This is a genomic window from Streptomyces sp. NPDC001407 (genome assembly GCF_042895325.1).
Lineage (GTDB): Bacteria > Actinomycetota > Actinomycetes > Streptomycetales > Streptomycetaceae > Streptomyces.
The window spans coordinates 1-57,671 of the sequence record NZ_JBIAWF010000004.1; the positions used below are offsets into that span (position 1 = coordinate 1).

44 protein-coding genes (1 of these 44 running past the window's edge) are annotated in these 57,671 nt (G+C 73.0%); 24 read left to right on the top strand and 20 right to left on the bottom strand.

Annotated features, from left to right (window positions below):
• The 11 genes from ACFY1P_RS07410 to ACFY1P_RS07460 all read left to right on the top strand — a co-directional run.
• On the top strand, window positions 1-3,294 hold a 3,294-nt coding region (locus tag ACFY1P_RS07410; RefSeq protein WP_390750032.1), incomplete at its 5' end, for an SDR family NAD(P)-dependent oxidoreductase.
• 17 nt (window positions 3,295-3,311) lie between these two features.
• Complete coding sequence (locus ACFY1P_RS07415) at window positions 3,312-6,683, top strand: type I polyketide synthase (RefSeq protein ID WP_390750257.1); 3,372 nt, start codon at window positions 3,312-3,314, stop codon at window positions 6,681-6,683.
• A 50-nt stretch (window positions 6,684-6,733) separates the two neighbouring features.
• The gene (locus tag ACFY1P_RS07420) at window positions 6,734-10,075 is read left to right on the top strand and encodes a type I polyketide synthase (protein ID WP_390750033.1); all 3,342 of its coding nucleotides are present in this window, start codon (window positions 6,734-6,736) and stop codon (window positions 10,073-10,075) included.
• Window positions 10,068-14,048 carry a type I polyketide synthase gene (locus ACFY1P_RS07425; protein WP_390750034.1) on the top strand — a complete coding sequence of 1,327 codons (3,981 nt, stop codon included), beginning with the start codon at window positions 10,068-10,070 and terminating at the stop codon, window positions 14,046-14,048. Before ACFY1P_RS07420 ends, ACFY1P_RS07425 begins: the two co-directional genes overlap by 8 nt.
• Window positions 14,049-14,054: 6 nt before the next feature.
• Window positions 14,055-14,828, top strand: a complete 774-nt coding sequence (locus ACFY1P_RS07430) for an alpha/beta fold hydrolase (protein WP_361521809.1) — start codon at window positions 14,055-14,057, stop codon at window positions 14,826-14,828.
• Window positions 14,829-14,951: 123 nt separating this feature from the next.
• Complete coding sequence (gene ccrA / locus ACFY1P_RS07435) at window positions 14,952-16,196, top strand: crotonyl-CoA carboxylase/reductase (protein ID WP_361521806.1); 1,245 nt, start codon at window positions 14,952-14,954, stop codon at window positions 16,194-16,196.
• Window positions 16,197-16,253: 57 nt separating this feature from the next.
• On the top strand, window positions 16,254-16,784 hold the full coding sequence (locus ACFY1P_RS07440; protein WP_361521803.1) for a nuclear transport factor 2 family protein: 531 nt from the start codon (window positions 16,254-16,256) through the stop codon (window positions 16,782-16,784).
• A gap of 47 nt (window positions 16,785-16,831) precedes the next feature.
• Window positions 16,832-18,055, top strand: a complete 1,224-nt coding sequence (locus ACFY1P_RS07445; RefSeq protein WP_361521800.1) for a cytochrome P450 — start codon at window positions 16,832-16,834, stop codon at window positions 18,053-18,055.
• Window positions 18,052-19,284, top strand: coding sequence for a cytochrome P450 (locus ACFY1P_RS07450; RefSeq protein ID WP_361521797.1), 1,233 nt, complete (start codon window positions 18,052-18,054; stop codon window positions 19,282-19,284). The genes ACFY1P_RS07445 and ACFY1P_RS07450 overlap by 4 nt, the downstream gene beginning before the upstream one ends.
• 93 nt (window positions 19,285-19,377) lie before the next feature.
• The gene (locus ACFY1P_RS07455) at window positions 19,378-20,484 is read left to right on the top strand and encodes a serine hydrolase domain-containing protein (protein ID WP_361521794.1); all 1,107 of its coding nucleotides are present in this window, start codon (window positions 19,378-19,380) and stop codon (window positions 20,482-20,484) included.
• Between the two features lie 354 nt (window positions 20,485-20,838).
• A complete protein-coding gene (locus ACFY1P_RS07460) occupies window positions 20,839-21,675 on the top strand; it encodes a BTAD domain-containing putative transcriptional regulator (RefSeq protein ID WP_390750258.1) in 837 nt (278 codons plus the stop codon).
• Between the two features lie 4 nt (window positions 21,676-21,679).
• Here ACFY1P_RS07460 and ACFY1P_RS07465 read toward each other — a convergent pair whose 3' ends face one another.
• The gene (locus tag ACFY1P_RS07465; RefSeq protein WP_390750035.1) at window positions 21,680-22,492 is read right to left on the bottom strand and encodes a shikimate dehydrogenase family protein; all 813 of its coding nucleotides are present in this window, start codon (window positions 22,490-22,492) and stop codon (window positions 21,680-21,682) included.
• A 195-nt stretch (window positions 22,493-22,687) separates the two neighbouring features.
• Here ACFY1P_RS07465 and ACFY1P_RS07470 point away from each other — a divergent pair, with 195 nt between their 5' ends.
• The 5 genes from ACFY1P_RS07470 to ACFY1P_RS07490 all read left to right on the top strand — a co-directional run bounded on the left by ACFY1P_RS07470 (window position 22,688) and on the right by ACFY1P_RS07490 (window position 27,459).
• On the top strand, window positions 22,688-23,668 hold the full coding sequence (locus tag ACFY1P_RS07470; RefSeq protein WP_390750259.1) for an ROK family protein: 981 nt from the start codon (window positions 22,688-22,690) through the stop codon (window positions 23,666-23,668).
• 73 nt (window positions 23,669-23,741) lie between these two features.
• Complete coding sequence (locus ACFY1P_RS07475; protein ID WP_361521785.1) at window positions 23,742-25,286, top strand: FAD-binding oxidoreductase; 1,545 nt, start codon at window positions 23,742-23,744, stop codon at window positions 25,284-25,286.
• Between the two features lie 131 nt (window positions 25,287-25,417).
• Window positions 25,418-25,927, top strand: a complete 510-nt coding sequence (locus tag ACFY1P_RS07480; RefSeq protein ID WP_361521782.1) for a winged helix-turn-helix domain-containing protein — start codon at window positions 25,418-25,420, stop codon at window positions 25,925-25,927.
• Between the two features lie 55 nt (window positions 25,928-25,982).
• Window positions 25,983-27,014: a 3-dehydroquinate synthase gene (locus ACFY1P_RS07485; RefSeq protein ID WP_361521779.1), complete on the top strand. Its 1,032-nt coding sequence runs from the start codon at window positions 25,983-25,985 to the stop codon at window positions 27,012-27,014.
• A gap of 37 nt (window positions 27,015-27,051) precedes the next feature.
• A complete protein-coding gene (locus tag ACFY1P_RS07490) occupies window positions 27,052-27,459 on the top strand; it encodes a PPOX class F420-dependent oxidoreductase (protein ID WP_361521776.1) in 408 nt (135 codons plus the stop codon).
• Between the two features lie 65 nt (window positions 27,460-27,524).
• Here ACFY1P_RS07490 and ACFY1P_RS07495 read toward each other — a convergent pair whose 3' ends face one another.
• From ACFY1P_RS07495 to ACFY1P_RS07560, 14 genes are all read right to left on the bottom strand, one after another.
• Complete coding sequence (locus tag ACFY1P_RS07495; RefSeq protein WP_361521773.1) at window positions 27,525-28,352, bottom strand: cyclopropane-fatty-acyl-phospholipid synthase family protein; 828 nt, start codon at window positions 28,350-28,352, stop codon at window positions 27,525-27,527.
• A gap of 5 nt (window positions 28,353-28,357) precedes the next feature.
• Window positions 28,358-29,209, bottom strand: coding sequence for a methyltransferase domain-containing protein (locus ACFY1P_RS07500; RefSeq protein WP_361521770.1), 852 nt, complete (start codon window positions 29,207-29,209; stop codon window positions 28,358-28,360).
• Between the two features lie 47 nt (window positions 29,210-29,256).
• Window positions 29,257-30,819, bottom strand: coding sequence for a serine hydrolase domain-containing protein (locus ACFY1P_RS07505; protein ID WP_390750036.1), 1,563 nt, complete (start codon window positions 30,817-30,819; stop codon window positions 29,257-29,259).
• Between the two features lie 4 nt (window positions 30,820-30,823).
• Window positions 30,824-31,864 carry an LLM class flavin-dependent oxidoreductase gene (locus ACFY1P_RS07510; RefSeq protein ID WP_361521765.1) on the bottom strand — a complete coding sequence of 347 codons (1,041 nt, stop codon included), beginning with the start codon at window positions 31,862-31,864 and terminating at the stop codon, window positions 30,824-30,826.
• A complete protein-coding gene (locus ACFY1P_RS07515; RefSeq protein WP_361521762.1) occupies window positions 31,861-32,568 on the bottom strand; it encodes an HAD-IA family hydrolase in 708 nt (235 codons plus the stop codon). The genes ACFY1P_RS07510 and ACFY1P_RS07515 overlap by 4 nt, the downstream gene beginning before the upstream one ends.
• A complete protein-coding gene (locus ACFY1P_RS07520) occupies window positions 32,559-33,431 on the bottom strand; it encodes a transglutaminase domain-containing protein (protein WP_390750037.1) in 873 nt (290 codons plus the stop codon). Before ACFY1P_RS07520 ends, ACFY1P_RS07515 begins: the two co-directional genes overlap by 10 nt.
• Before the next feature lie 125 nt (window positions 33,432-33,556).
• A complete protein-coding gene (locus tag ACFY1P_RS07525; protein ID WP_361521756.1) occupies window positions 33,557-34,705 on the bottom strand; it encodes an LLM class flavin-dependent oxidoreductase in 1,149 nt (382 codons plus the stop codon).
• Entirely contained in the window at window positions 34,702-35,943 is a 1,242-nt protein-coding gene (locus ACFY1P_RS07530) for a Gfo/Idh/MocA family oxidoreductase (RefSeq protein WP_361521753.1), read from the bottom strand. Before ACFY1P_RS07530 ends, ACFY1P_RS07525 begins: the two co-directional genes overlap by 4 nt.
• The gene (locus tag ACFY1P_RS07535; RefSeq protein ID WP_390750038.1) at window positions 35,943-36,716 is read right to left on the bottom strand and encodes an SDR family NAD(P)-dependent oxidoreductase; all 774 of its coding nucleotides are present in this window, start codon (window positions 36,714-36,716) and stop codon (window positions 35,943-35,945) included. Before ACFY1P_RS07535 ends, ACFY1P_RS07530 begins: the two co-directional genes overlap by 1 nt.
• Complete coding sequence (locus tag ACFY1P_RS07540; RefSeq protein ID WP_390750039.1) at window positions 36,713-39,001, bottom strand: AMP-binding protein; 2,289 nt, start codon at window positions 38,999-39,001, stop codon at window positions 36,713-36,715. Before ACFY1P_RS07540 ends, ACFY1P_RS07535 begins: the two co-directional genes overlap by 4 nt.
• On the bottom strand, window positions 38,994-40,145 hold the full coding sequence (locus ACFY1P_RS07545; RefSeq protein WP_361521744.1) for a radical SAM protein: 1,152 nt from the start codon (window positions 40,143-40,145) through the stop codon (window positions 38,994-38,996). Before ACFY1P_RS07545 ends, ACFY1P_RS07540 begins: the two co-directional genes overlap by 8 nt.
• A 39-nt stretch (window positions 40,146-40,184) precedes the next feature.
• A complete protein-coding gene (locus ACFY1P_RS07550) occupies window positions 40,185-40,967 on the bottom strand; it encodes a PIG-L family deacetylase (protein ID WP_361521741.1) in 783 nt (260 codons plus the stop codon).
• Entirely contained in the window at window positions 40,964-41,911 is a 948-nt protein-coding gene (locus tag ACFY1P_RS07555; protein WP_390750040.1) for a glycosyltransferase, read from the bottom strand. The genes ACFY1P_RS07550 and ACFY1P_RS07555 overlap by 4 nt, the downstream gene beginning before the upstream one ends.
• A 4-nt stretch (window positions 41,912-41,915) precedes the next feature.
• Window positions 41,916-43,082, bottom strand: coding sequence for an aminotransferase class I/II-fold pyridoxal phosphate-dependent enzyme (locus ACFY1P_RS07560; RefSeq protein WP_361521736.1), 1,167 nt, complete (start codon window positions 43,080-43,082; stop codon window positions 41,916-41,918).
• A 710-nt stretch (window positions 43,083-43,792) separates the two neighbouring features.
• On the opposite strand from ACFY1P_RS07560, the gene ACFY1P_RS07565 reads away from it, so the two are divergent.
• From ACFY1P_RS07565 to ACFY1P_RS07590, 6 genes are all read left to right on the top strand, one after another.
• On the top strand, window positions 43,793-45,337 hold the full coding sequence (locus ACFY1P_RS07565; protein WP_390750041.1) for an alkaline phosphatase family protein: 1,545 nt from the start codon (window positions 43,793-43,795) through the stop codon (window positions 45,335-45,337).
• Window positions 45,338-45,418: 81 nt separating this feature from the next.
• Window positions 45,419-45,700: a phosphopantetheine-binding protein gene (locus ACFY1P_RS07570; RefSeq protein ID WP_361521730.1), complete on the top strand. Its 282-nt coding sequence runs from the start codon at window positions 45,419-45,421 to the stop codon at window positions 45,698-45,700.
• Window positions 45,701-45,758: 58 nt separating this feature from the next.
• Entirely contained in the window at window positions 45,759-47,171 is a 1,413-nt protein-coding gene (locus tag ACFY1P_RS07575; RefSeq protein ID WP_361521821.1) for an alkaline phosphatase family protein, read from the top strand.
• Window positions 47,171-49,006 (top strand): B12-binding domain-containing radical SAM protein, encoded by a 1,836-nt coding sequence (locus ACFY1P_RS07580; RefSeq protein ID WP_361521727.1) that lies wholly within the window; start codon window positions 47,171-47,173, stop codon window positions 49,004-49,006. Before ACFY1P_RS07575 ends, ACFY1P_RS07580 begins: the two co-directional genes overlap by 1 nt.
• Window positions 48,993-50,072, top strand: coding sequence for a phosphopantetheine-binding protein (locus ACFY1P_RS07585; RefSeq protein WP_361521724.1), 1,080 nt, complete (start codon window positions 48,993-48,995; stop codon window positions 50,070-50,072). The genes ACFY1P_RS07580 and ACFY1P_RS07585 overlap by 14 nt, the downstream gene beginning before the upstream one ends.
• A gap of 13 nt (window positions 50,073-50,085) precedes the next feature.
• Window positions 50,086-50,523, top strand: a complete 438-nt coding sequence (locus ACFY1P_RS07590) for a type II 3-dehydroquinate dehydratase (protein ID WP_361521721.1) — start codon at window positions 50,086-50,088, stop codon at window positions 50,521-50,523.
• Window positions 50,524-50,612: 89 nt separating this feature from the next.
• Here the strand turns inward: ACFY1P_RS07590 and ACFY1P_RS07595 are convergent, their stop codons facing one another.
• Window positions 50,613-51,116: a hypothetical protein gene (locus ACFY1P_RS07595; RefSeq protein WP_361521718.1), complete on the bottom strand. Its 504-nt coding sequence runs from the start codon at window positions 51,114-51,116 to the stop codon at window positions 50,613-50,615.
• 57 nt (window positions 51,117-51,173) lie between these two features.
• Complete coding sequence (locus ACFY1P_RS07600) at window positions 51,174-51,938, bottom strand: phytanoyl-CoA dioxygenase family protein (RefSeq protein WP_390750042.1); 765 nt, start codon at window positions 51,936-51,938, stop codon at window positions 51,174-51,176.
• A 91-nt stretch (window positions 51,939-52,029) separates the two neighbouring features.
• On the opposite strand from ACFY1P_RS07600, the gene ACFY1P_RS07605 reads away from it, so the two are divergent.
• Entirely contained in the window at window positions 52,030-52,824 is a 795-nt protein-coding gene (locus ACFY1P_RS07605; RefSeq protein WP_361521713.1) for an LLM class F420-dependent oxidoreductase, read from the top strand.
• Between the two features lie 31 nt (window positions 52,825-52,855).
• Here the strand turns inward: ACFY1P_RS07605 and ACFY1P_RS07610 are convergent, their stop codons facing one another.
• On the bottom strand, window positions 52,856-53,680 hold the full coding sequence (locus ACFY1P_RS07610; protein ID WP_390750043.1) for an LLM class flavin-dependent oxidoreductase: 825 nt from the start codon (window positions 53,678-53,680) through the stop codon (window positions 52,856-52,858).
• Window positions 53,681-53,886: 206 nt separating this feature from the next.
• Between ACFY1P_RS07610 and ACFY1P_RS07615 the strand changes: the two genes are divergently transcribed.
• A complete protein-coding gene (locus ACFY1P_RS07615) occupies window positions 53,887-55,269 on the top strand; it encodes an alkaline phosphatase family protein (RefSeq protein WP_390750044.1) in 1,383 nt (460 codons plus the stop codon).
• A 2-nt stretch (window positions 55,270-55,271) separates the two neighbouring features.
• Here ACFY1P_RS07615 and ACFY1P_RS07620 read toward each other — a convergent pair whose 3' ends face one another.
• Window positions 55,272-56,798 carry an aldehyde dehydrogenase family protein gene (locus ACFY1P_RS07620; RefSeq protein WP_390750045.1) on the bottom strand — a complete coding sequence of 509 codons (1,527 nt, stop codon included), beginning with the start codon at window positions 56,796-56,798 and terminating at the stop codon, window positions 55,272-55,274.
• Between the two features lie 106 nt (window positions 56,799-56,904).
• Window positions 56,905-57,671, bottom strand: partial view of an FAD-binding oxidoreductase gene (locus tag ACFY1P_RS07625; RefSeq protein WP_390750046.1) — the 3' portion only. The gene runs 652 nt beyond the window's last position; 767 of the gene's 1,419 nt are visible here — the last part of the coding sequence; its start codon lies off the right edge, out of view — the gene reads right to left on this strand; it ends in the stop codon at window positions 56,905-56,907.

Here is a 57,671-nt window from a genome sequence, read left to right on the forward strand (position 1 = left end):
GCGTTTCATTCGCCGCACATGGACGGGATGTTGGAGGACTTCCGCGCGGTCGCGGAAGGTCTCACCTATGAGGCTCCGCGTATGGGGTTGGTCTCTAACGTCACCGGTGCGCTGGTCGATGCGGGCGAGGTCTGCTCGGCGGATTACTGGGTGCGTCATGTGCGGCAGCCGGTGCGTTTCCTGGAGGGGGTGCGCAGCTTGCAGGCCGAGGGTGTGTCGGTGTTCCTGGAGCTGGGGCCGGACGGTGTGCTCTCCGCACTCGGCCCCGACTGCCTGACGGAAAGCGACGACGACACCTCACCTCTGTTCGCGACCGCCCTGCGAGGCGGCGACGCACCTGAGCCGCGTGCGCTGATGGAGGCTGTTGCCCAGGTGCACACGCATGGGGTCGAGGTCGACTGGCCGACCGTGCTGGGAGATGGGCCGGTCGCCCACGACCTGCCGACGTACCCCTTCCAGCGGGAGCGCTTCTGGCTCGACGTCCCGACGAGCCACGGTGACGCGACGGGCCTGGGCCTGGTGGCTGCCGGGCATCCGTTGCTGGGCGCGGTGGTCTCGCTGCCCGATGGCCGGGGCGTGCTCTGGACCGGTCGGCTCTCCCTGGCCGGGCAGCCGTGGCTGGCCGACCACACGGTGTTCGGCCGGACCGTCCTGCCCGGCTCCGTGCTCGTCGAACTCGCCCTCCAGGCCGGCGATCACGTGCGGTGCCCCCACCTCGAACAGCTGACGTACCGCAAGCCGCTGGTGGTGCCGGGCGAGGCCGCCTCCACTGTGTCGATCCAGGTGCTGGTGTCGGCCGCGGACGACGACGGCCGGAGCGCGGTGGAGGTTTTCGCGCGGCCGGGCGACGCAGCGGACGACGTGGAGTGGACGCTGCACGCCTCCGGCACACTCTCGCGAAGCGGGGGCCAGGCGGACGCGGAAGCCGTACGGCCGGACGCATGGCCGCCCACCGGAGCGTCCGCGCTGTCGGTGGACGACCTCCACGAGCGGACAGCAGGGGCCGGGATCGGTCTCGGCCCGGCGTTCCGGGGGACACAGGCCGCCTGGCGGCGCGGTGAGGAGATCTTCGCCGAGGTCGCGCTGCCGGACTCGGTGAGCGGCGAGGCTTCCGCGTACGGCATCCACCCGGCGCTGCTGGAAGCGGTGTCGCACGTGGCTTCTCGGAGTGGAGCCGAACCCGCTGCCGGGGCGGCACAGCTGCCGTCGCTCTGGTCGGGGGTCGAACTGGCCGGTGTCGGCGGGTCGGTCGTGCGCGTGCACGTGGCGCCGACGGCCGACGGCGACGTCTGTGTACGCGTCGTGGACGCCTCGGGTGTGCCGGTGCTGTCGATCGACCGCCTGGCGACGCGTCCCGTGGACCAGGACGAACTCCGGTCCGCTGATGGCACGTTGCGGGACGCGCTGTTCGAGGTGGAGTGGACACCGGCTGTGGCTTCAGCCCCGGTCGGGGTGTGGGGTGCGCTGGGCGCCTCCGGGCCGGTGCCGGGTGTGGTGGTGTGGGCTCACAGCGGTGATGCGGAGCAGGATTCCGGCAGCGTGTCCGAAGCGACTGCCCGTGCACTGCGCACTGTGCAGGAATTCCTCGCGGATGAGCGGTACCTGAATTCGCGGCTGGTGGTCCTGACGCGCGGCGCCGTGGGCGTTACCCCGGGCGAGGGCGTCGCCGATCTCCTGGCGGCTCCGGTGTGGGGTCTGGTGCGTTCGGCGCAGGTGGAGCACCCGGACCGGCTGTTGCTGGTCGATGTGGAGCCGGGCCTCTCCGAGGCTTCGGAGGAGGCGGCTCTCCGTACGGCGTTGGGTGCGGCCGAGCCGCAGGTGGCGGTCCGTGACGGCAAGGCGCTCGTGCCGCGCCTGGCGCGCGCGGCCGTGTTCCCCGAGGGCAGGGCCGAGGCGTCCTTCGGTCCGAGTGGCACGGTGCTGGTGACCGGCGGCACCGGTGGCCTGGGCGCGCTGGTGGCCCGGCACCTGGTCTCGGCGTACGGCGTGCGGGATCTGCTCCTGGTGTCGCGACGCGGCAGTGCGGCCGAGGGCGTGGACGAACTCGTCGCGGAGCTGGCCGAGTCGGGCGCCCGCGTGCGGGTGGAAGCGTGCGACGCGGGTGACCGTGACGCCCTGGCCAGGCTGCTCGCCTCGATCCCGGACGACCGCCCGCTCACCGGCGTGGTCCACTGCGCGGGCGTCGTCGCGGACGGCGTGATCGAGTCGCTGGACGCGGAGCGGCTGGCCGGTGTGTTCCGTCCCAAGGCGGATGCCGCGCTCCATCTGCACGAGCTGACGGCGGGGCTCGACCTCTCGGCGTTCGTCCTGTTCTCCTCCGTGGCCGGGGTGTTCGGAGCGGCCGGCCGGGCGAACTACTCCGCCGCCAACGCCTTCCTCGACGCCCTGGCGTACGAGCGGCGTGCGCGGGGGCTGTCGGCGGTCTCCGCGGCCTGGGGCCTGTGGGGCGAGGACCGCGGTATGGGAGGCCAGGTCACCGCGGCCGACATGGCTCGGATCAGGCGCGAGGGCGCTGTCCCGATGTCGGCCGAGGAGGGCCTCGCCCTCTTCGACGCGATCGTGACCCACGACCGGGCCCTGTGCGTGCCGGCCCGCCTGGACCTGGCCGCGCTGAGCGGCGCCGACGCGCTGCCGCCCGTGCTGCGGCAGCTCGTACGGCCCGCGCGCAGGCGGCTCGACGTGCCCGTGCGGCAGGAGGACGGCCCGCGGAACGCGGCCGAGAAGCTCGCGGCGCGCCTGGCCGGCCTGTCGGACACCGAGCAGGTGCGTACGCTGCTCGGCCTGATCCGCGGCCATGTGGCCACCGTGCTCGGCCACTCCGACCCGGAGGCGGTCTCCCCGGACCGGGGGTTCCTGGAGTCCGGGTTCAGCTCGGTGGCCGTGGTCGAACTGCGCAACCGCCTCAGCCAGGCCACCGGACTGCGGTTCTCCGCGGCCACGTTGTTCGACCACCCCACGCCCCGGGCCGTGGCGCGGCACCTTCAAGGGAAGCTCGCGGCCCTCGGCCCCGCCGCCCCCGGCACCGAGGCCGACGGGACCGGGCAGGCCGCGGAGTTCCGCGCCGCGCTGTCCGCCCTTCCGCTCTCCCGGCTCAAGGAGATCGGCGTCCTGGACGCCCTGCTGCGGCTCACCGGGTTCGACTCCGAACTCGGCGGCGGCAGCGCGGAGACGACCGGGCCGCAGGACGGGCAGAACGCCCCCGGCGGCACCGACCAGCAAGCTGTGACACCAGAGTCCATCGACGCCATGGATCTGGAAAGCCTCGTTCACATGGCAATCAACACCGACGCCTGACAACCCTCGGGAGTTTTCTGATGGACACCACTGACGACCGCGTCGTGCGCGCGCTGCGCGCGTCGATCAAGGAAACCGAGCGACTGAAGCAGCAGCACCAGGAGCTCGTGGAGTCGCTGAACGAACCGATCGCCATCATCGGCATGGCCTGCCGCTTCCCCGGCGACGTCTCCTCCCCGGAGGACCTGTGGAGCTTCGTCGTCGGCGACGGCGACGCCATCGGCCCGTTCCCCGACGACCGCGGCTGGGACCTGGACGCGCTCTACGACCCCGAGCAGCGGCGCAAGGGCACGCTCTACGTACGGGAAGGCGGCTTCGTCGAGCGCGCGGCCGAGTTCGACGCGGCGTTCTTCGGCGTCAGCCCGCGGGAGGCCATCGCCATGGACCCGCAGCAGCGGCTGCTGCTGGAGACCGGCTGGGAGTCCTTCGAGCGCGCCGGCATCGACCCGACCGCCCTGCGGGGCACGGACGTCGGTGTCTTCTCCGGCACCAACCTCCAGGACTACGCCTCCCTGCTCACCACGTCCCCCGGCGCCTTCGAAGGCCACATCGGGACGGGCAACGCGGCCGCGGTGCTCTCCGGCCGCCTCTCCTACACCTTCGGCTTCGAGGGCCCGGCCGTGACCGTCGACACGGCCTGCTCCTCCTCGCTGGTCGCGCTGCACCTCGCCGCGCAGTCCCTGCGCCAGGAGGAGTGCTCGCTGGCGCTCGCGGGCGGGGTGACGGTGATGTCCACCCCGATGGGCTTCGTCGAGTACAGCGGCCAGCGGGTGCTGGCCAAGGACGGGCGCTGCAAGTCGTTCTCGGTCTCGGCCGACGGCACCGGCTTCTCGGAGGGCGTCGGCATGCTCCTGCTGGAGCGGCTGTCGGACGCCCGGCGCAACGGCCACCCCGTCCAGGGCCTGATCCGCGGCTCCGCGGTCAACCAGGACGGCGCCAGCAGCAGCCTGACCGCGCCCAACGGCCAGGCCCAGCAGCGGGTCATCCGGCAGGCGCTGCGCACCGCCCAGGTGCCCTCCGACCAGGTCGACGTGGTGGAGGCGCACGGCACCGGCACCGAGCTCGGCGACCCGATCGAGGCGGAGGCGCTGCTGGCCACCTACGGCAAGGACCGCACGCCCGAACGGCCGTTGTGGCTGGGCTCGGTGAAGTCCAACCTCGGCCACACCCAGGCGGCCGCCGGCCTCGCCGGAGTGATCAAGATGGTCCTGGCGATGCGGCACGGCCTGGTGCCCAGGACCCTGCACGTCGGCAGCCCCACGCCGCACGTGGAGTGGGGGGCCGGGACGGTGCGGCTGGCCGACGAGCCCGTCGCCTGGCCGGACTACGGACGGCCGCGCCGCGCGGGCGTCTCGTCGTTCGGGATCAGCGGCACCAACGCGCACGTCATCCTCGAACAGGCCCCCGCCGACGGCAAGCCCGCGGCGGAGCCGCGGCAGGAGCGGCCCGCGGGCCCCCTCCTGTGGACCGTCTCGGGCCGCGCCGAACAGGCGCTGCGCGCCCAGGCGGAGCGGCTCCTCGCCCACACGCGCAGCCACCCGGAGCTCCCGGCCGCCGACCTGGCCGCCTCCCTCGCGGGCCGTACGGCGTTCGAGCACCGCGCCGTCGTGGTGGGCGCGGACCGGGCCGCCCTGGAGGCCGGGCTCGAAGCGCTGGTGGCCGGGCGCGAGGACGCCCGCGTGGTCCAGGGCACGGGCACGACGTCGGGGAAGACCGTGTTCGTCTTCCCCGGCCAGGGCTCGCACTGGCCGGACATGGCCGGGCGGCTGCTGGAGACGTCGGCGGTCTTCCGCGAGCGGATCGAGGAGTGCGACGAAGCGCTCACAGCGTACGTGGACTGGTCGCTGACGGACGTCCTGCGCCAGGCGCCCGGGGCGCCCTCCCTGGACCGCCTGGACGTGGTGCAGCCCGTGCTGTTCTCCGTCATGGTGGCGCTCGCCGGGCTGTGGCGCTCGCACGGTGTCGAGCCCGACGCCGTCATCGGCCACTCGCAGGGCGAGGTCGCCGCAGCCTACGTCGCGGGCGCGCTGTCGCTGAAGGACGCGGCGCGGATCGTCACCCTGCGCAGCCTCCTGCTCAACCGGCTGACGGGGAAGGGCGCCATGGCGTCGTTCCTGCTGCCCGCCGAGGAGGTCGCCCGGCGCATCGAGCCGTACGGCGACAAGCTGTCGATCGCCGCGGTCAACGGCCCCACGTCGGTCGTGGTGTGCGGGGAGCCGGAGGCCGTGGACGAACTGGTGGCGATGTGCATGGCGGAGCGGATACGGGCGCGGAAGGTGCCCGCCGCCACCGCCGCCGGCCACTCCGTGCAGGTCGAGGCGGTGCGCGAGGAGTTCGTCGCCGGGATCGCGTCGGTCGCGCCGCTCCAGGGACACGTGCCCTTCTACTCCACCGTCGCCGGTGAGGTGGTCGACACGACCGCGCTGGACGCCGGCTACTGGTACCGGAACTTGCGCGAGCCGGTCCTGCTGGAGCGGACCGTGCGCCGGCTCCTGGAGGACGAGCACCGCTTCTTCCTCGAGATCAGCCCGCACCCCGTGCTGACCGTGCCGCTCCAGGAGACCTTCACCCAGGCCGGCGCGCCCGCCACGGCCGTGGGCACGCTGCGCCGGGACGAGGGAGGGGAGGAGCGCTTCCTCACCTCGGTCGCCGAGGCGTACGTGCGCGGACTCCCGCTGGACCTGACCGGCCTGCCGCAGCTGTCCGGGGCCCGCCGCGCGGACCTGCCGACATACGCCTTCCAGCGCAGGCGCTTCTGGCCGGAGGTGCGCATCGGGGCGGCACCCTCGCCGGTGACGGAGACCGCCGCCGACGCCGGGCCCGAAGAGGGCACCGAGGCCGGCACCACCGGGCACGTGCTGCGGCGCCTGGCGGAGCTGCCCCGGGAGGAGCACGACGCGGTCCTGGTGGAGCTCGTGTGCGAGCAGGCGGCCACGGTGCTCGGCCACGGATCGGCCGAGGAGATGGACATGGCACGGCCGTTCCAGGACCTCGGCTTCGACTCGCTCACGGCCGTCGAACTGCGCAACCGGCTCGGCGCCGCCCTCGACCTCGCCCTCCCCGTCAGCCTGGTCTTCGACCACCCCACACCCCAGGACCTCGTCGACCACCTGGTGGCGACGGTCGCCGACACCCTGCCCGACGTGGCCGCCGCCGGCCGCTCCGAGGCCCTGACCCACCTGGACAACCTGGCGGCCCTCCTGGCCGAACCGGGCACAGGGCCCGAGGAGAACGAGGAGATCGGTCGTCGCCTTCAACGCATCCTCACCGACTGGACGGAGGCCCGGGCCGCCGCCGAAAGGGCGGCGGACACCGTCAGCGAGGAAATGCGGTCGGCCACCGACGAGGAGATGTTCGACCTCATCGGCAAGAAATTCGGAATTTCGTAGACCGGTCACCGGACCACAGTCCGAGGAGTCACGTGTGAAGGGGCCGGGAAATGGCTGACGAAGAAAAGCTCCGGTATTACTTGAAGCGGGTGTCCGCCGAACTCGAAGCGACCCAGGAGCGGTTGCGCGAGGTGGAGGAGCGGCGCACGGAACCCATCGCCATCGTCGGAATGGCGTGCCGGTTCCCGGGCGGCGCCGACACCCCGGAGCGGCTGTGGGAGCTGCTGGCGGCCGGCGAGGACGCCATCGGGCAGTTCCCGGTGGACCGCGGGTGGGACACCGAGCCTCCGGGTGCGGCGGACGGCCCGTACGCGCGGGAGGGCGGATTCCTGCACGGTGCCGCCGAGTTCGACCCCGGCTTCTTCGGGATCTCACCGCTCGAGGCGCTGGCGATGGACCCGCAGCAGCGCCTCCTGCTGGAGACCTCGTGGGAGGCCATCGAGCGGGCGGGCATCGACCCGACCGCCCTCAAGGGCACCGACACCGGCGCGTTTCTGAGCACCAGTTACCAGGAGTACCTGGCCCGGCTGCAGCAGACCGGCGCGGTCGTCGACGGCTTCCTGCTCTCCGGGAGCAGCGTGAGCGTGGCCTCCGGGCGGGTCGCCTACGTGCTCGGTCTCGCGGGCCCCGCGATGACGCTGGACACGGCGTGCTCGTCGTCGCTGGTGGCCATGCACCTGGCGGCGGAGTCGCTGCGCCGGGGCGAGAGTTCCCTCGCTCTGGCCGGTGCCGCGACGGTCATGTCCACCCAGGTCATGTTCGAGGAGTTCAGCCGTCAGGGCGGGCTGTCGTCGGACGGCCGGTGCAAGGCGTTCGGTGCGGGTGCTGACGGCACCGGCTGGTCCGAGGGTGCCGGTGTGCTGGTGCTGGAGCGGCTCTCGGACGCCCGCCGCAACGGGCACCGTGTGCTGGCGGTGATGCGTGGCAGTGCGGTGAACCAGGACGGTGCGAGCAACGGTCTGACCGCGCCGAGCGGTCCGGCGCAGGAGCGCGTCATCCGCCAGGCACTGGCCGACGCGGGCATCACGGCGGACGAGGTCGACGCGGTGGAGGCGCACGGCACGGGCACCCGGCTGGGCGACCCGATCGAGGCCCAGGCACTGCTGGCCACGTACGGCCAGGGCCGGTCTGAGGACAGGCCGTTGTGGCTGGGTTCGCTGAAGTCGAACCTCGGGCACACGCAGACGGCTGCGGGTGTGGGCGGTGTCATCAAGATGGTGATGGCGATGCGGCACGGTGTGCTGCCGCGTACGTTGCATGCGGACGAGCCGACGCCGTTGGTGGACTGGTCGGCGGGTGCGGTGGAGTTGCTCAACGAGGCGCGGCCGTGGCCGGAGGCCGGTCGTCCGCGTCGTGCGGGTGTGTCGTCGTTCGGGATCAGCGGTACGAACGCGCACGTGATCCTTGAGCAGGCTCCGCAGGAGGAATCCTTCCCGCAGGGTGAGGCGGCGGCCGGTGGTCCGGTGCCGTGGCTGCTGTCGGGCCGTACGGAGGCGGCGCTGGCCGCGCAGGCACGGCAGTTGCGTGACCATATCGCTGGTCAGGAGGCGTTGGACGTACGGGCGGTGGGCCGGGCACTGGCCACGACCCGGTCGGCCTTCGAGCACCGGTCCGTGGTCCTCGCCGATGGCACCGACGCCTTCCTCACCGGACTCGACGCGCTGGCCGAGGGACAGCACCCGGACCACGTCGTCACCGGCGTCGCACCGGGCAAGCCGGCCAAGACGGCGTTCCTGTTCACCGGACAGGGCAGCCAGCGGGCGGGCATGGGTCGTGACCTGCACGCCGCTTTCCCGGTCTTCGCCGAGGCACTGGACGAGGTGGCCGCGCACCTGGACGGCCACCTGGACGAGCCGCTGCTGCGGGTGATGTTCGCCCCGGAGGGCGACCCGCTCGCCGAGCTGCTGAACCGCACGGACTACGCCCAGCCGGCCATCTTCGCCTACGAGGTCGCGCTGGTCCGGCTGTTGGAGAGCTGGGGCGTGCGCCCCGGCATCCTGGCCGGGCACTCGCTCGGCGAGCTGACCGCCGCCTGCGTGGCGGGCGTGCTGGCCCTGCCGCAGGCGGCCGCCCTCGTCGCCGCGCGCGGGCGGCTCATGCACGGCCTGCCCGCCGGTGGCGCGATGGTCGCCGTGCAGGCGACCGAGGAGGAGGCCCGCGCGAGCCTCGCCGGCCGGGAGGGCACGGTGGACATCGCCGCGCTGAACGGCCCCACCTCGGTCGTCCTCTCGGGAGACGAGGACGCGGTGACCGAACTCGCAGGCCAGTGGGCGGCGCGGGGCCGCAAGACCAACCGCCTGAAGGTGAGCCACGCCTTCCACTCCCCGCACATGGACGCCATGACGGAGGAGTTCGGCAGGATCGCCGCCGGGCTGTCGTACGGGCCGCCGCGGATCCCGATCGTCTCGGACGTGACCGGCGACCTTCTCGGCGCGCGGGAGGCCCAGGACCCCGCCTACTGGGTGTCCCACATCCGCCGCGCGGTGCGCTTCCACGACCAGATCCGCCGTCTGCAGCGCTACGGGGCCGGGGCCTTCGTCGAGGTCGGCCCGGACACGGTGCTCAGCTCGGCCGGCCAGGCGTGCCTGACGGACCAGGCGGGCAGGAGCGCGCCCGTCCTGGTGTCCCTCGCGCACGCCGAGCGCGCGGAGGTGCCCGCGCTCCTGACCGCTCTGGCCACCCTGCACACCCGTGGCGTGGCCGTGGACTGGCGGGCGTGGTTCGGCGACGGGCCGCGCGCGGCCGGCCTGCCCACATACGCGTTCCAGAAGCAGCACTACTGGCCGTCGGGCCCCACCGGTTGGCGGTCCGGGCCCGCCCCCGCCCCCGTACCCCTGCCCCAGGCCGGAACGGAGGACGCCGAAAGGCCCGGTCGCGCCGCGGAGTGGCGGGCGCTGCCGCCCGGTGAGCGGTACGACGCGCTGCTGCGGATGGTGCGCGGCGAAGCCGCCGCCGTGATGGGGCACGCCGGGCCGGAGGCGGTGGAGCCGGAGCGCGGCTTCCTCGACCACGGCTTCGACTCGGTGATGGCCGTGAAGCTGCGCGACCGTCTCGTGGCCGGGACGGGGCGGGAGCTGCCGACGACCCTGCTGTTCGACCACCCCACGCCCGCGGCCGTCGCCGACTACCTGCTGGCGGGGACGGGCGAGGCCGAGACGGCGCCGTCCGTGTCCCTGTCGGACCAGCTCGACCGCCTGGAGGCCGACCTCGCGCGGCTGCCGGCCGACGACCGGCAGCGCGCCCGCGTCGCCGAGCGGCTCAAGGGCCTGCTCGCGGTCCACGCGCCGGACCGGGGCGCCGGGAGCGAGGACGCGCCGGACCAGGACGCGCTGGACACGGCGACCGACGACGAGATGTTCGAGCTGATCGAGAAGGAACTCCGCCGTGGATGAGACCAACGAGACCAAACTCCGCGAGTACCTGCGGCTGGTCACGGCCGATCTGCGGCGCACCCGCAGGCAGTTGGAGGAGGCCGAGGACGCGGCCCGCGAGCCCGTCGCGATCGTGGGCATGGCGTGCCGCTTCCCCGGGGACGTGGCATCGCCGGACGACCTGTGGCAGCTGGTCGCTGAGGGCCGGGACGCCGTCACCGAGTTCCCCGCCGACCGGGGCTGGGACGTCGACGCCGTCTACGACCCCGAGCCGGGCACCCCGGGCAGGACGTACGCGCGCCACGGCGGCTTCCTCAAGGACGCCGCCGGATTCGACGCCGCCTTCTTCGGCATCACGCCGCGCGAGGCGCTCGCCATGGACCCGCAGCAGCGCATGATCATGGAGGTCTCCTGGGAGGCGTTCGAGCAGGCGGGCCTCGACGCGACCACCCTGCGGGGCGAGGACGTCGGCGTCTTCGTCGGCTCCAACAGCAACGACTACCTGATCAACGTGCTCGACGCGCGGGACGTCGCCGAGGGCTTCATCGGGACCGGCAACTCCGCCAGCATCCTCTCCGGCCGCGTCGCCTACACCTTCGGCTTCGAGGGCCCGGCCGTGTCCGTCGACACCGCCTGCTCCTCCTCGCTGGTCGCGCTGCACCTGGCCGCGCAGTCCCTGCGGCAGGGGGAGTGCTCCCTGGCGCTGGCGGGCGGCGCGACGGTGATGGCCACGCCGACCGCCTTCATCGAGTTCAGCCGCCAGCGGGGCCTGGCCCCCGACGGCCGCTGCAAGTCCTTCTCGGCGACCGCCGACGGCACCACCTGGTCCGAGGGCGCGGCCGTGCTGCTGCTGGCCCGGCTCTCGGACGCCCGCCGCCTGGGCTACCCCGTGCACGCGGTCATCCGGGGCAGCGCCGTCAACCAGGACGGCGCGAGCGCGGGCCTGACCGCGCCCAACGGACCGGCGCAACAGCGGGTGATCCGGCAGGCACTGGCCAACGCACGGCTGACGGCCGACAGCGTCGACGCGGTCGAGGCGCACGGCACCGGCACCCCGCTGGGCGACCCGATCGAGGCCCAGGCCCTCCTCGCCACCTACGGGCGGGCCCGCGGCGAGGGCAGGCCGCTGTGGCTGGGCTCGCTGAAGTCGAACCTGGGCCACACCCAGTCCGCGGCCGGCGCGGGCGGCGTCATCAAGATGGTGATGGCCATGCGGCACGGGACGCTGCCCCGCACGCTGCACCTCACGGAGCCCACCCCGCGCGTCGACTGGTCCGCCGGTGGCGTACGGCTGCTGACCGAGGCCCAGGACTGGCCGGACACCGGACAGCCGCGCCGTGCGGCCGTCTCGTCCTTCGGCGTCAGCGGCACCAACGCCCATGTGATCCTGGAGGGCCCGCCCGCCGAGGAGGCACCGGACGCGCCGCTGCCGGACGTCTCCTCGCAGCCGCGGGGCCCGCTGCCGTGGGTCGTCTCCGGCCGCAGCGAGGCGGCCGTCCGAGCGCAGGCCGAGCGCCTGGCGGCCCACCTGACCGCGCGCCCGCACCTGGCACCGGCCGACGTGGCCACCGCGCTGGCCACCACGCGGGCGGCCTTCGACCACCGGGCCGCCGTCGTCGGCCGGGACCGTGAGGAACTGCTCGCCGGCCTCGCGGCCCTGGCCACCGGAACCCGCGCGCCCGGCCTGGTCACCGGCCGGACCCCGCCGTCCGGCGGCAAGGCCGCCTTCCTCTTCACCGGACAGGGCAGCCAGCAGCCCGGCATGGGCCGCGAACTGGCGGCTCACAGCACCGTGTTCGCCGACGCCCTGGACGAGGTCTGCGCCCAGCTCGACCGGCACCTCGACCGGCCGCTGCGCGAGGTGCTGTTCGCCGCGGACGGCACGCCCGAGGCCGCCCTGCTCGACACGACGGCCTACACCCAGCCCGCGCTGTTCGCCGTCGAGGTCGCGCTGCTGCGGCTGCTGGAGGACTGGGGCTTGCGGCCCGGCATGGTCGCGGGCCACTCGGTCGGCGAACTGACCGCCGCCTACGCCGCCGGGGTCTGGTCGCTCGCCGACGCCTGCGCCCTGGTCGCCGCCCGCGGCCGGCTGACCCAGGCACTGCCCGCGGGCGGCGCCATGGTCGCCGTGCAGGCGACCGAGGACGAGGTGCGCGCCCAACTCGCCGACGGCCGCCCCGGCGTGGACATCGCCGCCGTCAACGGACCGGAAGCGGTGGTGCTGTCCGGCGACGAGGCCGCCGTCACGGACCTGGCGCGCGAGTGGGCCGCCCGCGGCCGGGAGACCAGGAGGCTGCGGGTCAGCCACGCCTTCCACTCCGCCCACCTGGACGCCATGACCGAGGCGTTCGCCGAGGTCGCACGAGGGGTGTCCTACAGCGCGCCGTCCCTCCCGGTGGTCTCCACGCTCACCGGGGCCCCCGTCACCGACGAGCTCCGCAGGCCGGAACACTGGGTGCGGCACGTCCGGGAGACGGTGCGCTTCCACGACGCGGTCCGCGCCCTGCGCGACCGCGGGGCCACCGCGTTCCTGGAGGTCGGGCCCGGCGGCGTGCTGACGGCCGCGGCACGCCGATGCCTGCCCGACGCCGCCCCCGAGACGTTCGTCTCCGTGCTGCGGCGCCGCAGGCCCGAACCCGAGTCCGTGCTGACGGCCGTCGCGCAGGCCCACACGATCGGCCTCTCGCCGGCGTGGGACCGCCTGCTGCCCAAGGCCCGGACGCGCGTGGACCTGCCCACGTACGCCTTCCAGCGCGGCCACTACTGGCTGGCGGGCATGGCCGGAGCGGGCACCGCGCGGCCGGTGCGGCCGGAAGTGCAGGAGCCCACCGCCCCCTCCGGTACGCCGCCGCTGTCGCGACGGCTGGCCGACGCGTCGGAGGAGGAGCGCGGCCACCTGCTGCTGACGCTGGTACGCGAGCAGTCGGCCACCGTGATGGGCGGCGTCGACCCCGCGCAGGTCGAACCCGACCGCCCCTTCCTGGAGCTCGGCTTCGACTCCCTGATGGGCGTCGAGCTGCGCGCCGCGCTCGCCGCCGACTGCGCACTGCCCCTGCCGCCCGGCCTGATCTTCGACCACCCCACGCCCGCCGCCCTGGCCGCCTTCCTCGGCGAGCAGCTCGCGGCGGCGGCCTCCGGCACCCCCACGGCGGCGGCACCCTCGCCGTACTCCCTGGAGGCGCTGTACCGCAATGCCAACACCCTCGACCGGCCCGAGGACGCGCTCGCCCTCACCAAGGCCGCCTCCCGGCTGCGCCCGGTCTTCGCCAGCGTGGCCGAGGCGGGGCAGGACCCGGTCACGGTGGAGCTGGCACAGGCCACCGGCCTTCCGGGCCTGATCTGCTGCCCGGCACCCGTGCCGCTGTACGGGGCACAGCAGTACAGCCGGCTCGCAGCCGCCTTCCGCGGCACGCGCGGAGTCTCGGCCCTGCTCGCCCCCGGCTTCTCCCCGGGCGAACTGCTGCCCGCCGACTTCGAGGTGATGCAGGACTTCCTCGCCGAGGGGGTCCGGCGGCAGACCGACGGCGCGCCCTTCGTCCTCCTGGGCCACTCCTCCGGGGGCTGGTTCGCCTACAGCCTGGCGGCCCACCTGGCGCGCACCGGGCCGCGCCCGGAGGCCGTCGTGCTGCTGGACACCTATCAGCTGCACGACCCGGCGCTGCACCGCATGCAGCGCGAACTCGCCCAGGGCGTCCTGGACCGCGAGGAGGACTTCGGGGCGATGACGGACGTACGGCTGAGTGCCATGGGCAAATACTTCGACTTCTTCACCGACTGGGTGGCCGAGGACGCCGGTGTCCCGACGCTGCTGCTGCGGGCCTCCGAGCCGCTGGGCGAGGTCGTCGAGGGCCAGGAGTGGCGCTCCACCTGGCCGTTCGACAGCACGGTCCTCGACACGGAAGGCGACCACTTCGCCATGGTCAACGACCACGCGCCGCGGACGGCCCAGGCCGTGAACGGCTGGCTGTCGGGCCTCACCGGCGGAAGGGGCTGAGCGCCGGTGGAGACACGCAACGCCGAACGGCCGTGGATACGCAGCTTCCACCCCGCTCCCCAGGCCCCTGTGCGGCTGCTGTGCCTGCCGCACGCCGGGGGCTCCGCGAGCGCCTACTTCGCGCTGTCGAGGGAACTGGCGCCCCGGGTGGAGGTGCTCGCCGTGCAGTACCCCGGGCGGCAGGACCGGCGCGACGAGCCGCTGCTGGACTCGATCGAGGCTCTGCGCGACGGGGTCGCCGAGGCCCTGACGCCCTGGCTGGACCGGCCGGTCGCCCTCTTCGGCCACAGCATGGGCGCCGTGGTGGCCTACGAGCTGGCGCGGCTGCTGTGCCAGGACGCGGGCGTGCCGCTCACCCACCTCTTCGTCTCCGGACGCGGGGATCCGGCAGGGGAGTTGGGGCTTCCGCTGGACGAACTGGACGACCGGGCGATGATCACGGCTCTGGACGACCTCGGCGGTACGGACACCAGGTTCCTGGGCGACGAGGAAATGCTGCGGCTCGTCGCGCCGGCCATCCGCAGCGACTACCGCGCGGTGCGCACCTACCGGCACACACCGGGCCCGCGCCTGACGTGTCCCGTGACGGCGCTCGTCGGGGACGCGGACGGCATGGTCCCGGTCGGGGAGGCCGCCAAGTGGCGGGCGTACACCTCGGCCGATTTCCGGCTCGAGGTTTTCCGCGGTGGGCATTTCTATCTGGCGGAGCAGTTCCGTGAAGTGGGTGAACTCGCGTACGATAGGCTCGCTTTCCCGCTCCCCGCGCAGGCACCAGGCTGACGGATCCGACCGAAGTCTCCGTCCTTGCCGCCGTGTTCCGGAATTCACCGTGACACCGCCGCGCGGCTCTTCTTCCGAAGTCCTCCAGATCCGGCACGAGTTTGTATCCGAACGGGGTTCTGCGTGCGAAATACTCTCTTCGAATTGGGTGACATACCCCCGATCGGCACCGTACCCGAGCAGATGTACGCCTCGGTGATCCGACGGGAGCGCTACGGACAGCCCCACCAGGCGTTCCGCAGCGAGGTCGTGGACGTGCCGAAGGTGGGGCCCGGTCAGGCGCTGGTCCTCGTGATGGCCGCGGGCATCAACTACAACAACGTCTGGGCCTCCCTGGGGCAGCCGGTCGACGTGATCTCCGCGCGGCAGAAGCAGGGCCACAGCGAGGACTTCCACATCGGCGGGTCCGAGGGCTCCGGCGTGGTGTGGGCGGTGGGGGAGGGCGTCACCCAGGTCGCGGTGGGCGACGAAGTGATCCTCTCCGGCTGCCAGTGGACGGAGACGGCCGCCGACATCCGGCTCGGCGCCGACCCCATGACCTCCGGCTCGCAGTCGGTGTGGGGATACGAGGGCAACTACGGCTCCTTCGCGCAGTTCGCCCTCGTCGACGACTATCAGTGCCACCCCAAGCCGCCCGGCCTGACCTGGGAGGAAGCCGCCTGCTTCCTGCTCACCGGGGCCACCGCCTACCGCCAGCTGTGCGGCTGGCAGCCGCACGACGTGCGGCCGGGCGACCCGGTCCTCATCTGGGGCGGGGCCGGCGGGCTCGGCTCCATGGCCATCCAGATCACCCGGGCGCGGGGCGGCATCCCCGTCGCCGTGGTCTCCGACGAGGAGCGGGCCCGCTACTGCCGGGAGCTCGGCGCCCAGGGCACCATCAACCGCCTGGACTTCGACCACTGGGGACGGCTGCCCGACATCGGCGACCACGAGGCGATGGGCCGCTGGACCGAGGGTGTACGGGCCTTCGGCCGGCGCTTCTGGGAGGTGCTGGGCGAGCGCAGGTCCCCGCGCATCGTCCTGGAGCACAGCGGCCAGGCCACCATCCCCACCTCGATGTACCTGTGCGACAACGCGGGCATGGTCGTCATCTGCGGCGGCACCACCGGCTACAACGCCGACATCGACCTGCGCTTCCTGTGGATGCGTCAGAAGCGCTTGCAGGGCTCGCACTTCGCCAACCTGCGGCAGTGCCGCGACGTCATCCACATGGTCGCGAACGGCCAGCTCGACCCGTGCCTGTCGTGGACCGGCGGCTTCGACGACATCGGCAAGGCACACCAGCTGATGCACGACAACCAGCACCCCCAGGGCAACCAGGCCGTCCTGGTCAACGCGCCGCGGACCGGCCTGACCACCTTCGCCTGAACCGCCCCGGTGTTCCGACGTCTTCCCCCCACACTTACCGACCAAGGAGAGATCACCATGGACAAGCTCGACATCCTCTGGAGCGAGCGCGAGATCCGTGCCGTGCTGCAGCGCTACTGCCGCGGGCTCGACCGCCTCGACGAGGAACTGGTCAAGTCCGCCTACCACGAGGACGCGCACGACGACCGCGGCGTCATCCGCGGCAACGCACACGACTTCGTCAAGCAGATCGTCCCGCTCCTGCGCGACGCCTACACCGGCACCCTGCACACCCTGCACGGCAGCACGATCGAGATCGACGGGGATGCCGCGGGCGTGGAGTCCTACTGCACCGCCTACCACTACCGCGAGAGCGACGGCATCAAGCGGGTGGAGCAGTTCGCCGGGCGCTACGTCGACCGCTTCGAGCGGCGCGACGGCGTCTGGAAGATCGCCCGCCGGCTCGTGCTGAACGACTTCAGCCTCGCCCAGGAGGTGCCGCTCGACCCCGCCGAGGCCCAGGCCGGCTTCAACCCCTCCCACCGCGACCTCACCGACGCCAGCTACCAGGTGCTGCCGCTGCGCGGCCCGGACGCCCCCACCCTCTGAGCCGTCCGGCCGCCCCAACTCGCCCCACCTCACCAGGAGTCACCACCGTGTCCGACACCGAGCAGCACGCGCCCACGCTGCCGCGGCAGCGCACCTGCCCCTTCTCGCCGCCGCCCGAGCTCGAGGAGCTGCGGCGCACCGATCCCATCAGCAGGATGCGGTTCGCCGACGACTCCCCGGGATGGCTGCTGACCCGCCACGCCGACGTCCGCGCCGCGCTGGCCGACCCCGGCGTCAGCTCGCACCCCGGCAAGGCACCCCAGCCCTGGCGCAACCTCGCCCCCGAGATGCGCGCCGAGCACTACCTGCCGGGCTTCCTGATCTTCATGGACCCGCCGGACCACACCCGCTACCGCCGCCTGCTCACCAAGTGGTTCACCATGCGGGCCATCCGCAAGCTCGAACCCAGGATCGAGCAGATCGTCACCGAGACCCTCGACGCCATGGAGGCCCAGGGCGGCACCGTCGACCTGGTGCAGTCCTTCGCGCTGCCGATCCCGCTGCTGGTCATCTGCGAGCTGATGGGCATCCGCTACGAGGAGCGCGAGGAGTTCATGGACATGGTCCTGCGACTCCAGGCCCTGGACGCCACGCCCGAGGAACTCGGGGCCCTCGGCGCCAGGATGAACGAGTTCATGATGAAGCTCGCCGCCGCCAAGCGCGCGAACCCCGGCGACGACCTGCTCAGCCACCTCGCCCACGACCCCGACGCCGACCCGGCGCTCACGGATCTGGAGATCGCCGGCATCGGCGTGCTGATGCTCATCGCGGGGCACGAGACCTCGGCCAACATGCTGGGCGTCGGCACCTACACCCTGCTGGAGAACGCCGACCAGTGGGCCCTGCTCCGTGACGACATCAGCCTGATCGACCGGGCCGTCGAGGAGCTGCTGCGCCACCAGACCATCGTCCAGCAGGGCCTGCCGCGCGGCGTCACCCGGGACATGGAGATCGCCGGGCACCAGGTGAAGACCGGGGAGTCCCTGCTGGCCTCGCTGCCCGCCGCCAACCGCGACCCCGCCGTCTTCCCCGACCCCGACCGCCTCGACATCACGCGCGAGCACAACCCGCACCTCGCCTTCGGCCACGGCATCCACCTCTGCCTGGGCATGGAGCTCGCCCGGGTGGAGATGCGCCAGGCGTGGCGCGGCCTCGTCACGCGCTTCCCCGGCCTGCGCATGGCCGCCGCGCCCGAGGACATCCGCTGGCGCGACGACCAGATCGTCTACGGCGTGTACAACCTCCCGGTGACCTGGGACGAGGCCAAGTGACCGGCCCCGAGGCCGCGGTGCGCGGGTGCCCCTTCGGCGCCGGCGAGGCGCCCGCGTACCCCTTCCACGCCCCCGACCGGCTGGAGCCCGACCCGTACTGGGAGCCGCTGCGCCGCGAGCGGCCGCTGCAACGCGTCACGCTGCCGTACGGCGGCGAGGCGTGGCTCGCCACCCGCTATCAGGACGTGCGCGCGGTCTTCGCCGACCGCAGGTTCTCCCGGCAGCTCGCCGTCGCGCCCGGCGCTCCGCGCTTCCTCCCGCACCAGCCGCCGCCGGACGCCGTCCTGAGCGTCGAGGGCCCCGACCACGCGCGGCTGCGCCGGCTGGTCGGGAAGGTCTTCACGCCGCGCCGCGTGGAGGACATGCGTCCGCTCATCCAGCGCACCGCCGACGGACTCCTCGACGCGATGGAGGAGATGGGGCCGCCCGCGGACCTGGTCGAGGACTTCTCCCTGCCCTTCGCCGTGTCCATGATCTGCGAGCTGCTCGGCGTGCCGCCCGAGGACCGCAAGCGGTTCTGCGTCTGGTCGGACGCGCTGCTGACGACCACCGCGCACACCCCCGCCCAGGTGCGCGACTACATGATGCAGATGCACGACTACCTCGGCGGGCTCGTCGCGCAGCGCCGGGTGCGGCCCACCGCGGACCTGATCGGCTCCCTCGTGACCGCGCGCGACGAGGAGGACAAGCTCACCGAGGGCGAGCTGGTGCGGCTAGCCGAGGCCATCCTCATCGCCGGCTACGAGACCTCGGCGAGCCAGATCCCCAACTTCCTCTACGTCCTCTTCCGCCACCCGCAGCTGCTGGAGCGGATCAGGAACGACCACGACCTCATCCCCGACGCCGTCGAGGAACTGCTGCGCTTCGTGCCCATCGGCACCGTGGACGGCTTTCCCCGTACGGCCACCGAGGACGTCGAGCTCGGGGGAGTCCTGGTCAGGGCCGGGGAGACGGTCGTGCCGTCGATGGGCGCCGCCAACCGCGACCCCGAGCTGTTCACGGACCCCGACGAGCTGGACCTCGCGCGGCGGCCGAATCCGCACCTGGGCTTCGGCGCGGGACCGCACCACTGCCTGGGCGCCCAACTGGCCCGGGTGGAGCTCCAGATCACGCTCACGACGCTGTTCCGCAGATACCCCCGCCTGCGGCTGGCCGTGCCGGAGGAGAGCCTCTCGTGGAAGGAGGGGCTGATGGTCCGCGGCATGCACACCATGCCGGTCACCTGGTGAGGACACCGGCGTCCTCCTGACCTTCCCGGCGTTCTCACGCCGTCCCGGCAGCCTTCCTTCCGACACGAGCGCACAGAGGGTGAAGCGACCGCAATGAGCACCATCGACGAATGGGAACACAGCACGAAGGAGGCGGGCATGGACCCCGCGGCCCTCAGACGCCTGACCGATGTGGTGCGGGCGAGGGGCGGCGCGGCGCAGCTGTGCGTCATGCGGCGGGGCACCGTGGTCCTGGACCGCTCGTTCGGCTGCTCCTCCGACTCCCTCTTCCTCGTCTACGCGGCCACCAAGCCCGTCGCCGCCCTCGCCGTGCACGCGCTCGCCGAGCGGGGCCTGATCGGGCTGGACCGGCCGGTGGCCGAATACTGGCCGCAGTTCGCCCGGCACGGCAAGGGTGACGTGACCGTCCGTCATGTCCTCCAGCACCGGGCCGGGGTGCCGGTCGGCCGGGGCATCGTGCGCACGATGCGCACCGCCGGCGACTGGGAGCGCTCCGTGCGCGACCTCGAGCAGTCCCGGCCCAAGTGGCCCGGCGGCGAGGTCGCCGCCTACCACTTCATGAGTTTCGGATTCATTCTCGGCGAACTGGTGCAGCGCGTCACCGGGCGGTCGTTCCGAGATTTCGTGACTTCCGAGCTCTTCGCCCCACTTGGGCTGAATGATTTGCACATGGGATTGCCCGGCAGTGCCTGGCCCCGGCATGTGCCCGCGCGGGCCGCCCACCCCTCCGAATGGCCCAATCAGTGGATGAGCAACCGCCGCGGCTACCGCCAGGCCGTCATTCCGTCCGCCGGTCTTTCCGGAACCGCCGCACAAATGGCCCGCTTTTACCAGATGCTTATGGAGGGCGGCTCGCTCGACGGCATCCGCGTGCTGCGGCCCGAAACTGTGGAGGAAGCCAGAAAACCGTCCAATGACGGCGGAATCGACGCTTCCCTCAAGCGTCCGGTCCGCTGGTCCCACGGATTCATGCTCGGTGGTCCGGGCCCGGACCCGCGGGGGCTGTCCAATGTGCTGGGCCGCACGAGCGACCCGAGCGCCTTCGGGCACGCGGGCACCACGTCCAGCGTCGTGTGGGCCGACCCCACGCGCGAGCTGGTCCTCGCCTACCTCTCCAACATCCAGCCCGAGTTCGGAGCGGGTATCGAGCGGCTCCGCGAGGTCAGTGACCTCGCGCTCGGTGCCTGCGAGGCAGGCTGACCCGAGCCGTGCCGCCACGGCCCGGCGCCCGCCCGATCCGATCGGGTCCGGTGGGGGCCGGCCGGGTCCGGGCGGGGACGCACTTCCCCCGGCGTCCCCGCCCGGGCCCCGGTGCGAACCGGGCGCAAAGGCGGCCGATCGCCCGGCGCGGCCGGATGCCCCCGAACGGTGTGAAACGTTCTTATCAGCCTCTGACCAGCACCGAGTGATCTACTGCACAGCCCGAGGCCGCGATTCCGGCAGTATCTTGATCTTGACGGGGCGCCAATGCGAGCGGGCTATTCGCCGCGGTTTTCCCTGACGTCGGATGCAGATGACACCGGAGGAGGGCCAGTGCTGAATCTGCCCAAAGGAATGGAGCGCGCGCATCCGCATTCTCCGCCACAGGTGGGAATACTCGGACCCTTGGAAGTCCGCTCGGCCGGAGGTGCCGGAACGGGAGCCGCGGTAAGCGGTATTCGCGTACGCACATTGCTTGCCGCGTTGACTGCCCGCCTGGGGCAGGCGATGTCGACCGAGCGCATCCTCAAAGAGGTCTGGGCCGACAACCCGCCCGCGACCGATCGCAAGGCGGTGGCCGTCGCCGTCCTGCGGCTGCGGCGGGTCCTCGGCGACAACGAAGGACGGTGGCTGCTCACCCGCCCCTCCGGGTACGTCCTGGACATCCCCCCGGACCACCTCGACGCCGTACGCGCGGAGACCCTGGTGCGGGAAGGCCGGGCCGCCCTGGCCGCCGGCGACCCACGCGTCGCGGCCCGCCACCTCACGCGCGCCCTCGACCAGTGGCGGGGCGAGCCCTACGCGGACGCCAACGCCATCTCGACCGTGTCCCAGCGCATCACGGAGCTGGAGAACCTCAGGTCCGAGGCCGTCCAGGCGCACATCGACGCCAGGCTCGAACTGGGTCACCACCAGGAACTGGTCGGCGAACTCCGCTCGCTGACCGCCGCGAACCCCCTGCACGAGCCGCACTGGCTGCAGCTGATGCTCGCCCTCTACCGCTCCGGCAAGCAGGCCGAGGCACTCGCCGCCTATATGCAGCTGCGGCAGGCGCTGGCCGAGAACCTGGGCATCGACCCGGGTCGTCAGCTCCAGGAACTGCACCTGCGGATCCTGCGCGCCGACGCGGGCCTGCTGACGGGGTCCGGGCCGGCGGCACCGGCCGAGCCACTGCTCGTACGGCAGTCCTGAGGGCTCACGGCCACCCGAAGAACGCGCGGTAGCACGGAACCTGCTGCTCCAGCATATGGATGCCGTGGTGCACACGGCGCCCGGCGGTGGCGGCCGCGCTCAGCAGCGCCGTCTCGTGCGGCTTCATGACGACGTCGACCACCACGGCATCCGGTCGCACCCTCGCGGGGTCGAAGGGCAGGGGGTCCTCGGAACGCATGCCCAGAGGCGTCGCGTTGACGGCGAAATCGGCCGCCTCCAGATCGCCGGGCCCCAGCGCCCGGATCCCGTCCGGCCGGCGGGACCCGAGCCGCAGCAGCAGCGCGTCGAGCCGGGCGCGGTCGGTGTCGTGCACGGACACCCGCGCGGCGTCGGCCATCAGCAGCGCCGTGGCGATCGCGCTGCCCGCCCCTCCGGCGCCGACCAGTGCCACATGCCTGTCGCGCACCGTGTGCCCGGCCGCCTGAAGACCCTGGACGAACCCGAGCCCGTCGAAGTTCTCGGCGTACCAGCGGCCGTCGGGTTCGCGCCGCATCGCGTTGGCCGTCCCGATGAGGGCGGCCGCCGGCCCGAGCCCGTCCGCGAGCCCGCACAGGGCCGCCTTGTGCGGCACGGTGACCAGCAGACCGTCCAGATTGCCGATCCGCTTGAGCCCCTCGACCACCTCGGCGAGATCCCGCGCCCGGACGTGCACCGGCACCACCACGGCGTCCAGACCGCTTTCGCTCAGCAGGGGGTTGAGCAGACCGGGCGCCTTGACCTGGGCGACGGGATCACCCAGCACCGCGTACAGCCGCGTGGCGCCCGAGACACCGGCCGCCGGCCCGAGGAATTCCATCAGCCGATCCTCTCTGTACCCCCGACGGATGTTGCCCTACGGTGCTGGAGATGCTCCACAGCTTTGCCGTGACCGCCGGTCGGCACAACCCTGCGTGCCCCTGACGCGCCAGCCCCTCCAGGTAGTTGCTCCCGGCGGATCCCGACAGCTCCCGACCGGTCCCGACGGAGGGAAGAAGCCATCAGATACCTGGGAATCGACGTCGGAGGCACGAAGGTCGCCCTGCGGGTGACGGGGGACACCGACGGTGCGGGCGGCGGCGACGTGACGTTCCGCTGGCCCGCCGCCGGCGACGTCACCGCGGATCTGGACCTGCTCGCCGCGCGGGTCCGCGGTCTTCTGGGACACCGCGAGGACCCCCTCGCCGGGGTCGGCGTGGCCATGCCCGCGATCTGCGACGCGGCCGGGACGGTCCGCACGTGGCCGGGACGGCCGAGCTGGGCGGGCCTGAACCTGACGGCCGCCTTCGGGCAGTTGCTGCCCGGCACCCCGGTCGCCTGCGCCGACGACGGTGACCTGGCCGCGCTGGCGGAGTCCCGCGCCGCCGGCTGCCGGCATCTGCTGTACGTGGGGGTCGGCACGGGCATCGGCGGCGGCATCGTCCATGAGGGCCGCTCCTGGCCGGGCCCCGGACGCGGCTCGTGCGAGGTCGGCCATGTCGTCGTCGACCGCTCGGGCCCACGCTGCGACTGCGGGCGCACCGGCTGCGTCCAGGCGGTCGCGTCGGGACCGGCGACCCTCCGGCGGGCCGCCGAACGGCGCGGCCGGGAGACCGGCTTCGACGAACTGGCCTCCGGGGCGCGCCTGCACGCCCCGTGGGCGGAAGCGGCCGTCGACGAGAGCGCCGCGGCCCTGGCCACCGCCGTGACCGGCATCTGCGAGCTGGCCCACCCCGAACTCGTCCTCGTCGGCGGCGGGTTCGCGGCGGGCGTGCCGGGATACGTGGCCTCGGTGGCGGCGCACGTCGAGCGGCTGACCCGCCCGGGAACGGATCCCGTGCGGGTGCGCCCGGCGGTGCTCGGCGGGCGGTCCTCCCTGCACGGCGCACTGCTGCTCGCGCGGGAGGCACACGGGCGGGGAAACCGGCCGCCGGAGAGTGACCGTGTTTCTTCCGATGTTTCTTCCGATGTTTCTTTCGGGGGAGTGACAGACAGGGCCGTTGGCCGGTCCGACTGAGCACAATCACAGGTGATTTCGCCCAGGTTCACCACGCCTCGTGTGCTCGGGGTCGGCAGAAGGAGTCAGAGTCATGCTCGACAGGCGGAGCGTCATTCGCGTCGGCGCCGGGGTGGCGGCGGCCGCCGCCGTGGCCGGTACGGCCGCCACCGGTGCGGCGGCCGTGGGGCTGCCGGGTGTACGGGGACGCGCGGCGTCGCGCGGGGTCGACTGGGCCTCCTTACGCCGTCATCTGTCGGGCGAGCTCGTCCTGCCGGCGGACACCGGATACGAGCGGGCCAGGAAGCTCTACAGCGGCCAGTTCGACGGCATCCGCCCGCAGGCCGTCGCCTACTGCCGGACCGAGGAGGACGTGCGGACGACCCTCGCGTTCGCCCAGGACCACGCGCTGCCCCTCACCCCGCGCAGTGGCGGGCACAGCTTCGGCGGCTACTCCACGACCGACGGAATCGTCCTGGACGTCTCCGGCTTCCACGCGGTGAGCCTCACCCGGAACACCGTCGTCATGGGCGCGGGCACCCAGCAGGTGGACGCCCTCACCGCCCTGTCGCCGCGCGGTGTCGCCGTGGCGAGCGGCAACTGCGCGGGCGTCTGTCCCGGCGGCTTCGTCCAGGGCGGCGGACTGGGCTGGCAGAGCCGCAAGTTCGGCATGGCGTGCGACCGGCTCGTCTCCGCCCGGGTCGTGCTCGCCGACGGCCGCGCCGTGACCGCCTCCGCCACCGAACACCCCGACCTTTTCTGGGCGATGCGCGGCGGAGGCGGCGGCAACTTCGGCGTCGTCACCGGCTTCGAGCTGCGCCCCACCGACGTCCCCTCCGTCGTCAGCTACAACCTCACCTGGCCGTGGGAGTCGGCGCGGCGCGTCATCGAGGCGTGGCAGCACTGGATCATCGACGGCCCCCGCGACCTCGGTGCCGCGATGGCCGTGCAGTGGCCCGACGCCGGGACCGGCACGCCGGTCGTGGTCGTCACCGGCGCCTGGCTGGGCGCGGCCGACGCGCTCACCCCCGTGCTGGACTCCCTGGTGGCCTCGGTGGGCAGCGCGCCCGCCACCCGCTCGGCCAAGGCGCTCTCCCAGCACGACGCGATGATGGCGCAGTACGGCTGCGCCGACCTCACGCCCGAGCAGTGCCACACGGTCGGCTACTCGCCCGAGGCCGCGCTGCCCCGGCAGAACTTCTCCATGGACCGCAACCGGCTCTTCTCCCGGGCCATCGGGCAAGGAGGCGTCGAGCGGATCCTGGAGGCGTTCGCCGCCGACCCGCGCGCCGGACAGTTCCGCTTCCTGAGCTTCTTCGCCCTCGGCGGCGCCGCCAACCGCCCCGACCGCACCACCACCGCCTACGTCCACCGCGACACCGAGTTCTACCTCGGTTTCTCGATCGGGCTGAACGACCCGGAGTACACGGCGGAGGACGAGAGGCTCGGCCGCGCCTGGGCCGCGCGAGGACTGCGCACGCTCGATCCCCACTCCAACGGCGAGAGCTACCAGAACTTCATCGACCCGGAGCTCGACGACTGGAAGTCGGCCTACTACGCCGAGAACTACGTGCGCCTGGCCGCCGTCAAGGCGGCCTACGACCCGCACCGGCTCTTCTCCTTCGCGCAGGCCGTCTGACCTCTCCCGAAAGACCCCTGCCGGCCTGCTCCCCTCCGCGGCTCCTGTGGGCACTGGTGCGCCCGCGCACTTCTGTGTGATTGAGTGAAGTCCGGGCGTGCAGAGCTCAGTTGCCGTGGAGGGGGCGCCAGTTGCGAGCATCAGCGGTGGAGAGGGTGGAGCTGATCCGCTGGCCGGTGGAGTCCGAGCGGCGGGAGCGCTGCCGCGACCGGGGCGTCATGCGGATCCTGGTGCTGGAGGCGGGGGCCGAGGCACCCTTGTGCGTGGACCCCAAGGAGGACTGGGTCCGCGCTCCCGTCAGCACCGACGACCTGCGGGCCCGCGTCGAGGCCCTGCGCCTTCGGGGAGCCGCCGCCGAGTCCCGGCCCGAGGTCGACCCGAACGGAGTGCTGCGCTTCCGGTGGCGCTCCGCCCTGCTCTCGCCCACCGAGGCCCGGCTCGTCGCCCGGCTCGCCGAGTCCTATGCCGAGGTCGTCGCCCGCGACGACCTGCTCCGCCCGCCCCCGGGCCGTACCGTGCCGAGCCGTAACGCGCTCGACCTCCACATCATGCGGATCCGACGGCGCCTCGCCGCGCTGGGCCTGAGGGTGCGCACCGTCCGGGGGCGTGGCTACGTCCTGGAGAGCGCGGAAGGAGTCTGACCGACGGGCGTGGCCGCGCACCGCACCGACCGCCCCTACGAGCGAGGAGCCCGAAGTGCAGCAGCCTCATCACAGCCGCGTCGACGTGGAACTGGGCGAGAGGTCCTACCCCGTCCACGTCGGACCGGGGGTCCGCCACCTCCTGCCCGGCATCGTCGCCTCCCTCGGCGCGCACCGCGCCGCCGTCGTGACCGCACGGCCCCCCGACCTGGTGCCCGATCCCGGCGTGCCCGCGCTGATCGTGCGGGCACGTGACGGCGAGCGGCACAAGACGCTCGCCACCGTCGAGGACCTGTGCCGCAAGTTCACCACCTTCGGCATCACGCGCCACGACGTCGTCGTCTCCTGCGGAGGAGGCTCGACGACCGACACCGTCGGCCTGGCGGCGGCGCTGCACCACCGTGGGGTGCCGGTGGTGCACCTGCCGACCACCCTCCTGGCCCAGGTGGACGCGAGCGTCGGCGGCAAGACGGCGGTCAACCTGCCCGAGGGCAAGAACCTCGTCGGCGCCTACTGGCAGCCCAAGGCCGTGCTGTGCGACACCACGTATCTCCAGACGCTGCCCGCCGAGGAGTGGGTCAACGGCTACGGCGAGATAGCGCGCTGCCACTTCATCGGCGCCGGCGACCTCCGCGGCCTCGCCGTCCACGACCAGGTCACCGCGAGCCTGCGGCTGAAGGCGTCCGTCGTCGCGGCCGACGAGCGGGACACCGGCCTGCGGCACATCCTCAACTACGGCCATACGCTGGGCCACGCACTGGAGACCGCCACCGGCTTCGGGCTGCGGCACGGACTCGGCGTGGCGATCGGGACGGTCTTCGCGGGCCGGCTCGCGGAGGCGCTGGGCCGCATCGGCGCCGACCGCGCGCGGGAGCACACCGAGGTCGTCCGCCACTACGGACTTCCCGACAGCCTCCCGGGAAACACCGACATCACCGAGCTCGTCGCGCTGATGAGGCACGACAAGAAGGCCACGTCGGGACTGACCTTCGTGCTCGACGGGCCTTCCGGCGTGGAGCTGGTGTCCGGGATCCCGGAGGACGTCGTCCTGCGTACGCTCGCGGCGATGCCGCGAGGAACGGCCTGACCGAGTGTTCCGTCTTCCGAGGGGAAGTGACCGTTTCGTGTCGGCAGAGCTGTCAGAACCGCTGAAGAAGGCCCTGGACTCCCTGGTGTTCGGCGTCGTGGCGACGACCGACCCCGACGGCCGCCCGCACCAGTCGGTGGTGTGGGTCCGGCGCGAGGGCTCCGACGTGCTGTTCTCGATCACGCGCGGCAGCCGCAAGGAGAGGAACATCCTGCGCGACCCGCGTGTGAGCGTGCTGATCAGCCCGGCGGACTCGCCGTACACCTACGCCGCGATCCGGGGCACCGCGCACTTCGAGGACGTGCCGGACCCGGGCGCGTACCTCGACACGTTCTCCATGAAGTACCACGGCGTGCCCTACCGGGAGTCGTTCCCCGAGCCGCCGGAGGTGAGCACCATTCTCGCCGTCCGGCTCGTTCCGACGTCGGTCTACGAGCAGTGGTGAGGGCGTAGGCGTCCGAAGCCCCGGCAGCGTCCCGAATGCCGCTGCCGGGGCTTCCCGTGGGAGCCCTACGCCGGTTTCCGCGCGGTGACCACCGAGTAGCCGACCTCCTCCACCGAGCCCATGCGGTCGATGCCGTCGACCATGCGGTGGAACGCCTCGTCGTCCATGTGGGAGCCGAGCTCGTCCCTGGCCGCACGCATCTTCGCCGCCACCGCCTCGTAGGAGGGCCGCACCTCGTCCCCGATGTCGAGGAACTCCACCACCTCCAGCCCCACCGACCGCATGCAGTCCTCGTACGCCTCGCGGGTGAGGACGGGGCCCTGCTGGAAGTTGTCGTTGGCGGTGTCGACGATCGTCCTGGACGCGTCGCTCAGGGGCCGGCGCAGCACGAAGTCCGTCACCGTCACCCGGCCGCCCGGGCGCAGCACCCGGGCGATCTCGGTGAAGACGTCGGCCCGTTCCAGGGCGTGGCAGATGCTCTCGATCGCGTAACAGGCGTCGAACGAGCCGTCGGGAAAGGGGAGCGCGAGCATGTCACCGATGCGGAACTCGGTCGCCTCGTCGCCCTCCTTCTCGGCGAGCTGCCGCGACAGACCCACCTGGTAGGGGTTGATGGAGACCCCGGTGGCCCGCACCCCGTGCCGGGCGGCGATGCGCAAGGTGGCCTTGCCGTTGCCCGACCCCACGTCGAGCACCCGCTCCCCGGGGGCGAGGCGCAGGCGCTCCGAGACGTAGTCGGTCAGCCGGTCGCCTGCCTCTTCCACCGTCGTGGGGACGTCGGGTCCCGCCCAGTAGCCACCGTGCATGTAGCCGCCTTCCGCGTGCACCATCAAGTCGGTGACGCGGTTGTAGAGTTCGACCATCCGGTCGGAGGCGGACGCGGTTTCCGTCATGCCGCTCACTTTCCCGGGCGCTGGGCGACCAGCAGCAGATAGCCGAACTCCTTGACGCCGACGAGGTCGCCGGGGTCGAACTGGTTCACCATCTCCTCGCCGAACTGCGTCTCCAGCCTCTGCTTCGAGGAGTTGATGCGCTCCGAGAGCAGCCTGAAGGTCTTCTCCAGGGTCTGGTCGCTGATGTCGAGGAACTCCTCCAGCCACAGGCCCGCCCCCCGCAGCAGGGGAGGGTACGCCTCGGCGCTGACCATGGTCATCATGAAGTCGTGGAGGTAGCGCTGGACGGCGGCCCGCCCCTCGGGGGCGAGGGGGGCCCGCTCGAAGAAGTCGGTGAGCACCAGACGGCCCCCGGGCCGCAGCACCCGGCCGACCTGGGCGAGCACCTGGGCGCGGTCGGGCATGTGGATGATCGATTCGAGGGCGATGACGGCGTCGAAGCTCTCGTCCTCGAAGGGGAGGTCCATCGCGTCGGCCCGCTGGAAGCGCGCCCGGTCGGCGAGCCCGGCCTCCTCGGCCAGCGCGTTGGCCCGGACGACCTGCTCATGGCTCACCGAGATGCCCGTGACATGCGCTCCGCTGAGCCGGGCGATGCGTACGCCCGGGGTCCCCACGCCGCAGCCGAGGTCCAGGACGCGGGAGCCGGCGCCGATGCGCAGCCGCTCGGCCATCATGTCGGTGAGCCGGTCGGTGGCCTCGGCCAGCGGCACCTGGCTGTCGGGGGAGTCCCAGTAGCCGAAGTGCAGGTTCTCGCCGAGGGAGGCGGCTCCCAGCGCGGTGAACCGGTCGTAGAGCGCGCCCACTTCCTCGGAGGCGGGCGAGGGCATGGGGAGTTCGGACAGCTCGGAGTGCGGCATGGACGATCCCTCTCGTGAAAGGTCGGGGGTGGGTCGGGCAGTCGGTGTCAGGAGAGACGGAGGTCCTGGTAGACGGCGTCGGCGAGGCGGACGATGCGCTCGCGGTGCCGTTCGTGCTCCACCTTCCCGTTGAGGTGGAGGGCGACGACGAGAGCGGCGTCCGGGTCGGCGAAGACCACGGCGGTCCACAGCCCGTCGTGCCCGAAGGACCGGGGGGAGGCGTACGAGCCGAAGCTGGTGAACCGCGGATCCAGCTGACGGCATTCGAGGCGGAACCCCATGCCCCAGTCGGCGTTGCCGTAGCGGTCCTGGAGGCCGGTGCGGTGCCGGGCCGTGAGGGCGGCGACGGTGGGCGGCGCCAGGACGCGCCCGCCGGGAGCGTCCCCGCCGCGCAGCAGCATCTCGAAGAGCCTGCCCATGTCCCGCAGCGGGCCACGGGTGTTGACCCCCGGGATGCAGCGTGTGGTGGCCGCCTCCGTCGACCACCAGTGGGTGGGCAGCGGGCCGCCCTCGGGGTTGCTCACATGGATCAGCGGCAGCTCGCCCCCGAGCGCGGCGAACTCCTCGCGATCCAGGTGGACACGGGTGCCGGACATGCCGCACGGCCCGAGGATCTCCTCCTGGACGTACGCGCGGTACTCCCTGCCGTCGACGACCGGAAGGATGCGCGCCAGGACGAACCAGGCCCACCACTGGCTGTAGTTGATGCCGGGCGTGCCCCCCGGACGCGGTGCCACCGGCACCTCGAAGGCACGGCGCACACGCTCCTCGTCCGGGCCGGCCACGATGCCGTGCAGCGGGTCGTCGCCGGTGGGCAGCGGGCCCGTATGCGTCAGCAGTTCCATCGAGGTGATGGACTCCTTGCCCCGGTTGCCGAACTCCGGCAGATAGTGCGCGACGGGCAGATACGGGTCGTACGCTCCCGCCTCCCACAGCCGGCCCAGGGCGACCGACAGCAGTGGCTTGGCGCAGCAGTACCACAGGGGCAGCGACCGGTGGGTCATCGCCACCCCGGGGCGGGCCAGCCCCAACCCGGCGTCCGCCAGAGGGACTCCGTCGCGGGAGACGTAGATCTGCGCCCCAGGGGTCGAGGTGCCGACCTCGCGCTCCAGCTCCCGCATGGTGCCGGGAAGCGCCGCACGGGCGCGCCGGACGGCCTCGGCCGCGTCCTCGGTGCCGGGCTGCGGGGCCGCTTCCCGCGCCGTGGTACCGGGCGTGCCCCTGAGCGCGGCCACATGGCCCGAGGCGTCCCGCTCCAGTGCGGCGTCGATGAAGAACAGCAGGCTGAAATTGCCCTCGGCCCGTACGTCGCCCCGCTCGAATACGCCGGTCCGATCCCGCGCGGGGCCGAGCAGCAGGGCGCGGGCGGCCTCCAGGGGAAGCCGGATCCGCAGTCCCGGACTCTCACCGGCCGCGGCCGCGAGGCCGAGCCGCCCGGCGACGAGGTCCACCTGGACGTCGACGGCCGGGGGTTCGCCGGGCGGTGGGTCGGTGAGCTCCAGGCGGAGCGCGACCGTGCCGCGTTCGCCCACGGGCGGGCGTTCGAGCCTCGCGGCCCCGGCGAGCCAGGCCGTGGACAGGAACGGCGCGGTGGACAGGGTGTTCAGCACGGGCTCACTCCTCCGCTTCCTTGGCGGCCCCCGGCGCCACCTGGGGGACGACCTCCTGGAACAGCCGCTCCAGGCTGGTGGTGGCCGGGTAGTCGCGGAACCACAGCACGAACTCCGCCACGCCCGCGGCGACCAGGCGCCGGGCGCGCTCGGTGAGCTGTTCCGGCGTCCCGTACAGGCTGCGCCGCGCCAGCAGGTCGGGATGGTGGCTCCAGAACAGCACCTCGTGCGGGGTGGAGAGCCAGCGGTCGCGTTCCAGGACGGAGTCGAAGATCCGGCACTCCGCGGCCCAGGCGTGCCGGACGCCGTCCGGATCGAGCCCGAGCTCCGTGCGACGGCGGCGGAACGCGGTGACGGCCGCGGCGACCTGAGCGGGCTCACCGGTCCACTGGACATGAGCGCACTCCCGCACGGTGGCGTCGGCGGGCCGCAGCGCGCCGCTCCCGGCGTCCCCGGCCGGGGTGCGCAGCGCGAGGGGGAGGGGCTGTTGCCGTGGGGCGGGCACGCAGTGCGCCGAAGTGAGGCGGATGTGTTCCCCGGTGAAGGTGACGGGCTGTCCGCCCCACAGCGCGCGCAGGGCCTCGACCGTCTCGCCGAGAGCCCGGTGGCCGGCGGCCTCCTCCTCGTCCGCCTCCAGGCCCGTGGGCACCTCGTGCCCCGTCGAGTGGTGCTCCGGCAGGTACTCGCGGGCCGGGAAGCCGAGGGTGAGCCGGCCGTCGCAGACGACGTCCAGGGTCGCGGCCCGCTTGGCGATCAGCGCGGCGTTGCGGAACGGCGGGGCCGAGGAGAGCAGTCCCAGATCCAGACCGGGCACCGCGCCCGCGAGGGCCGCCAGCGCCGTCCAGCCCTCCCAGACCGGCTCGGGCTCGCGCCGGGGCAGGGTGTCGGTGCGGTCCAGCAGCCAGAGGGCGCCACGGCCGTGCCGGTGGACGGTGCGGGCGGTCTCCAGGAGGAGCCGCCAGCCCTCGCGGCCGCCCGTACCGGCCAGTTCGAGGTTGGTGCCCTGCGGGGCGACGACGCTCCAGCGCGGGGTCGCGGGCGTCATGCGTGGCCGCCGCTGCGGACCAGCGCGAGCAGGCTCTGCGGCTTGTCCAGCAGGAAGTCGGGCCGCTCGGCGCGCAGTTGGCCGGCCGCGCCCTCGCCCCAGGTCGCGCCCACGGTGGCGGTCCCGGCGGCGCGGCCGCTGCGGATGTCGATCACCGCGTCGCCGACCATGACCGCGTCCTCGGGCGCCGCGTCCAGCCGGCGCAGTGCCTCCCGCACGATGTCGGGGTGCGGCTTGGGCCTCGGCACCTCGTCGCTGCCCACCACCTCGTCCAGCAGGGGCAGCAGCCCGACCGCCTCCAGCACGGCGCGCGCCCGGGAGCCGGACTTGCCGGTGGCGATCGCGGTGCCGACGCCGTCCGCGCGCAGCTCCGCCAGCAACTGCGGCACGTCCGGGTACACCTCGACGCGGTCCATCAGCCGGTGGCTCTCCCGGACGAACGGTTCCTCCATCTCGCCGGGCAGGCCCATCAGCCGCATGATGTCCGGGAAGTAGCGGCCCTGGTGCGTGCGGTACTCCTCGAAGGGCGGCTCGCCCGGCCCCACCACTTCGCGGTAGGCCACGGCGAACGCCTCGCGCATCACCGCGAAACTGTCGATGAGGACGCCGTCGAGGTCGAAGACCACGGTGGTGAACCGGCACGGGAGAGCGGTGGCGGGCGCGTCCGCCGCGGCCCGCGAGGCGGGCGGGGGGTTCAGGGGCATGGCAGGAGCTCCGTGGGTAGGGACGCCGGGGCCCAGACCCCGGCGTGGCTGACGACTTTCGTGAAGCGGCCCGCGAGCCGGTGGTAGACGGCCCCCGGCGAGCTGTGCGGCGGGTGGGCCGCCGCGTCCAGCCCGCCCCAGGCGGCCATGGCCCTCAGCAGCAGCGGATCGGCCGGCACCCAGCGGCCGCCCACCAGGAACTCGGCCCAGCAGTGCGGTGTGGAGTACGGCTTGGCCACCAGCAGCCCGAAGGAGAACCGCACGTCGAGCCCGCGCCGCCGGCCCTCCGCCACCAGCCAGGCCGCGGCGCCGCCGCAGTCGGCCATGTGCGTGCTCCACAGGAACCCCGGGTCCCAGCGGATCGCTTCGGGCAGCAGGAAGAAGCCGACCGGCTCCAGGGTGCGCAGCAGGTCGAGGACGGCCGGGGGGAAGTCCGGCCAGTGGCCGCGCGACCGTGTGTACAGCCGCGCCAGCGTGGTCTCCCGCGGCGAAGCCGCCTCCACCGGGCGGCGGGCGCCGGGCAGCAGCACTCCGTAGCGGCACGGGCCCGCGTGGCCGGGCACCGGGCAGGACGCCGTGACGTCGACGCGCCAGCGCGGGCTCTCCGCGGCCGAGGCGGTCCGCAGGGAACCGGCCCACGAGCGGATGGCCCGGCGCTGCACCGAGGCCAGGCCAAGGTGCAGGGCCGTGTTGCCCAGGTCGTAGCCGTCGAAGAGGCGTCCCGCGCCGCTTCCCACGAAGGGCACGCCCGCCTCGCACAGCGCGGACAGCAGCTCCGGTCCGATCCGGTGCAGCCGGCGCGCGCTCTGCTCGTCGACGGTGAAACGGCGGTGCTCGTCGGGCACGAGCTTCAGACGCTCCACGAGCGCCTGGAGCTCCTGGGTGGAGGGGGGCCGGGCCGGCAGGTAGACGCTGATCTCCTCAATCCTTTCGCCGGGGCGGGCAGCCGGTGCGGGACGGCCGGGGCGGCCGCCGGTGGGGTGCCGGGTCAGTCGATGTAGCCCAGAGCCTGGAGGCGGGCCGCCACCTGCTGCTCGTCGCTCGCGGTGTACGCCGGCTCCTGCGGGCGCGGCGCGTAGGGGGAGAAGGCGCGCAGTGCCGGGGCCACCTCGTGCGCGAACAGTTCCATGGACTCGATGCGGTGCCGGTCCGCCAGCTCGCCGAAGGTGAACTCGCCCAGCAGCGTGTCGAAATGGCCCTCCAGGGACGCGGCCCTGATCCGGTCGGCCACGGTCGCCGGCGAGCCGACGAAGACGAGGTTGTTCTCCAGCAGGAAGCGCAGGTCGCCGGAGCCCGCCAGGATGTCCGTCGTGCTGAGCCTGCTGGGTGGGGCGTGCTGATCGCGGGAACGGGACACCGAGCCGTACCGCAGCGTCTTGGTGAACGTCTCGGTGATGTGCGCGGCCGCCCGCTCCTCCGCCTCGGCGTCCGTCCGGGCCACGTGGACCAGCGTCCAGTAGCCGATGCGCGGGTCGCTCGCGTGGCCGTGGCCGCGCCACCAGTCGAGGTAGTGCCGGTAGACCAGCGCCATGGAGGCGCGCGGCACGATCATCGTGGAACTGGTGTGGGCACCGGCCTCGCTGAGATAGCGCAAGGTGTTGCGGTTGGTGGTGGGCACCCACATCGGCGGGTGCGGGCGCTGCACCGGCGGGAAGGACAGGGCGATGTCGCGCAGCCGGTGCGCGGGCCCGTCGAAGTCGAAGGCGCCCCGCGCGGCGAACGCGGCACGCAGCAGCTCCAGGGCCTCCCGGGTCAGGAGGTGACGGTTGTCGAAATCGGCGTCGAAGGGCAGGAAGGGGTCACGGCTGACGCCCGAGGCGAGCCCCACCTCCAGCCGCCCGCCCAGGAGCTGGTCCAGGGTCGCGACCTCCTCGACCAGGTGCAGCGGGTGGCGCAGCGGCGGCACCCACCCCATCGGGCCGACCCGGATGCGCTCGGTGCGCAGCGCGGCGCCCGTGCAGAAGACCGCGGGCGAGGGCATCCAGCTCTCGTGCGGCGTGCAGTGGTGCTCCACCGAGAACGCGTAGTCGAAGCCGAGCCGGTCGGCGTCCTCGACCTCGCGCCACAGCTCTTCGTAGCGCTCGCCCGGCGTGATACCGGGACGTCCCCAGACATGGGAGAAATAAGCGAATTTCATTGGCTTCCCCGGGTGGGCAGGACACGTGGACAACTGGACGTGCTGGGCGCCGCGTCGCTCTGCGGCCGGTGCAGGGGCGAGGGAGGGTCGACGCCGGCGGCCGAATAGATGTGGTCGATGCAGGAGGCCAGGATGGTCACTTCGGCCATCGACCCCTCGCCCAGGCCCGACACCGGGCCCTGCCCGTCGGCCGAGCCGCCGAGCCTGCGGGCGAGTTCGTCCACCTGCCGCCGGTACTCCACGCCCACGGGCTCGTCGGGCAGCGCGACGGTCTCCTCCACCCCCTGGCGCAGGACCACGAGGCTCGACTTCTGTAGCCGGTGGGGGCTGAAGCCGAAGGTGCCGCGCAGCGTCGCCACCCCCTCGGTGCCCTCCACGGTGATCGTGGTGACGTCCAGCGCCTGGTGGGAGGCCCAGCGTGTCTCCAGGGAGATGCCCACGTCGGTGTCGGTGACGAGGAAGCCGCGGGCGGTGTCCTCCACCGTCTCCCCGGGGCCTGGCCGCGCCGTGCCGGAGGAGCGCCGGCTCCAGTCGGCCGTGGCCTCGCCCCGGCTCATCCAGTCCGCGGACATCGTGCTCGCCGCCCGGACCACGCGCGGCCACCCCAGCAGGTGCAGGCCCACGTCCAGCAGGTGCCAGCCCAGGTCGAGCAGCGCGCCGCCCCCGGCGAGCCGGCGGTCGACGAACCACCCGGTGCGCTGCGGGATGCCGGTGGCCCGGATCCAGCTCAGCCCGACACTGCGCACGGTGCCCAGCGAGGGCAGCAGCTCCGCCAGGCGGCAGACATCGGTGCGGTGCCGGGCGGCGCTCCAGGCGTAGAGGGTGATGTCCCCGATGCTGTCGCCCCGCGCCTGGTGGTCCAGGGCGAGCGCCTGGGCCTCGAAGAGCGTGCGGCACACCGGCTTCTCGACGAACACCGGCACGTCCCGCTCCAGGAGGGCCTTGGCCACGGGGAGATGGAGGTGGTTGGGCAGGGCGATGATGGCCGCGTCCACGCTTCTGGGGGCGAGCTCCTCCGGTCTGCTCAGGACGCGGGTCCGCGCGCCCTCCGGCAGGGCCGACCTGGCCGCCACGGGGTCGTCGTCCACGAGGAAGTCGACCCGGAACGCCGGGTGTTCCGCCAGCAGCGGCAGCCACACCTTGCGCGAGACCCATCCCGCGCCCAGCACTGCCATCCGGAGGGGTTCGCGAGCTGTCGTCGGCGGTGTCACGACGGGTGCCTTCTCCGTGAAAGTCATCAGAAGCGGGCACCACCGTCGACGACGAGCGTATTGCCGTTGACGTACGAGGCCGACGGCGACAGCAGGAACGACACCGCCGCCGCGACCTCCTCCGGCTCACCGAGCCGCCCCGCCCCGATGAACTGCAGGACCAGATCGCGCTCGGCCTCCGAGAAGTCCATCACCTCGGCGCGGATCGCCCCGGGCGCGACGACGTTGACGGTGATGCCGTGCTTGCCGACCTCACCCGCCACCGACGCCGCCCACGGCTGGAGCGCCCCCTTGGTGGCGGCGTACGCGCTGTGGCCGGGCAGCCCGCTGGTCCCGGCCCGGGAGCCGAAGAGCACGATCCGCCCGTACCTGGCGCGCATCATCGGCTTCAGGCACGCCTTGGCGAGACCCACGGAACCGGCCAGGTTGACCCGCAGCAGCTTCTCCAGGCTCCGGGCGTCCGTGGCCATCGCGAGCCGGCGCGTACGCAAGCCCGCAGCAGCCACACAGCCGTCCACCCGCCCGAACCGTTCGACGGCCGCCGCCACCAGCGCGTCGGCGCCCTCGGGTTCGCTCAGGTCCGCCGCCACGGGCACGAGGATGCCGCCCTGGCCCTCCACCTGCTCCCGCAGCTTGCGGATCGCCTGCTCGCCGCTGTGGTAGCCGGCGACGACGGTGGCGCCGAGCGCGGCGAGCTCCAGCGCGCACGCGCCGCCTATCTGCCCGGACGCGCCCGAGACCACGACCACGCGGCCGCTCTGTCCCAGGCGCTCCGTGGCCCGGTCGGTGACGGTGCTCATGAACCGGCCTCCTTGGCGATGATCAGATGACAGGGGGACGCGTCCAGCGGCACGTGCCGTGCGACCTCCGCCCCCTCTTGCAGCAGCCCGGCGATCAGCTCGCCGGTGGTCGGCCACGCGGTCCCGCCGTGCGTGAGCCAGTCCAGGGCCAGTTCGCTCCCCGGCCCGGACGCCGGCAGGAAGACGTCGTCGACCAGCAGCCGCCCGCCCGGCCGCAGGGAGCCGAGCAGGGCACCGAGAGCGCTGCCCGGCCCCGGGCCGTGCACGGCGTTGGCGACCACGCAGAAGTCGGCGTAGCGGACGGGCAGTTCCGTCCCCACGGTCACCCTGCCCTCCTCGACCGCCGCGGCGACGGCCGAGGAGAGCGGCCCGCTCAGCCGGCCGACGGTGACCAGATGGCCGCTCGCCCCGGGGTCCGAGGCGAGCAGGCGTTCCAGATAGCGGCCCGGGCCCGCGGTCACCTCCACCACCCGGGCTCCCGGCCCGGGCCGCAGGAGCCGCAGGCCGAGCGCGGCCCGGGCCCGTGCGCCGGGGCCGTCCATCGCGCCCTGGTACAGGGCGACGAGCGGACCGAGGCTCTCGGGGGGACGCTCCTCGAAGGGACGCCGCGCCGTCCCGCTCCGGGCCACCGCGACGAGCTCCTCGCGCGTGACCAGCCCACGGGAGAGGTGCTCCTCCAGCGCCACGAACGCGGCCAGCTCCCCGGCCCGGACCCGGTCCCCGGGCTCTTGCGCCCCGGTGGTCAGCACCCCCAGGGCGGTGGCCGTGCGCAGCAGCCACTCCAGGGCATCCGCGTCGCACCCCAGCTCCCCGGCGAGGAGAGCCGTGCCGGCACCCTGGGCGAGTGCCTCCAGGGCGCCCAAGTCGTGCAGCGCGAAGAGCACTTCGGAGGCCTTGTACGCCCGGGCGGCCTCCGCCGCGCTCCGGGTGAGGCGGTAGACGGACGCCGCCCGCACCTTGCCCGCGGCGTTGACCGGCAGGCTCTCCCGCAGGACGAACTCGTCGGGCACCTTGTGCGGGGCCAGCTCCCGGCGGGCGTGCTCGCGCAGCGCCTCGGGGGTGAGCCCCGGCGCCGCCGCCGAGACCTCCGCGACGATCCCGTCCTCGCCCCGGTGCCGCCCCCGCCGGGCGCCCACCCGCACATTCACCACGTCCGGATGACCGCGCAGCACCTCCTCGATCTCCAGCGGGGAGACCCAGCGCCCGCCCCGGCGGATCGCCCGGTCCTCGCGTCCCAGGATGCGCAGGCCCCCGGGCACGGCCACGGCGAGATCGCCCATGGCGTACGGCCGGCCGTCGACCCGTACGCTCAGCAGCCCCGGGGTGCCGGCGGGCGGCACCACGCCCTCCGGGCCGGTCAGTTCGCACTCCACCCCCGGCAGGGGAGCACCGGCGCACAAGGGTTCCAGCCCCGCCGGTCCGGCGAGCACGGCGCCCGTCTCCGTGGAACCGTAGTTGCGGGCGAGACCGGTCCCGAACGCCTCGGTGAACGCGCGGTCCAGCTGCTCGTCCACCGGCCCCGCACCCACCATGGCCAGCCGGAGACCGGGAGCGGCGGGCGCCCGCCCGGCCGCTGCTCCCCGCAGCCGCCGGGTCGCCAGCAGCCGGGCCACACTGGGCACCAGGGCCACCACGGTCGCACCACCGGACAGCTCCGCGGCGATGCGGCCGAGGGCGGTCGGCGGTACGGGGCGCAGCGCGGCACCCGTCAGCAGTCCGCCGAACAGCCAGCCCAGCGCGTACGCGTGGGACAGCGGCACCGGCAGCAGCAGGGTGTCCTCTCCCGTCAGCCCGACCCCGTCGCGGTAGCGGCGGCCCTCCGCGAGCAGGCTCTCCTCGCTGCGGGCGACGAGCTTGCTCGCACCGGTCGACCCCGAGGTCGGGAGCAGCACGGCGGGCGGGGCGCCGGAGGGTTCTCCGGGCGAGCCGGTCAACGTCAGGCGGAGGCCGTCGCCGGTCCCGGGGACGACCAGGGACCTGCCGCCCCCGGCAGCCCGCAGCAGCCGCGCGGTCTCGGGGCCGGGGGTGTCGGGTTCGAGCAGCAGGGGCCTGGCGCCGGATGCCAGCAGGGCGAGGAAGGCGACGACCCACCGCGGGCTGTTGGGCGCGCGCAGGGCCACCGCCTCGCCCTCCACCGCCTCGGCCTTGAGCTGTGCCGCGGCCGTACGCACCTGCTCCAGCAGGGAGTTCACATCGGTCCCGGGCAGCGGTATCCGGCCGGACGGCAGCCGTTCCACCGCGCCCAGGAGGGTGTCCGCCTCGTGACCGGTCGCCTGTTCAGTCATGGCCGCCCTGGAGGTAGTCGGCCTTCGCGTCGCTGAGCATCTGCCGGATGCGGGGCGGGGAGTAGGTGGGAGCGGCGCACAGCTCGTCGAGGGTGATCTCGTCCTCGAAGTACATCGAGAGCGTGTCCCAGGGCGTGAAGCAGCCGTGGCACGCCTTGAGCCGGGGCTTGGGGGCGAGCAGGGCACGGTAGAGGCCGCTGGTGCCCACCGTGTCCAGCATCTCGCTCCAGTCGTCCTCCAGGGCGTTGCCCATGTCGGAGAACCAGATGTTGGGGCAGGGCGTGACGACGCCGTCGCTGAAGCTGGAGACGACCAGCCGCGGCAGATGGCAGCGGAAGGTGCGGCGGCCCTCGCGGTAGAAGCTCGTCAGCCGGTCGAAGTAGGGCCGCGGCGGGAGGACCCGCGCGAACTCGTCGTAGCGGTCGACGAGTTCCTGGATGTGGCCGAACTGCCCGGGCCGCACCTTGAAGTCCTCCGAGTCCGGGCCCCGCACCGGGAAGGGGAAGTAGACGGGAGGCCGGGAGAATCCCGACAGCCACTCGGCGAACGCGCAGACCTCCGTGACGCTCCGGTCGTTGAGCACTGAATAGATCTCCACCGGCAGCCCCGAGTCCAGGATCCGGGCGATGGCGGCGACGACCTTCTCGTGCAGGCTCCCGGACGGCACACGATGGCTGTTGCCGTGGTGGAGGTGGCTGTCGAGGGAGACCTGGAGCACGACGTTGCCCCACGAGCGGAACCGCTCCAGGTGCTCCTCGCGCACCAGGACACCGTTGGTCTGGATGACCAGCACGTCGTATTTACGGGCCTCCTGCTCCAGGAAGTCCATGATCCCCCGGACCAGGAAGATCTCGCCTCCGGTCACCTTGAGCAGCGGCAGGCCGAAGCGGTCCCGGATCCGGTCGGCGACCTTGTCCATGCGCTGCCCCAGCCCGCTGTCCTTGGCGTAGCTGTCGCGCCGCGGGGGCTCGAAGATCAGTTGAAGGGAGTGGCCCTCCTTGAGGTTGCTCTGTCCGGTGAGGCAGTAGGTGCAGCTGAGGTTGCAGGAGTCCTCGTTGATGACCAGGTCGTTGCCGATCAGCGGCAGGCGTCGCCTGGTGCCCGCGTCGGGGGTGGCTGTCGGCGGGTGGGTGCTACGGGACATGAGTGGCCTCTCTCGTGGTGGGGCTGCGCACGGCGTGGGTCACGGCCCCCTTTCCACGGGTGCCGGCCGGGCCTCGCCCCGGTCGTCCTGGCCGACGGGCACCCAGTGGCGGTCGGCGTGGCCGGGCCGGCCGGGCCCGCCGTGTGCGCGGGCGCGGGCGAGCAGGGCCTCGCGCAGGGCGGCCGCACCGCCGAAGTGGGCGCTCGCCTGGCTGGAGTAGTGACCGGCGGCGGTCAGCCAGCGGTCCACCGCCTCGGACGGCAGCCGTTCCGTGCGCGGCCGCAGGTTCGTGTGGTCACGTTCGCGCAGCCGGTAGGGGAAGTCCTCGTAGAAGACGGTACGGGCGGGGGACAGGGGCTCCACCGCGCCGCGGACCAGGCGGTGGTCGACGTGCCGGCCCGCCGCCAGGGGAACGTGGACGCTCGACGCCCCCGCGCACAGCGGCAGCAGAGCCGCCCGCACCTCCTCCAGCAGCGGGAGGTCGGCCGGGTGCCAGGGGCCGAAGAGCCGGCGCGGGGAAGCGTAGAGATAGGCGCCCGAGGCCGTACGCAGTGCCGCGTCGGTGAAGCCCAGCGGCACGTGGCGCACGCCCAGTTCGGCACATGCCGCCCGGTCCTCGGCCCGGCGCACCGCGGGATCGGCGGCGCTCCGCCACGACTCGGGCTTCCCGGCCGCGGGCCCGGCGAAGACCGTGACGACGGTCGGCCGCGGGCCCTCGGCGGCCCAGCGCGCCAGCCGCCCGCCCAGGGACCACACGGCGTCGTCCGCGTGCGGGGAGAGCACCACGGGACCGTACGGCGCGGTGGCCGGTGTGCCGCTCATCGCGCCGCGTCCCGTGCCGGTGCGGCCTCTTCGGCCAGGACGGCGCGCACATACGCCTCCGGCGTGCCGTCGGGCCCGAGCAGGGCCTCCAAGGCGCGTACCGACGGGTGCGGGTGGCCGGCGGAGAAGTGCGTGAGGTTGCGGTGGTGCTGCTCCCAGCGGCCGGGGCGGGCGTGGCTGAGGTGCACACCGAGGGCGTCGGGGGCGAGGGTCCTGCGCAGCCCGGCGGCGTGCAGGCGGAAGCCGAACTCCAGGTCCTCGCACCCCCAGGTGAGCCCGAACTCCTCGTCGAATCCGCCGGTATGCTCCCATGCGGCCTTGTCGAGGGCGGTGTTCGCGCCGATGAAGCCGAGCCAGGGGGCGACGTCCGGCAGGGAGCCGCCGGCCATGGCCTCCACGGCCCGCTCCAGGGCGTTGGCGACGAGCCGCCGGTGCGGTTGGCGCCGCTCGGAGGCGGCCGGGGCAGCGGGTTCGAGTCCGGCGCGGGCGCGGCGGACCTCGGTCGGGGCGGCCTTCTCGACAGCGGCGAGGAACCGCGCCGCGGTGGGGAGTTCGCGCAGCCGGCCGTGGGTGAAGGCGTCCGGTTCCGCGGCCGCGGCGTGTGCGGCGAGGAAGCCGGGCCCCACCAGGACGTCGTCGTCGAGGAAGACCAGCCGGGGCGCGAGGGCCGCGGCCGCCCCGGCGTTCCGGGCGGCGGCCCGCCCCCGCAGCGGTCCCCGCACCACGCGCAGCGGGAGAAGGCCGCTCATCTCGCCTGTCACGGCGATCAGTTGATCACCAGCGTCGCCCCCGTCGTTGTCGTCGACGACGACCACTTCGAAGGGCGGCGTTCCCGGGGAGGGGCCGGCAAGGCATGCGAGGGTCGCGCGCAGGCGTGCCGCGGGCCCCCGGCTGGGGACGACGACGCTCAGCCGGGGGGCGGTGGTGCCGTTGGGGGCCCGCATCGGGTCAGAGCGCGCCGACGAGGCCGGAGAAGACCTCCGCCAGCCGGTCCAGCGTGGTCACGTCGGCGAGCAGGACGCGATGGTGCAGCCAGAGGCAGTCGCTGCCGATCTCCTCCGCCACGGGACAGCTCTTGGCCAGCTCCTCGGCGTCCGCCGGCGCCGGGCCGCGCGCGAAACCCTCGGTGCGGTAGACCGGCGGGAAGCCGACGAACGCGGGCACTCCCCGCTCGACCAGCGCGTCCACCAGCGCGAGGCGGCGCCGGGCCGAGATGCCGGGCAGCCGGACCATGGCCATGTAGTGGGAGTGGAGGTCGCCGCGCTCGTCGCGCCCCTGCGGCACCACGCCGTCGATGGCGGCCAGTGCCGTACGCAGCTGGGCCCAGCGCTCCTCCCTGATGCGCAACTGATCCTTCAAGCGCTTCAGTTGAGCACGCAGGACGCTCGCGGAGAACTCGTTCATGCGGTAGTTGGAGCCCTGCGTCAGATGGCGGTAGACGCGGTCCCCGGGCGGGCGGCCGCAGCAGTGCTGGAGGAACGCCTCGTGGAAGGACTCGTCGTCCGGCAGGAGCAGGGCGCCGCCCTCGCCGGCGGTCATCAGCTTGCCGTTCTGGAAGCTGAAGGCGGCGATCGAGCCGAGCTCCCCGACCCGGCGGCCCTGCCACTGCGCGCCGTGGGCGTGCGCGGCGTCCTGGAGGACCGGCACGCCCGTCGCGACGGAGAGCTTCTCCAGGGCGTCCATGTCGGCGAACTGGCCCGCCATGTGGACCGGCATGATCGCTTTGGTGCGTGGCGTCACCAGCGCCGCCGCCGCGTCGGCATCGAGGCAGTAGGTGTCGGGCCGTACGTCCGCCGGCACCGGCACCGCGCCCATGCGCTGCACGGCCAGCGACGACGAGATGAAGGTGAACGCGGGGACGATGACCTCGTCACCGGGGCCGATCCCCATGACCCCCAGGGCGAGTTCCAGGGCGTGGGTGCCGTTCGTCGTGGCGATCGCGTGCGGGGCGCCGTGGTGGTCGGCGAACTCCCGCTCGAAGAGATCGACCTCCTGCCCCGCGTCGCGCCACCACCCCTTCTGGTCCAGGGCCCGCAGGAGTCCGGCGCGCTCCTCCGCGCCGTGTTGCGGCCATGAGGGAAAGGACAGGACGTCATCACCGGACGTAGGTGTCATTGAGCAGCCTTTCGGTCCTGCGGGTGCGGCGGCACGGTCGACTTCGGGGCGCTGTACGGCGGGAGGGCGGGTGTCGAGGCCTTTGCCTTCGGTGGCCGTGGCTTCACGGCCCGGTTCCGTTGTGTTCGCCCCGCGTCGGGAAGGGTGGTGCGTGACCCGACGGGAAACGCCGTTCCTCGGGGGCGGCGGGAAATCCGGCCCGCGGTGTGAGGGGTGGCCGGAGCGGGCATGTGATCCGGCCCCCGGTCGTGGGCCGGATCACATGCCAGACACGAGCCTCCATAGGGCAGTTGCCGGAGTCAACACCCTTGCCGGGAAGGTCTGCCCCGACCGCCGGTTGGCGGTGGATTCTCGTCAGCAGGGTGGTTGAGCAGTGAAACTGCCTTATTCCCAAGGGAATTGATCCAGTTCAGGGGCTGCTCGGCGGGCCTGTCGGCAACGTTATCCGGCGTCGAAGTGGCTCAAACCGCACGGCTGGAGGGAGCGGGAAGCGTCGCGTATGGTGGGCGCGACACCGTCCTGGTATGTGCTGTGTGCATGGTTCATTGAGCCGAATCCCACTCAGGCCCTCGGATCCGGGCGCCATACGATCACCGTTGTCCGGTCTGTGGACGCACCGGTGAGGGGCTGTTACAGTCCTCGGATCATCGATGAGCGGCGGCAGTTTCTGCCTGCAATCGTGATGAGTTCTCAGAGCTGGAGGCAATTTCGTGCCACCCTCTCCCCGCGCCCTCGTCATCGGAATCGACGGAGGCACATTCGATACGGTCGACCCGCTGATCGAGTGCGGTCTGCTGCCCCATATGGCGAAGTTGCTGCGCGAGAGCGCCAGTGCCGCCACGGACTGCACCTGGCCCGCCCACACGGCGCCGGGGTGGAGCACGTTCGTCTCCGCCAGCGATCCCGGCGGTCACGGGATCTATCAGTTCTACGACACCCAGGACCCGGCCTACGGGGCCCGCGTCACGCGCTCCGGCGACCTGGGCCGGTCCTGCGCCTGGGACTGGCTCGCCGCGCAGGAATATTCGCTGGGCCTCATCAACATCCCGATGTCGCACCCGCCGGCCGACCTCCCCGGCTATCAGGTCACCTGGCCGCTGGAGCGGACACTCAAGCACTGCCGCCCGGATTCCCTGCTGCGCGAACTCGCCGCGGCCAAGGCCCATTTCCAGTCGGACCTCGCGACCATGTTCCGGGGCGACATGGCCTATCTGGAGGAGGCCGAGCGCAATGTGGCGGCGCGGGTCCGCTCCGTACGGCACCTGATGACCACCCGGCCCACCGATGTCGTGATGGTCGTGCTCACCGAGGCCGACCGGGTCGGCCACCACTACTGGCACTACGGCGACCCCGGTCACCCGGGCCACCGGCCCGCCCCGGAGGGCAGCGGCTGGGACGTCGCCATGCCCCGGATCTACCAGGCCATCGACCACGCGGTGGGCGAGCTCCTGGAGCTCGTGGACGAGGACACCTCCGTCGTGCTCGTCTCCGACCACGGCCTGGGCACCGGGCGCCACGGCCTGTCGGTGCACACCCTCCTGGAGGAGGCCGGGCTGCTGGCCACCGCACCGGGGGAGGAGCCGCAGGACGCGGCGGCGAGCTGGTTCGCGGGCAACGGCCGGCACGTCGACTTCCGCCGCACCAGCGTCTACATGCCCGTCCCCGGCAGCTACGGCCTCAACATCAACGTACGCGGACGCCAGCAGCGCGGCACCGTCGCACCCCGCGACCGCGAACGCGTCATGGACGAGGTCACGGGCCTGCTCTCCGGGCTGGCCGGCCCCGAGGGACAGCAGGTCTTCCGGGCCGTCCGCCCGCGCGAAGAGGCGTACCCAGGGCCGCACACCGGCCGGGCACCCGACCTCCTCCTCGTCCCGCGGGACGAGACCGTCCTGCCCGTCCCCGACCTCGGCGGTGACGTGTGGCGGCCGAGCGCGCAGACCGGCCTGCACCGCTACCGCGGCCTGTGGGCGCACCGCTCGCCCCGCGTCCGCCCCGGCCGCCTGCCCGGCACCGTCGCGCTCACCGACACCCTGCCCACCCTGCTCACCGACCTTGGGGCCGCATGGCCCAGCGACATCCACGGCCGCCCCGTGACCGCCGTCCTCGACGACGGCGTACGCGTCCCGCCCTCCGACCCCCGGGTCGAGGCCACCGGTACCCCGGCCACCACGATCCCGGCCGCCGCTTCGGCCGCTGATGCCGCCGAGGACGCGTACACCAGCGACCGCTTGCGCGAAATGGGCTACCTGTAAGCACCGCCGGGCCGTACCGGCGCTTGTCCCCACCGGAGTCCCGCCGCTCGCGGCGGCGTGGAGGAGAGAGGTATTTCTGCCATGGAGACCCTGACGACCGACAAGATCAAGGACCGGCTGCGCAAGGTGCTCGTCGATTCCCTCGAACTGTCCCTGGACCCCTCGGCCGTACCCGACGAGGGACTCGTGGAGAAGCTGGGCCTGGACTCGATCAACACCATCGAATTCCTCATCTGGGTCGAGAGCGAATTCGGCATAGAGATCGCCGACGAGGACCTGTCGATCAAGCTCATCGACAGTCTCGACCTCCTCGCCGGCTATGTGTCCGAGCGCGTGAACGGCGTCACCGCACCCGCCGAATGACGGCCGTGCGCGCGCTCGCCTCCGGGCCCACTCCCCGCAGCGGAAGGACGTGAGCACGATGGACCGGCACGCCCTGGTGATCGGGCTCGACGGCATGCCGAGGACCCTGCTGACCCGCCTGGCCGGCGACGGGACCATGCCGCACACCGCGGCGCTGCTCGCCGAGGGCCACTGCGCGGAACTGCTGGCACCCGTACCGGAGATCAGCTCCACCTCCTGGGCCACCTTCCTCACCGGCACCAACCCGGGCCGGCACGGCATCTACGGCTTCACCGACCTCGCCCCCGGCGACGGCTACCGCATCACCTTCCCCGGTGTGCGGCAGCTGCGCGAACCCCCGCTGTGGGAACTCGCCGCCCGCGCCGGCCGCAGGACCGTGTGCCTGAACGTGCCGGGCACCTACCCCGCCCCCGCCATCGACGGCGTGCTGGTCTCCGGCTTCGTCGCGCCCGAACTGGAGCGCGCCGTCAGCCCGCCACGGCTGCTGCCGCTGCTGCGCGGCCTCGACTACGAACTCGACGTCGAGGTCGGCGACGTCGCCGCCGACCCGGCCGCCTTCCTCGGGCGGGCCGTCCGGGCCCTGCGCGCCCGCACCCGGGCGATGGAACACCTGCTGCGCCAGGAGACCTGGGACCTCGCGGTCGCCGTGCTCACCGAGACCGACCGCGTCCACCACTTCCTGTGGCGCGCGGTCGCCGACCCCGCCGACCCCCTCCACGGGGACGTCCTCGCCTTCTACCGCCTCGTGGACGACTGCGTCGCCACCCTGGTGAGCACCCTCCCACCGGGCGGCGAACTCTTCCTGATGAGCGACCACGGCTTCGGACCCGCCGCCTGTCAGGTCTATCTGAACGCGTGGCTCAGGGAGTCCGGCTGGCTGGCCGGGCTCGACGTCTGTCCGGACCTCACCGCGGTCGACGCTCGCAGCACCGCCTTCGCGCTCGACCCCGCCCGCATCCACCTCAACCGCAAGAGCCGCTTCCCCGGCGGCGGCCTGACCGACGCGGAGGCGGACGAGGCCGCCCACGAGATCGCGCGCGAGCTGTCCGCCCTGCGCTGCGACGGCACCCGCCTGGGCCCCGACGTCGACGGACCCCTGCTCGTCCGCGACCTCTACCGCGCTCAGGAGATCTACCACGGCCCGCTGTTGGGCAACGCCCCCGACCTGGTGGCCGTACCGGCCCCCGGGGTGCAGCTGCGCGGCGGCTGGGGCGGCACGCACACCGTACGCAACGACATCCTCACCGGCACCCACACCCGCGACGACGCGGTCTTCTACCGGCGCGGCGCGCCCGCGCCCGCCCCCGGGGCGGACGACGGCCCCCTCGACATGACGGACGTCGCCCCGACCGTCCTCGCCTCCCTGGGCATCCACCCCGGCGGGCTCGACGGCGCGGCCGTACTCGGCACCACGGGACCCGCGTCCGGTCACGGCCGCACGGACCCCCCTCTCGACATCAGGGAGCTCTGATGAAGCACGACCTCGGTCTGGCACCATCGGCACCCAAACCGGGAACACTCGACCTGAGCCTGGACCCACGCATCACGGACCCCGCCTCCTTCCGGGTCAGTTTCCTGATCCTCCTCGACGGCGACCTCGTGATGTCCCCCGAACACCTCGGCGTCGCCTACATGGCCGGTGTGCTGCGCCATACGGGCTTCACCGCGGAGATCCGGGAGGTGGAGCACGGCGACGACCAGGCGGCCGCCACCGTCGAGGCGCTCAAGGAGTACCGGCCCGACCTCGTCTGCTTCACCCTGATGAGCCTGAACCTGGGCAGCTGTCTGACCCTGTGCCGGATGCTGCGGGAGGAGCTGCCGGGGACGACGATCGCCTGCGGCGGCCCAGCCGGGACCTTCGCGGGCCTGGACGTCCTGCGGAACAACCCCTGGACCGACGTCGTCGCCGTGGGGGAGGGCGAGCCCACCATCCTCGACCTCGTCCAACGGCTCTACCTCAAGGAGCCGTTGTCCGCCTGCAAGGGGATCTGCTACCGCGACGAGGACGGCACACCGCGCCAGAACCCCGCCCGCCCCCTGATCCACAACCTGGAGGACCTCCCCTTCCCCGCCCGGGACCAGCTGCGCCAGCACGGCGACAAGCTGGAGTACGTCCGGGTCAGCACCAGCCGGGGCTGCGTCGCCAACTGCGCCTTCTGCTCCGCCCCGCACCTGAAGAACCGCGTCCAGGCGGGCAAGGCGTGGCGCGGCCGCGGGCCGGAACAGATCGTGGACGAGGTCGCCGAGATCGTCGAACGCCACCAGTTCCGGACCTTCGACTTCGTCGACTCCACCTTCGAGGACCCCGACGGCGGCCGGGTCGGCAAGAAACGGGTCGCCGCCATCGCGAACGGCATCCTGGAGCGCGGCCTCGACATCTACTACAACGTCTGCATGCGGGCCGAGAACTGGCACGACACCCCCGAGGACCACGCCCTGCTCGACCTGCTGGTCGCCTCGGGCCTGGAGAAGGTCAACGTCGGCATCGAGGCCGGCACCGCCGAGGAACTGCTCCTCTGGGAGAAGCGCGCCACCGTCGAGGACAACGTCACCATCATCAGGATGCTGCGGGAACACGGCATCTATCTCGCCATGGGATTCATTCCCTTCCACCCCTACGCGACCCTGGAGACCATCGTCACCAACGCGGCCTTCCTGCGCGACAATTCCGGCCACAACCTCCGGCGCATGACCGAACGCCTGGAGATCTACCCCGGAACGGCCATCGTCAGCCGCATGCGGGCCGACGGACTCCTCGGCGAGAGCTATCTCGAAGGGCTCGACCCCTACGGCTACGCATTCAAGGATCCCCGCGTCGGACGGCTCGCCAAGCATTTCGCCCAGCTCTACAACAACGACGACTACCACCGGCACGGCGTCATCACCGAGCAGTCCTCCGTCTTCGCCTTCGAGACCTACAACGTCGTACTCCAGACCTTCATCTCCCGGCTGCACCGCCGGTTCACCACCCTGCCGGGGGTGGACGAGGTGATGGAGGCATTCAAGGCCCGGGTGCACGAGATCCGCCAGGAGATGGGCCGGCACAACTACGGCTTCTTCATGTCCAATGTCGAGGCGGTCATGAACGACACCCTCGACCCGGAGAAGCAGCGCCGGCAGGTGGTGGACGTCGAGCACTTCTTCCGCGACCGCCTCGATGTGTTGCGCAGCGAGCAATTGCGCGTCGGCAAGGCCCTCACCCGGCTCGGCGCCCGGGTGACGGAGGTCAGCTCGACCATTCCCAAGGAGCGCCCCGGCGGACTGCCGCGCCAGTACACGGGAGAGGGCAGCGGTGCCACGTGGTGAGACGGGAACCGCCGCGGCGCGGGTGGCGGTCTGCACGCTGAGCAGCAGGGAACTGGTCGGCCCGCTGGCCCGGTTGCCCGGTGTGGCGGCCGCGGGCACGCTGATGACCGCCAACCTGGGCATCGAGCAGGTGATCAAGGCCCTGCGGTGCGACCGGACGGTCCGCGGCCTGCTCGTGTGCGGCCGCGACTCACCCCGCTTCCGCGCCGGCCAGAGCCTGATCGCCCTCTTCCGCCACGGCCTGCGCCCCGAGGACGGGCACATCCGGGGAGCCACCGGCTATCTCCCCGTCCTGAGGTCGGTGACGGCGCGGGAGACCGAGGAGGTACGCGCCCGCGTCGAGCTGGTGGACGCCCGTGGCGAGCGCGACGTCGAGACGCTGCGCGCCGAGGTCGCGGCACTCCTCGCCCGCGTACGGCGCACCCCGGCCCTCCCCTCCCGCGAGCACGACGGCGGCCAACCCAGCTTCGTGGAGCCGGACTTCGGACGGCTGCATCCTGTCGGCCGCCGCCGCTCCCTGGACGCGGGCATCGGCGGGTTCGTGCTCATCAGCGTCGACCGTGAGCACCGGCGGATCCTGCTGCGCCACTACACCTCCGATGTGCGGCCCCGGCACGAGATGTGGGGCACCCGCGGGGAGGCGATGCTGCTCGGGCTGCTGGAGGCCGGCGTCATCGAGGACCCCGCCCACGCCGGATACCTCGGCGCCGAACTGGCCAAGGCCGAGACGGCGCTGCGGCTCGGCCTGCACTACGAACAGGACCTGCCCCTGCGCCCGCCGGGCAGGCCGCCCGGCCCTGTGCGGCGCCGGACCGCGAAGGAGCGAACGACCATGGCGCAAGCACCCGCGCTGGAGGACTTCCTGCGTCTCGTGACGAGGACGCTGGGGGCCGAGGACGCCGTCCTGGACCTCCACACGCCGCTCGGCGAGCAACTGGCGGTGGACTCCGCCCGGCTCATCGAACTCACCGTCGTCCTGGAGGAGGAGCTCGGCGCGGACCTCCCCGACGACGCCGACCTCGCCAGGGCCACCCCCGCGGAACTCCACAAAGCACTCGTGGGCTGAGGAGGAGACCGACATGCGCAGCGTGCTGTTGCTCAACGGACCCAACCTGGGGACGCTCGGCAAGCGGCAACCGGAGATCTACGGAACCGACACCCTGGCCGAGATCGAGGCCGCCGTGGCCGAGGAGGTGGGCGCGCGCGGCTGGGAGGTGGTCTCCGAACAGCGCAACGGCGAGGGGGAACTGGTCGATGTGCTCCAGCGCCACGACGACGTGGTGGGCGCCGTGGTCAACCCCGGCGCCCTGATGATCGCCGGCTGGTCACTGCGCGACGCGCTCGCCGACTTCGCCCCGCCCTGGGTGGAGGTGCACCTGAGCAACGTGTGGGGACGCGAGGCATTCCGGCACACCTCCGTCACCGCCCCGCTGGCCTCCGGCGTCGTGATGGGGATGGGGGCGCTGGGCTACCGGCTGGCAGCGCGCGCCCTCACCCGGCTGGTCCCCGAGGACTGACGGTGACCCGGCCCGGCCCGTACGCACCTCCAGATGGGACCGGCCCGCCCGGCAGGGACGCCACCTCGGCGCCCGGCCCGTACGCACGCTCAGGCGGGCCACACCCGCAGCTCCTCCTTGATCACCTGAGCGCCGGCCCGGTCGCACGCCCCGGGCAGCGGGCAGGCCGCCGGGAGGATCCGCACGGTGAACGGCCCCTCGGTCAGGCCGCGCCAGGCGGGGACCACGGCGCGACCGCGGTCCACCTCCGCGGACACCAAGGCCGTGACCGGACAGGGAAATTGACCGGAGACCTCCCCGCCCACCCCTTCGCCGGGCCCGCGGCTGCCGAGCCACAGCAGCACATGCACCGGCGGGCGCGCGGCCCGCTCGGCGGCCCGCAGCGCCGCGCCCAGCCCGGCACCGGCACAGAACAGCGCCCACGGCCCGCCGTCCCCGGCCGCCTCCGCGATCGCCTCGACGCCGTGCTCCACCACCAGTTCGGGGGCGAGCGCCTGCCGCCAGCCCTCCGCGTCCGGCCCGTCCGTCACGGCGACCAGCCGGACCACCGGCACCACCACGCCCCCGGCGTTCCCCTCAGCCGTACGCGACATCCCCAGACCCTCTCTTCCGTACCGTCCCACCCGCCCTCGCTCTCCCGCCCGGCGCCGCTACGGCAGGCCGTCGGTCATCCCGAGGGAGAAGTAGTTCTCGTACCCCAGCAGCCGGCGCAGTTCGGGCGTCGCGCGGATGGCGACGTCCTCCCGCAGACCCGAGAAGAAGTTCTGCTGCTGCCGGACGTAGCCGCGGCAGTAGTAGTTGAGGATGCCGTGCCGCGGCCGGTCGGTGGTGTTGGCGCCCGTCTGGTGCCACAGGCGCCCGTCGAAGACCATCACGCTCCCGGCCGGCGCGCACACGGCGACCGTCTCGGTGTTCCCCTCGCCCCGGTCGTAGTCCGGCTGCCGGCCCAGCAGATGGGAGCCGGGCACCAGGCGGGTCGCGCCGTTGTCCTCGGTGAAGTCGTCCAGCATCCACATGCTGTTGGCCACCAGCGGATACGGGGGCCACGGCGGGCGGGCGAAGGTCTGGTCCGCGTGCAGATGCATCCGGGAACCGCCGGGGCCCGCGATATTGGCGTGCGTGCTGGAGAGCAGGAAGCCGAAGCCCAGGATCTCCTCCATCAGGAGCATGACGGTGGGATCCTGCACGTTCTGCTCGAATTCCTCGCCCTTGTTCAGCAGGCTGAAGACGCGTTGGTTGCCGCCGTCGTAGAGAAAGGCCGAGCCGTTCTCACGCTCCTGCTCGGCGACCTCCAGCAGCCGCCCTCTGAGCTTTTCGAAGACCGCGGCCGGCAAGGGGCACTCGATCAGGCAGTATCCGGCTTCGACCAGATCCCGGGAGGCTTTCTCGACGTCATTCGTCAAAGTCGCATCCATATGGCGAGGCTAGCAGCCGAAATCTCGGCCGCACCATAGCGCGAAAACGCCGGTCCATGATTTTTTCACGTGCGGGAAGGACGGATTTTCCATGGCACACTCACCGCGGCGGCCGGACGGCCCCCTCCGCATCGGGGTCTGGCTGGCCCCCCAGCACACCTCGGTGGCCGAACTGCGCGCCGCCTGGCGCGCGGCCGACTCCCTGGGCGTGGACTCGCTGTGGCTGTGGGACCACTTCTTCCCGCTCACCGGGGACCCCGACGGCAGCCACTTCGAGGCCTGGACCCTGCTGGCGGCCATGGCCGCCGACACCCGCGCCGCCCGCCTGGGCACCCTGGTGTCCAACTACGCCTACCGCAACCCCGACCTCCTGGCCGACATGGCCCGCACGGTCGACCACATCGGCGACGGCCGCCTGATCCTCGGCATGGGCGCCGGCTGGGTCGAACGCGACCTGAAGGAGTACGGCTACCCCACGCCCGGCGCGGGGGAGCGGGTGGACGGGCTCATCGAGGCGGTGGAGCGCGTCGACCGCAGACTCGGCCGGCTGCGCCCCGGGCCGCTCGGCGACCTCCCCCTGCTCATCGGCGGGGACGGGCAGCGGCGCCTGCTGCGCTTCGCCGCCGAACGGGCCGCCATCTGGAACACCATGGCCTGGCGCTTCGCCGAGGGCAACCGCGTGCTGGACGAGTGGTGCGCGCGGGTCGGCCGCGACCCGGCGGAGATCGAACGCAGCGCCTTCGTCACCCGCGACCAGACCGACGAGGAGCTGCGCTGCCTGGTGGCGACGGGCGTCCAGCACCTGATCTTCCAGGTCGGGCACCCCTTCCGCTTCGACGGCGTGGAGCGGGCCCTGCGCTTCGCGGGCGGCTGGAGCAAGGGGTAAGGCCAGGGCCCGGACGCGCCCCGCGTCGCCACTAGAGCAACGCGTCCGCCAGCCGGTCCACTTGGGACAGCGCCGCCGCCGTGGGGTGGAGGACGACCTCGTCCACCCCGCCGTCGGCGAGCGCCGAGACCGCCGCGCGGAGCTGCCCCGCGGTGCGCGGGGTCTTCGCCACGAACTCCTCCGCCTCCTCGCCCAGCACCGCGAAGTAGTCCCGGACGAAGGCCGCCGACTCCTGGGCCACGTCCTCGCCCAGGGTGTAGCGCGCCAGCGCCACCACGTGCGGCGCCCCGGCGCGTCCCGCCTCGCTCCAGGCGCGGCGCACCCGTTCCGCGACCGGCACGATCCGCTCCGGCTCCAGGCCGGGCGCCGTCCAGCCGTCGGCCCAGCGCGCCACGCGGCGCACGGCCGCCGAGCTGACTCCGCCGACGAGGACCGGCACACCGGGGCCCTCCGCGCCCGGCCGGGCGCCCCGGCCCAGCAGCTCCAGCTGCTCCTCGAACGCCGCGCGCCGGTCGTCGAAGGCGCGGCCGGCGGCCTCGAAGTCGTCCTCGCGCACGCCGGGCCCGACCCCCAGGGTGAACCGCCCGCCCGACAGCGAGTCCAGACTCGCGACCGCCTTCGCCAGCACCGGCGCGGTGCGCAGCGGGCCGATCAGGACATTGGTGAGCAGCCCGATCCGGGAGGTCGCCCCGGCCGCCGCCGCCAGCGCCAGCAGCGGATCGTGGCCCGGATACACCAGGCGCTCGGTGGCCGCGAGCGAGGCGAATCCCCGCTCCTCGGCCCGCCGCGCCCAATCGGTTATCAGGCGCCCGTCCGCGCCGGGCACGGTGTTCGGCAGAGCAATGCTGATCTTCATTGGTCTCCCCGGGGGTTCGCAGGATTTCCGGTCGAATGTGACAGGGGATTCCGGCACGGCCGGCGTGATTGCGGCAGGAGTTCACCAGCGGCCCGGCGCGGAGAAATGCGGCGGCATTTCCACGGCCCCCTGTCGGACCGCCGGACCGCCGTGTACGTTTTTCGGAAAGCAACGTCGTACGGTGCGCACAGCGAGAGGAATCCGCGATGCCCGCTGCCGGAAAAGTCGCCGTGATAGGACTCGACTCCGCGACTCCGCAGTACATGTTCGACCGGTTCGCCGAGGACATGCCGGTGTTCACCGCCCTCAGGCGCAAGTCCCTGTGGGGTCCGATGCGCAGCATCGACCCGCCCATCACCATGCCCGCCTGGTCCTGCATGATGTCCGGCCGCTCGCCCGGCGAACTCGGCGTCTACGGATTCCGCGACCGCGGCGCCTACGACTACGGGCCGTTGAAGTTCGCCACCTCCCACAGCATCCAAGCCCCCCGGATCTGGGACGAGATGACGGCCGCCGGGCGCTCCAGCGTGGTCCTGGGCGTCCCCGGCACCTATCCTCCCGCCCCCATCCGCGGGGCCATGGTCTCCTGCTTCCTGGCTCCCTCCACACAGTCGCGCTACACCTCCCCGCCCGGCCTCGCCGACGAGCTGGAGAAGCTCACCGGCGGCTACGCCCTGGACGTGGAGGACTTCCGCTCCACCGACCTGGAACGCGTATCCCAGCGCGTCTTCGACATGAGCGAGCAGCGCTTCGAGGTCGCGCGCCACCTGGCGACCACCCAGGAGTGGGACTTCCTCTCCTTCGTGGACATGGGCCCCGACCGCCTCCACCACGGCTTCTGGAAATACTGCGACCCCGACCACCCGCGCCACGAGCCGGGCAACGCCTACGCCGGTCTCTTCCGCGACTACTACCGCGCCCTCGACCGGCACCTCGGCCGCTTCCTGGAGAGCCTGCCCGAGAACACGACCGTCCTGGTCGTCTCCGACCACGGCGCCCAGCCGATGGTGGGCGGGCTCTTCGTCAACGAGTGGCTGCGCAAGGAGGGTTACCTCGTCCTGACCGAGGAGCCCGCCGGACCCACCCCCGTCGCCCAGGCCGCCGTCGACTGGAAGCGGACCACCGCCTGGGCCGAAGGCGGCTACTACGGACGGATCTTCCTCAACGTCGAGGGCCGGGAGCCGCAGGGCACCATCCCGGCCGCGGAGTACGAGAGCACCCGCGACCTCATCGCCTCCGCCCTGGAAGCGCTGCCCGACGACCAGGGGCAGCCGATGGGCACCCGCGCCCTGCGCCCCGGCGAGCTCTACGGAGAGGTCAACGGCATCGCCCCCGACCTCCTGGTCTACGTCGGCAACCTGCGCTGGCGGGCCCTGGCCACCCTCGGCATGGGCAAGGGCCTCTACACGACGGAGAACGACACCGGCCCCGACCACGCCAACCACGGGGACACCGGCATCTTCGCCCTCAGCGCCCCCGGCATCACCCCCGGCCGCGCGGACGGCCTGTCGCTGTACGACGTGGCCCCCACCCTGCGGGAACTGCTGGGTCTCGCGCCGCAGGGCTCCCGCGGCTCCCTCCTCGGCTGACATCACCCGCCCAGCAGCGCGTAGGGAGTGGGCGGCGCCGGCACCCCGCCCGCTCCCGCACCGCCACCGTGCACCACGTGCTTGTGGCGGTAGGCGTCCAGCTCGTTGGTGAGCCGGTCCCAGACGGCGGAGCGGGGCCCGGCCGTGCCGGGCAGCTCCAGGTCGACCAGCCGGTAGTCGTTGATCCATACCCGGTCCGCGCGCAGCCGCTCGGCCACCGCGCGGGCCCGCGCGGGATCGGCGGACCACACCCCGGCGCTGAGCCGGTAGCGGGAGCCGTTGGCGATGCGCACCGCGTCGTCGTCGGACCCGGCCCGGACGACCGCGAGCACCGGGCCGAAGATCTCCTCCTGCGCGACGGCGTCGTCCGCGCCGACCGACGCCAGCACCGTGGGCAGGAAATACGCCCCGGCGTCCAGCCCGGGCGGCAGCTCGTCCGCCGCGGGCGCCCGGCCGCCGCACACGAGCTCCGCGCCCTGGGAGAGCCCGAGTTCGGTGAAGCGCCTGGCCGTACGCGCCTGGTTGCGCGAGACCAGCGGCCCCAGGTCGGTGGCCGGGTCCAGCGGATCACCGACGCGCAGCCGGCCCACCCGTTCGCTCAGCAGCCGCAGGAAGTCGTCGTGGACGTCGGCGTGCACCACCGCGCGGGTACCGGCCATGCACACCTGCCCGTTGTGCAGGAACGCTCCCCACGTGACGCCGGTGACCGCCCGGTCCAGATCGGCGTCCGCGAGCACGATGTTGGGGGACTTGCCCCCCAGGTCCAGCCGGGCGCTCGTCCCCGCCGCGGCGGCACCCTCCCGTACGGCGGCCCCGGTCTCGTCCGAGCCGGTGAACGCCACCAGGTCGACGCCGGGCGAGCGCACCAGCTGCTCCCCGGCGACCCCGCCCGGCCCCGTGACCACGTTGACCACGCCCGGCGGCAGGCCGCACTCGTGGAGCAGCTCCACCAGTCGCAGCGTGGAGAGCGAGGCGAACGAAGCCGGTTTGATCACACAGGTGTTGCCCGCGGCGATGGCGGGCGCGATGCGCCAGGCCGCCAGCAGCAGCGGCAGATTCCACGGCACGATCGCGGCGACGACCCCCACCGGCCGCCACACGACGTAGGAACCCGAACCGGGCGCCTCCGGCTGCCGTTCGGGCACGTGCTCCGCCCACCACGCGCTCCACTCGAAGGCTGCCGCGGCCCCCGGCACATCGGCCCCGAGAGCCTTGCGCAGCGTCGAGCCGTTGTCGCGGGCCTCCAACTCGGCCAGCGGCTCCGCTTCTTCACGCAAGCGCTGTGCGGCCTTGCGCAGCAGGCCCGCCCGCTCGCCCGGCGCCATCCGCGGCCACGGGCCCTCGTCGAAGGCCCGCCGGGCGGCGGACACCGCCCGGCGGACGTCCTCCGCGCCGCCGCTGGGAAGGTCGGCCAGGTGGCGCCGCGTGGCCGGCTCGAAGGTGCGCAGGACGGCGCCGTCGTGGGCCTGCACGGCCTGCCCGTCGATGTACATCGGGAACCGCTCGACCGCTCTGTCCACCCGGTCCATCGCCTTCACCTTCTCCTTCTGCTGACCCGTGGGGATGCGCCCGGCCGGGCCCGCCCGCGGCCGCGGCCGTACCGGAACACCCGCCCCGGAGCGGCCGCGCCCGCGGTCAGGCCGGCAGGGGCGGGATGTTGGGGTTGAACCGGAAGACGTTGCCCGGGTCGTACTGCGACTTCAGGGCCTGGAGCCGCGCGTAGTCCTCCGGCGTGTAGGCGCTGCGGGTCGTCTCCCTCGATGTGTTGTGACCCGCGAGGAAGTTCAGGCACACCCCGGGCGTCGTCCACGGCCGCATGCTGTCGACGAACTCCTGCTGCGCCGCGTCCACGGCCGCCAGGGTGTCCGGGTCGACCAGCGAGCCCACGTAGGCGTTGAACACCGCCTCCGGGAAGTGGCCCACCGCGCTCGGGTGCCGGGGCGGCCGGGCGAGGGCGCCGCCCAGGTGCCGCAGCTCCACCCCGAACAGCGCGTCCGTGCCCGGCCCCGCGAGCCTGAGGATCTCGTCGACGGCGATCTCGTCCAGCTGCCCGAACATGACCGTTTTGCTGTGACTCGACACCGGGGCCGGCGGATCGTTGTGGATGATCCCGGCCCGCGTGTACGGGAGCGTGTCCACCGTATCCATGACGACCGTGCCGGCGGCCCGGAGCTCGGCGAACCGGCGCTCACCCTCCTCGGGGTCTCCCAGCCAGGCCAGCCGGATGTGGGTGACGAACCGGCCGCGCAGCGGTCCGGGCACCCCCTCGGCATCGGGATACGCGGCCAGGAACACCGACGACGCCATGTCCTCGGGCATCCGGGGCGCCCACTGGAGATAGGTGTTCAGCACGGCGCGCGTGGAGCCGGCGTCGAAGAACAGCCCTCCGCCGTACACCTGGG

Excerpts from the sequence above, each read along its gene's own strand:
- ACFY1P_RS07525 (WP_361521756.1), bottom strand. The coding sequence starts at position 34,705 with ATGAAATTCGCTTATTTCTCCCATGTCTGGGGACGTCCCGGTATCACG.
- ACFY1P_RS07420 (WP_390750033.1), top strand. The coding sequence starts at position 6,734 with ATGGCTGACGAAGAAAAGCTCCGGTATTACTTGAAGCGGGTGTCCGCC.
- ACFY1P_RS07535 (WP_390750038.1), bottom strand. The coding sequence starts at position 36,716 with ATGAGCACCGTCACCGACCGGGCCACGGAGCGCCTGGGACAGAGCGGC.
- ACFY1P_RS07460 (WP_390750258.1), top strand. The coding sequence starts at position 20,839 with ATGGAGCGCGCGCATCCGCATTCTCCGCCACAGGTGGGAATACTCGGA.
- ACFY1P_RS07590 (WP_361521721.1), top strand. The coding sequence starts at position 50,086 with ATGCGCAGCGTGCTGTTGCTCAACGGACCCAACCTGGGGACGCTCGGC.
- ACFY1P_RS07475 (WP_361521785.1), top strand. The coding sequence starts at position 23,742 with ATGCTCGACAGGCGGAGCGTCATTCGCGTCGGCGCCGGGGTGGCGGCG.
- ACFY1P_RS07545 (WP_361521744.1), bottom strand. The coding sequence starts at position 40,145 with ATGTCCCGTAGCACCCACCCGCCGACAGCCACCCCCGACGCGGGCACC.
- ACFY1P_RS07555 (WP_390750040.1), bottom strand. The coding sequence starts at position 41,911 with ATGCGGGCCCCCAACGGCACCACCGCCCCCCGGCTGAGCGTCGTCGTC.
- ACFY1P_RS07575 (WP_361521821.1), top strand. The coding sequence starts at position 45,759 with ATGGACCGGCACGCCCTGGTGATCGGGCTCGACGGCATGCCGAGGACC.
- ACFY1P_RS07615 (WP_390750044.1), top strand. The coding sequence starts at position 53,887 with ATGCCCGCTGCCGGAAAAGTCGCCGTGATAGGACTCGACTCCGCGACT.
- ACFY1P_RS07600 (WP_390750042.1), bottom strand. The coding sequence starts at position 51,938 with ATGGATGCGACTTTGACGAATGACGTCGAGAAAGCCTCCCGGGATCTG.
- ACFY1P_RS07540 (WP_390750039.1), bottom strand. The coding sequence starts at position 39,001 with ATGACTGAACAGGCGACCGGTCACGAGGCGGACACCCTCCTGGGCGCG.
- ACFY1P_RS07510 (WP_361521765.1), bottom strand. The coding sequence starts at position 31,864 with ATGACGCCCGCGACCCCGCGCTGGAGCGTCGTCGCCCCGCAGGGCACC.
- ACFY1P_RS07500 (WP_361521770.1), bottom strand. The coding sequence starts at position 29,209 with ATGCCGCACTCCGAGCTGTCCGAACTCCCCATGCCCTCGCCCGCCTCC.
- ACFY1P_RS07570 (WP_361521730.1), top strand. The coding sequence starts at position 45,419 with ATGGAGACCCTGACGACCGACAAGATCAAGGACCGGCTGCGCAAGGTG.
- ACFY1P_RS07595 (WP_361521718.1), bottom strand. The coding sequence starts at position 51,116 with ATGTCGCGTACGGCTGAGGGGAACGCCGGGGGCGTGGTGGTGCCGGTG.
- ACFY1P_RS07465 (WP_390750035.1), bottom strand. The coding sequence starts at position 22,492 with ATGGAATTCCTCGGGCCGGCGGCCGGTGTCTCGGGCGCCACGCGGCTG.
- ACFY1P_RS07530 (WP_361521753.1), bottom strand. The coding sequence starts at position 35,943 with ATGACTTTCACGGAGAAGGCACCCGTCGTGACACCGCCGACGACAGCT.
- ACFY1P_RS07455 (WP_361521794.1), top strand. The coding sequence starts at position 19,378 with ATGAGCACCATCGACGAATGGGAACACAGCACGAAGGAGGCGGGCATG.
- ACFY1P_RS07610 (WP_390750043.1), bottom strand. The coding sequence starts at position 53,680 with ATGAAGATCAGCATTGCTCTGCCGAACACCGTGCCCGGCGCGGACGGG.
- ACFY1P_RS07620 (WP_390750045.1), bottom strand. The coding sequence starts at position 56,798 with ATGGACCGGGTGGACAGAGCGGTCGAGCGGTTCCCGATGTACATCGAC.
- ACFY1P_RS07515 (WP_361521762.1), bottom strand. The coding sequence starts at position 32,568 with ATGCCCCTGAACCCCCCGCCCGCCTCGCGGGCCGCGGCGGACGCGCCC.
- ACFY1P_RS07440 (WP_361521803.1), top strand. The coding sequence starts at position 16,254 with ATGGACAAGCTCGACATCCTCTGGAGCGAGCGCGAGATCCGTGCCGTG.
- ACFY1P_RS07495 (WP_361521773.1), bottom strand. The coding sequence starts at position 28,352 with ATGACGGAAACCGCGTCCGCCTCCGACCGGATGGTCGAACTCTACAAC.
- ACFY1P_RS07605 (WP_361521713.1), top strand. The coding sequence starts at position 52,030 with ATGGCACACTCACCGCGGCGGCCGGACGGCCCCCTCCGCATCGGGGTC.
- ACFY1P_RS07580 (WP_361521727.1), top strand. The coding sequence starts at position 47,171 with ATGAAGCACGACCTCGGTCTGGCACCATCGGCACCCAAACCGGGAACA.
- ACFY1P_RS07550 (WP_361521741.1), bottom strand. The coding sequence starts at position 40,967 with ATGAGCGGCACACCGGCCACCGCGCCGTACGGTCCCGTGGTGCTCTCC.
- ACFY1P_RS07560 (WP_361521736.1), bottom strand. The coding sequence starts at position 43,082 with ATGACACCTACGTCCGGTGATGACGTCCTGTCCTTTCCCTCATGGCCG.